Here is a 57,671-nt window from a genome sequence, read left to right as displayed (position 1 = left end):
GCGCCCGCAGGCAAGAGCCCCTTGTCACCAGCGCAGGAGCATCACTGCGGCGCTGGCTCCGCTGGCGAGGCCGAAGAGGGCGACCGTGTCGCCCGGTGTCAGACGGCGGTGGCGCACTGCCTGGGCGAGTTGGAGGGGCAGGGTCGCGGCGGCGGCGTTGCCGGTGTGGGGGAAGGTGGGGATGATCTGCGCGGGTTCGATGTCCATGCGGGTGCGGAAGGCGTCCACGAAGGGCACGGACGGCTGGTGGACGCAGACGAGGTCGAGCTCGCGGACGTCGACGCGCTGTTCCTTGAGCCACTGGGCCACCTGGGCGTCGAGGTCGATGAAGGAGCCCAGCAGGGCCTCGGAGTCGATGTGGAGGCCCTGGGGGTGGTCGGGGGCGTGGTGGGGGTCGTACAGGGTGGCGGCGGGCCATCCTGCGGAGTTGGCCAGGAACACCGATCCGGTGATGCCCGGGCCGGGCGAGGCCTCCACCAGCAGGGCCGCCCCCAGGTCGGCGCCGGTCAGCGAGGTGAGTCCGGTGCGCAGCTGGTCTCGGGTCAGCTCCCAGCGGGAGAGGCGGGTGAGGGTTTCCCCGCAGGTGATCAGGACGCGGCGGTGCTGACCGGTTCGGATGAGGGCGTCGGCGACCTGGAGGGCATTGATGACTCCGTTGCAGGCATTGCCGATGTCGAAAGCCGGGCAGGACAGGCCCGTCTTCGCCGCGACGATGTGGGCGTTGGCGGGTTCGCGGACGTCGGCGCTGACCGCGGCGAACAGCAGCAGGTCGATGTCGCCCGGTGAGAGGCGGGCGGTGTGTAAAAGGCGGGCGGCGGCGCGGGCGGCGAGGTCCGAAGGCAGATCGCCGGGATCGGCGACGGTGCGCTGGTGCAGGCCAAAGGTGCGCTGCAGGAGGCCGGCGGGGAGTTTGAGGGCGGGGCTGTGGCGGTGCAGGCGTTGTTCGATCTCGGTGACGTGCTGGCGTCGGGTGGGCAGATGGACTGCGGTGTGGGCGATGCGGCTGTGGGTGCTCACGCCGTCTCCTTCACGGGCCCGGACCTTTCGCCGGGTCGCCGGCCTGGTGGCCGGGCTGCCGCCGCGGGGGTGCGGGGCAGGCCGGTGACCGTGTGCTTGATGCGGTCGGTGAGGCTCAGCGGCAGCATCGTGTGGAGGGGGACGAGGAAACGGGCTTCCCGGCCGACGACGTAGCGGGGACGTGGCCGGCGGGCCGTCAGGCACGTCTCGACGGTGCGAGCCACCGGTTCGGGGCCGGGTACCCGGCGGTCCACGGCGGTGAACAGGCGTGTGGTGGTGGCGTAGCCGGGGTTCGCGGGGTCGCGGAGGGTGTCGAGGTCGCTCAGGGCGCGGCCGAGCATGGGGGTGGAGAAGGCGCCGGGTTCGATCAGGCTGACGCGGACGCCCAGGTGGGCGGCTTCTACGCGCAGGCAGTGGGTGAGGGCCGAGAGGGCGTGCTTGCCGGCGCTGTACCAGGCGCCCATCGGCCAGGGGACCCGGCCCAGGCCGGAGGAGATGTTGACGATCCGGCCGCCGCCGCGGCCGGCCATCGCCGGCAGGACGAGTCGGCACAGCCGTGCCGGACCCAGCAGATTCACCTCCAGCAGACGACGGGCCTGTTCGTCGTCGACGTCGGCGACCGCGCCCGCCTGCGGGATGCCGGCGTTGTTGACCAGGGCCCACGGGCCGCCGCCTCCGGCCATCTCGGCGCACTCCTGCAGCGCCTGGCGGCAGGATGCCTCGCACGCGACGTCCAACCGAACGGTGCGCAGCGCCAGGCCCCGCTCGGCGGCATCTGCCACGAGGTCCCGCGCCTTGTCCCGGTCGCGTGCTCCGGCGATCACGTCCCAGCCCGCGCCCGCGAGACGGAACACGATCACCCGGCCGAAGCCTCCCGTCGCCCCCGTCACCAGCACGCTCCGCCCGCCCGACGGCATCACCAAAGCCCCCACGCCCTTCCCAGCCCGACAGCAATGCCGCGGCCGGCCGGCCGCGCCCCTCACGGGGACAACGACAACGCCCCGGCAAGGTAGTGGCCCCCGCGGTCGGGCCTGTAGTGGCCCCTGCGGTCGGGCCTTTTGGCGGCGGCCGCCGACGGGCGCTTCCGGTCCGGCCGCCCGGCCGCCCCCAACGGCTACGATCCGCTCGAACTCCGACAGCTCCTCTGGCTGTCCTCCCCCGCCCCGACGCCGCGTCACCTCCCGCGTCCCGCCCCCTTGCCGGGCACAGGCTGCTGCCCATGGGCGGGCGAGGCTCCGGCCGGCGCCTCGCCCGCCCGGCCGGTCGACCGCCCGTTCCGCGACCCGGTGGGTGGACATCACCGTCCAGCGGGGTGTGAGGTGTTGCGGGCGGGTGGTGGTGCCCTCAGGTGCAACAGGGGCGCGGTCATGGTGACTCCGCTTTCTCCGAGGGAGGGGCGACGGGGATGGTGCGGCGGGCCGGGCCGATGGCGGCGGCCGGTTCGGGCAGGCCGCGGAAGGCGAGCCAGCTCAGGGCGGGCATCGCTATGAGGGGGATGAGGGCGGTACGCAGGCTGGTGGCGTCGGCGAGGAGTCCGATGGCCGGTGCGGCGATGCCGCCGACGCTGACGGTGAGGCCGAGGGTGATGCCGCCGGCCGTTCCGACGCGGTGGGGCAGGTAGTCCTGGGCGAGGGTGACCTGGAGCGAGAAGGGCACGTACAGGCCGGCGGAAGCGAGGGCGACGAAGAGGTAACCGAGCGGGCCGGGGACCAGGACGACGCCCGCGACGGCGAGGACGGTCAGGAGGTAGGAGCGGCGGACGACCGTGACCCGGTCCCATCGTTCGGCGAGCCGGCCGCCCAGGACGGTGCCGACGGCGCCGCCGAGGTAGAGGACCACGAGGGCCGCGGTGCCGGCGGTCGGCCCCCACCCGGTGCTCTGGGCCATGTGGAAGGAGATGAAGGTGCTCAGTCCTATGAAGACCACGGAGCGGCAGATCACGCCGAGGGTGAGGCGGAGGAAGGACCGGCGGTCGGCGGCGGGGGTGAGGGCCGCCTGGGTGCGGTGCGCGGCGCCGGCGCCGGAGGTGGCGTCCTGTCCGCGTTGGACGATCCGCAGGGCGGGCAGGCACAGCACGCTGCCGGCGAGCGCGGGCAGCAGGAGCAGCGGGGACATGGTCAGGCCGCCGAAGCCGACGACGAGGGCGACCAGCGCGGGTGAGAACGCGAAGCCGAGGTTGCCGCCGAGGGAGAACCAGCTCATGGCAGTGTGGCCGCCCCGGGAAGCCACGCGTGCGATGCGGGCGGATTCGGGGTGGTAGGCGGCGACGCCGATGCCCGAGACCGCCACGAAGAGCAGGGTCAGGGCGTAGGAGTCGCCGAGGCCGCTGAGCGCGATGCCGAGGCCGCCGACGAGCGTGCTGGCGGGCAGCAGCCAGGGCAGGGGCTTGCGGTCGGTGAGGGCGCCGAAGAGGGGTTGGGCGACGGAGGAGAGCAGGGAGGCGGCGAGCACGATGCCGGAGGCGGCGGCGTAGGTGTAGGCCCGTTCGGCGACGAAGAAGGGGACGAGGGCTGCGACGGCGCCCTGGTAGACGTCGACGCAGGCGTGTCCGACGGCGAGGAGGGTGATGGCGCGGTTGCGGGGCGGGCGGGTGGAGGTGCGGAGGTTCTGGGAGGTATTCGTGGGCACCGTGCCATCGTCACAACCCCACCTCGTGTCGCACTTCCGATAAACTGCCAATCAATGCGTGAAATCCGCCATGAGCCGATCGCCCCGACCCGGGTCCAGTGGATGGCCTCCGGAGCGGACATCGACCCGCACCGGCACGACGACCACCAGATCGTCTACGCGGCCCGGGGCGTCCTCACCGTGACCACCGGACTCGGCACGTGGGTGGCTCCTGCCAACCGGGCCATCTGGGTGCCGGCCGGCACGGTCCACGCGCACCGCGCGCACGGCGCGATCGACCTGCACCTGATCGGCCTCCCGGCCTCGCGCAGCGTACTGGCATCGGACCGGCCCGCGGTCCTCAACGTGGACGGGCTGCTACGGGAGTTGATCCTGGCCTACACGCGGGAACCGGAATCACGGGGACCCGAGCGCCGGCGCCTGCTCGACGTCCTCCTCGACCGGCTGGTCCTCTCACCGCAGCAACCCCTGCACCTGCCCTCGCCGACCGAGCCGCGGCTGCGCCGGCTCTGCGAGATCCTGACCGCCGACCCCGCCGATTCCCGCACCCTGGACGCGCTGGGGCGGGAGGTGGGGGCGAGCGCGCGTACGCTGACCCGCCTGTTCGCCTCCGACATGGGCATGCCCTTCTCGCAGTGGCGCACCCAACTGCGCCTGCACCAGGCCCTGATCCTGCTGGCGGAGGGGCAGACGGTGACGGCCGTGGCCCATAGGTGCGGCTGGTCCACGACCGGGGCGTTCATCGACGCGTTCCGCAACGTCTTCGGCCACACGCCGGGCAGGCACCGCTCCGCGGCCTGACCCCGGCCGGGGCGCGTGTGAGGGCGCGCACCCCGAGGTAGTCCGCCCGCAGCGAGCAGCACGGGCCCGTGCCCACCCCCTTGGGCTACGCCTCCTTACGGGTCTGGATCCGGGCGAGGGCCCGGTCGGGACGGTCAGACGCGACCGTGTCCACCCGCTCCTCGGCCTGCGGGTACCGGCTGCGGGCGGTGGCCGCGCCGGGCGGCAGCAAGAGGCCTCTACGTCCCCGCCGACCGGGACCGGAGCCACCACGAGCAGGGCGAGACGGCCGGGGTACAAGAGAAAGAGGTGGGAGAGATGGGTGGGGACCGCGGGTCGACGACCTCGGGGCGGCTGGTCGCACCCCGGGGCCGCGGCCGGCACCGTACGCGCCGGCACCGTCCGTGCCGGCACGCTGCCACCGACGCGGCACTGCCTGCCTGGCATCATCGCCGCCCCTGCCCCTTGCCGGGTGCGGCCTGCTGTCGCTGGGCGGGAGCTGGTGCGCATGCCAGGTTCGACGGCGCGGAGGCTGGGGGTCTGGTCGTCAGCGTTCCGACAGCAATCCACCGCCCTGACGGCCGACCGTCTGGAAGCCGTCGCCGGGCGGCCGGCCTGCATGTTCGGATCCTCGCCTTCGTCAGCGGCATGGCGAACGGTCCCCCGTACGGGCGGCTTGACGGGCGCCCGCCTCCGGACGGCCGGAGGATCAGTACGGGAACACGCGACGGGAGCCGATCAAGGATGCCGAACACAGCCGGTTGCCCGAAGCGGGCGCGCATCGTCCTGTCAGGCGTGCTGGTCCTCGCCGGGGTCGTCGTGACCGGGTGCAGCGGCGAGGCCCGCGACGCCGGGCAGGGGCCTGGAGCAGGGCCTCGCCCCCAGGCGGCGCGCTCCGGCAGGGTCACCGTCGTCTACGAGACCCAAACGGTCAAGCCGGAGGACCGGGAGGCCGTGGCACTGATCCGGAAGTCCCGTGTGCTGGAGCGGTCGGCCGACTGGGTGAACAGAGCACTGACCCTCCCGCACGACCTGGTCGTGAAGGTCACCGCCGACGTACCGCCCGGCGTCACCGACGCCGTCACCCAGCCCGACGGCAGGACGATCTTCATTCCGCCGTCGTTCCTGACGGAGGTGGAGAAGGCCCTCGCCGACGTCGTGAAGACCGTCGAACGGCCCGCTCCGTTCCCCGCGTCCGAGTACAACACCGACGACCTGACCGTGCTGTCGACCGAGTTCATCTTCGGCCACGAGATGGGCCACGCCCTGCAACGCCAGCTCCTCCTGGCCAACCTCGGCCTCGAAGAGGACGCGGCTGACGGCTTCGCGTCCTTCTACACCGTCAACGAGGTCGGGCCGGGCCCGTCGCTCGCCGCCGCGATCCTCTTCGACGAGATCGCCCGAAAGGAAGGCGTGCCAACCCTGGAGGGCATGTCGAGCGACCACCCCGTCACCCAGCAACGGGCCTTCAACTTCCTGTGCTACCTGGAGGGCAGCGACCCGAAGAAGTACCAGCAGTCCCTGGTCGACAGCGGCTATCTCCCGAAGACCCGCGCCCCGCTCTGCCCACAGGCGTGGGCCATGCTGGACTACGGCTGGTGGACCCAGCTCCAGCCCCACTTCAGCGCGGCGTTCAGGGCCCGGGGTGACCAGGAGCAGAAGAAGGCGCATGCCCGGCTGATCGCGGAGACGACGGCTCTGGCGAAGCGCATCGACGAGATCCGCAGCAGTCAATGAGGGTGATGACGCGTACCCCGTCGGCCATCCCGGCCAGGCGCGCGGCCAGGAGCGCGGCCAGCGGATCGGCCGTCGTAGGCCGGGACTTGTCCGCTGCGGCTCAGTTGACGGTGACGGTGTAGGTGATGCGCTCGGGCGACTGGGAGGGGGTGGTCGCCCCCGTGGTCGGGGTGGCGGAGGGCGCGGTCGTCTCGGGTGGCAGGGTGGAGGTGTTGCCCTGGCAGGTGGTGAAAGTGCAGTGCAGCAGCGTGAACCGAGTGGTCCCCTTGCCCTTGGCCTCGAAGGTGAAGGTGAGCCGACCGCCGGCACCGGCCACCGCTTCGTCGCCGGAGTCCGACGCGTAGACCTGGCCGCGGCTGACCAACACGGAGCCGTCGGGGGCGGGGTCGACCAGGTACCAGTACTCGCGGGTGGAGGCGTTCTGCGGGACGGTGAGCGTGAAGCGCTCGCCCGGCTCGGCAGTGATGCTGGTGTCGTTCACCGGGCGGCTCGTGGAGGCGCCGGCCGCTGCGTCGGTGCCGGATCCGGAGCCGCAGGCTGTGGCGAGAGCGAGGAGCGCGGCCGCCGCGATCGCCGCACCGCCCCTGCTACCGCGGAAGACAAACTCTGTACGCGTTGGGGATATCACTGTTGTAACCCTTGCCCGTGTAGCCGTTGTTGAAGTCGTCCTCGCTGCCCCGGGTGGTCGGGCCCCAGGGGTTGTGCACCTGAAGGATGTCACCCTCCTGGGCGATGCTGCTCATCGCGTGGGCGCCCTCCTCACCCGAGACGTCCACAGGCACTGGGTGCCCCTGTGCCATCAACTTCTCGATTCGGTACGGACCGCACTGTGTTCGGTATCGGCGGCGCTGATCAGGTCCTGGCGTCCGCTTCAGCGCCCGTACCGAGAGCCGGACATCCCTCCCGCCCGGACGGCCGAATACCTATGATCATCACCGCCGGGGAGACGCGCGACGCCCTATCTGCCAGCCGGCGGGCGTCGCACCAGGGGGTAGTGAACATGGCCACGCGTACGGACGACGACGTATCCGACCGCAGAGGACGGATCGGCCGCATGCTGATCGCGGGCGGCGTCGCCGTGGCCCTGATCGGCTCCGTCGCCGCTGGATGCCTGGCCGTCACGGGCCGCTTCCCGGGGGACTCCATGGACATCGCCTGGAAGACCCCGGCGGACGGCAATGCCTCCAAGCAGGGCAACGGGGCCTGGCTGGCCGGCGACACCCTGGTACGGAGCCGCTCCGACGCGGTGACCGGCTACGACGCCGGTAGCGGCAAGCGGGCCTGGGAGTACCGGCCGCCCGGCCGCTCCGAGATCTGTGGCGCCGAGGCCGACGTCGACAGCTCCGTCCTGCTCGTCACACGCGACGACGACACCCGCCCCGCCTCGTCCAAGCGGGAGCTCTGCACCACCGTCGCCGCCATCGACCTGAAGAACGGCCGCGAGATGTGGCACGCCCCGATCCCCGCCGACGACGACAAGGCGACCCGATTCGGGCCCAACCCGGTGGCCGCGGGCGGCGGTCTCGCCGTCCTCGCCGACCAGGGGCTACGCGCCGTCGACGTACGCACCGGCGAGGCCCGCTGGACGGCGGCCGTTCCCGAGAACTGCGTCCCGGGCAAAGCCGCGCCGGCCAAACGGCACGTCGCCGCCCTCCTCGCCTGCGGCGACCCCGACAAACCGTGGAGAGACAACACCCCCGTAGGCGCCGAACTGCACGCGGCCGCCTTCGACCCGGCGACCGGTGCGCTGCTGTGGTCCACCCCGTTCGGCGATCGTGAGCCGGTCAGCCACAGCGTGGGCACATCCATCCTGTCGGCCGACCCGCTGGTCGTGTCCGCCTCGACCTCTTCGGGTTCCGAGCACGGGGCCTTCCACTCCTTCGACAAGGACGGCCGCCCCCATCCGCCCATCGACTTCAACGGCGCGTACGGCACGCTCGACGCCAAAAGACCCCTCGGGTCGACGACGGACGGCACCCGGCTCTACGCCCTGGCCGGCTACTACAAGAAGGGCGGCACCCGCCACCGCGCGGTCGCCTTCGACCTGGCCACCGGCCAGCAGGTCTGGAAGACGGGCCTCGACGACTCCCCGGGTGTCGGCCTGAACCTCCAGGACGGCAAGGTCACGGTGATCGTCAGGACCAGCGCGACATCGGCGGTCGCCAACGAGGACCTGTACGTCCTCGACGCCGCCACCGGCAAGCAGCGCGACGTCCGCAGCTTCCACGACAGCGTCGCCCCGTACAAGATCTTCGAGTACAAGGGCCTGCTCATCGGCGCCAGCCTGAGCGACTACGTGCCACTGCCACCCCCCTTCACGGCGTACGAACGCTCGTGACCCCACTCGGACGCTGACGCTTCACAGGGGCGCCTCCAAGTCGCCCTCGCAGCGCTCGGCCGGAGCCACTGCTCGAGGTCAGCGAGGGGTCAGGAGGCAGAACTCATTGCCTTCCGGGTCGGCCAGAACCGTCCAGGAGATGGCGGACTGGTCGATACCGGGGTCGGTGGCGCCCAGGGCGCGCAGGCGGGCTTCCTCTGCTGCCAGGTCGTCACCGGGGTAGGGGCAGATGTCGAGGTGGACGCGGTTCCACACGGTCTTGATGTCGGGGGTGCGGACGAATTCCAAGTAGGGGCCGACGCCTTGGGCGGAACGCATGGACGCGTGGTCGTCGGCGACCTCGTGCAGCGTCCAGTCCATCGCCTCATCCCAGAACCGGGCCATCCCCCGCGGGTCGGCGCAGTCGACCACCACCGCGGCGATCGGCCCGGTGTCCCGGTAGATCGGGCGGGGCTCCAGGACGCAGAACTCGTTGCCCTCCGGATCGGCCATGACCGTCCAGGGGACGTCGCCCTGACCCACGTCGGCGAGCGTCGCACCCAGATCCTTCAGCCGTGCGACCAACTCCGCCTGATGGGCGGTCGAGGTGGTGGCCAGATCAAGGTGCACCCGGTTCTTCACCGTTTTGGGTTCCGGGCGGGCGATGATGTCGATACAGACGGCCACGGGGTCGGGGTAGGCGAAGCCCACGGGTTCGAGGTTGGTCACCCCGGGTCCCTCGCTGTCGACACCCCAACCGAGTGCCTCCGCCCAGAACCGGCCGAGCACGGAGTCGTCCTGGGCCTTCATGTTGATCTGTACAAGTCGCGTTGCCATGCCGCTGATCCTAGAAGCTGCCGTCGGCCGGGCCGCCGCCTGGTCACCTGGTGGGCTTGGTCGAGACGATGCAAGTCCTTGTGAACGAGGGCGAGACCCGACCACGCCGCGCACCCCTGACCAGCCGTCTTCCGAGATCCTCGTCATCGTTGACCTACGCGGTCCGCCCCAATGAGGCAGGGACTGCTGAAGTACGAAGACGCTGGCAGCCGCTCACGGCCGGGCCGTATCGAGGTCGCCGGTGAGGTCGTCCAGGCCCGTGGCGTGCTCTCGGTGTCGCTGAAGTCGTCCTCCGCGACCCGGCCGGCGTACTCGTAGGCGAGGGTGGCGCGTGGGTGTCCAGGTCTCGGCAGTGCAGGCGGCGGCCGCCGATAGTGACGCCGGCCTTCTCGTACGGGGCCACGTGCGGCGCGGCAGCGGAGTCCGCGTCCGGGGCCAGATCCGCTCCGTCTTCCACTCCGGGCACGGCGGGAGAGCGGCGATCTGATCCGCCGCTCCGGCGGGGACAGGCCCTCCTCGGCGAACTGGGCGTAGAAGGCCGCACCGACCCCGCCCGAGCCCCCGCCTCCTGCGCGCCCTGCTCGTTCTGACGCATCTCGAAGTCAACCGCCGGCAGGTGAGGACGGCTCATCGCTCCGGCAGTCGCGCGATATCGGACACCGGCCCGATGTGGCCGAGCTTGTCGGGGTTGGACACGGAGTGGATCGCCCGGACCACGCCGTCGACGAGGTCGAGCTCGACCACACTGGCCACGCGCCCTTCGGCGTCGACGACCAGGGCGCCCGGCCGGCCGTTGATCCAGACCGGCCGGAGTGCCGCGCCGAGCGAGCGGAGGCGGCGCAGCCCGCCGACAAGCAGTTGTGCGACGCGCAGCGGCTCGGTCACCGACTTCGCGATCGCCCGCGCCTTGCCGCCGCCGTCCCCGTGGAACACCACGTCGGGCGCGAGCATGGCGAGCAGCGCGTGGATCTCGCCACCCCCGGCGGCCTCGAAGAACGTACGGGCGAGCTCCTCGCCCTCCGCCCGCCGGGCCCGGGGCGGCGTGCTGTCGGCCGCCTGCCTTCCGGCGGCGATGCGCTTCCTGGCGCGGGCGAAGATCTGCCGGCAGTTCGCCTCGGACTTGCCGGTGCTCCGCGCGACCTCCGGGTAGTCGTACCCGAACACCTCGCGCAGCATGAACACCGCCCGCTCTACCGGGGACAGGGCCTCCAGGAGGACGAGGAACGCCATCGACAGGGAGTCGGCCAGCTCGGCGTGTTCGGCCGGTCCCGGCCGGTCGGTGGATACGACGACGGGCTCGGGCAGCCACTCCCCCACGTACGTCTCGCGTCGCACTCGCGCCGAATTCAGGTGGTTGATTCCCAGCCGCGTCACCGATGTGGTCAGATACGCCTTCGGGGCGGCGATCTCCGTCCCGGCCTGGTGGGCCCGGGTCAGGCCGAGGAACGCGTCCTGGACAATGTCCTCGGCATCGCTCACGGATCCGGTCATGCCATAGGCGATGGAGAACAGCAGCGGCCGGTAGCCCGCCGCGTCCGGCTCATCCGTTGATCCCGGCAAGGAACCTCTCCCCCGAACTCGCATACCGCGCAGGGTATCCGAGGCCCTCGGCCTGTGGATCAGCCAAGGAGAGGGAGACGCGGGTCACATTCGACTCCTGTCACAGCTCGCCGGGGTGCCCTGTCTTAGAGGGGCAACAGCGAACAACGACAAAGGAATCCACAATGAACGCTCGTTTGGACGTCTTCGCCAGCCCGGTCGCGGCCAAGGCGTGGAAGCACATCATCGCGGCGAGCAAGTCGCTCGGGGAATCGACACTGCCGGCCGCGACGCGCGAGCTGGTGATGCTCCGCGCCAGCCAGATCAACGGCTGCGCCGGATGCATCGACATGCACACCAAGGACGCCGCCGCTGCCGGTGAGAGCGCCGTGCGCCTCCACCTGGTCGTGGCGTGGCGTGAGGCCACGGTGTTCACCGATGCCGAACGCGCCGCCTTGGAGCTGGCCGAAGAGGCCACTCGCATCGCGGATGCGGCCGGTGGCGTCAGCGACGAGGTCTGGGCGAATGCCGCCAGGCACTACGACGAGGACCAGCTCGCCGCCTTGGTGACCCAGATCGCCCTCATCAACGCCTTCAACCGCGGAAACGTCATGGTCCAGCAGCCCGCCGGCGGCTACGAGCCCGGTCAGCACTGACAACCGCCCGAACGCCACCCGGCCGCATGACCGGAGCCCCCCAACCCCGCAAGGACAAGCCCAATGAACCTCGCCCTGTGGATCGTTACCGGACTGCTCGCCGCTGCCTACCTGCTCGGCGGCGCCTTCAAGGTGATCACACCGAAGGAAAAGATAGCGGCCAGTGGGTCCAGCGCCGGATGGGTCGAAGACTTCGGCAACGGCGGCGTAAAGGCCATCGGAGCCCTTGAGGTCCTGGCCGCGGCCGGCTTGGTCCTACCCGCCGTACTCGACATCGCGCCGGTTCTGGTGCCGCTGGCCGCCCTCGGTCTGGTACTGCTCATGACGGGTGCGGCGATCACCCGCTTCCGGCGTCACGAGACCGCACTCATGGTGGTGGACCTGGCCTATGTCGTCCTGGCCGGTTTCGTGGCATGGGGCCGCTTCGGCCCCGAGTCCTTCATCAGCTGACCGGGGGCGGCATGAGCGGCTGAGGCGAGCTCATCGGCAGGCCCCTCGCTGGCTCAGTGTGCGGCATGCCCTCCGGGCCACGCACCGACCGCTGATGCTCTGTCAGTGCTTCTCGGTAGCCTGGGGGTGTCCTGAGACACCGGGGGAAGGGGTGCCATGTCGGGTACGAGCCGTAGCAGGGTCTGGGCCGTGGTCGGGGCTTCGCTCGTCGCCGTCGGCCTGCTGATCAGGTTGGCGATAGCCTTCGAGGGCTCCCGCTCATCGACCATGCCGACCGCGAGCCCGTCGCCGGCCGGCGACGGTGCGATGGTGGTCAAGCCGGGTGACTACCACCCGCCCAGGTACATCTGCGAGCACCTCGACTTCAAGGAGTTCGCGGACGTGTTCCAGCTCCAAGGTGCACACGACGGATACAACACGGGCCTCGAACCGGAGGTGGTCTCCGGCTCCACGTGCAAGCAGTCGATGGCTCGCGGGGGCACGGATCCGGTGAAGGTCACCGTTAACTGCAGTGCCTGGAGGGACGTGGACAAGGCCATCGAGGGGTTCGGGGGCGTGGCGGCCCTCTACGGGCCCCCGGAGACGGTCACCGGGCTGGGGGACCAGGCTTTCCGGTACCGCGCCCCGAAGAGTCCGACCTTCGGGATGAAGGTGCGCGACCGCAATCTCGGGTGCGAGGTCGAGGTCGAGGCCGAGCCGGCCGCGCCGCTGACCGACACCGAGATCGACGGCTCCTTCGCCGCAATGACCCAGCTCCTCCGGACGCTGATACCCAAGCTGAGCCCGCTGAAGGCCCAACCTTGAGCTGTGCCGTCGACCGGCAACGTCACCACCACCTACCTGCTGACCGCCGCGACCGGTGGCCAGGCGAGCAGCTCGCTGAGTTCCTTTTCTCAGCTCAGCTGCTCGGCCAGCGCGAGGATGATTCCGCTCGGCCCGCGGAGATAGCAGAGCAGGTGGCTGTCCTCGTAGCGCGTCACTTCGCCGACGAGTTCGGCGCCGTGCGGCCGGAGGCGGGCGAGGGTGTCCTCGAGGTCGTCGACGGCGAACATGACGCGGTGCAGGCCCAGCGTGTTCGGCGGGGTGACCTCCGGCTTGGGGGTGATCGCCTTCGGGGTGTGGTATTTCGCCAGTTCGAGCCGGCCCGGGGCGTCCGGGATCCGCATAATCGCGATCTCGCTTCGCATGGAGTCGAGCCCGACGACTTTCCCCGCCCAGCTTCCTTCGATCGGCATCCTGCCTTCCAGCTCCATGCCGAGCTCGGTGAAGAAGGCGACGGCGGCATCGAGGTCGTCGACGACGATGCCGACGTTGTCCATGCGCTGAATCGTCATGACCCCGAGGGTAGGGGCCGCGTCCTATGTCGTCGGCTCGACCGGCCGTCTCGCCGGTCGCCACTGCTTCCAGCCAGCCGTACGTAGTGGGTGAGCCGGTCCGGGCAGGGCGCTCACGTCACCAGGTGCAGCGAGGTTCCCGCGATGCCCAGCCGTACGCTCTGGCCCCAGGTCAGCTCCAGGGCGTCGCTCTCCATTCCGTCGCCGAAGACCACGATCCGGTCCGACTCCACGGTCAGCTGCAGCTCCTGCCCCCGCCCGAGTTCACCGGCGACCTTCGTCGTTCCGGTCGTGGGTGAGGGCCAGGCCTCGCGCACGAACCACAGGAGCCGCCGGTCGCAGGGGGCGGGCAGCCCCACGGGGCTGCCGCGCTCCAGCCAGAGGGAACGCAGCCAGCCGGTGGCGCCCGTGCCGGTGCCCACCAGTACCCCGGAGGATGCCTGGGCCTCGCCCGGGCCCTTCTCGCCGTCGGAGCCCAGGCGGTAGCGGGCCGTCTGGTGGCCGGGCGAGCCCAGGTAGATCTCGTTCAGTGCGAGAAGGCGCTGGGTGTCGTCGGCGACGGCCTCGACCATGGTCAGCTCCTCTGCCCGGCTGCCGGTGGCGGTCGCCGCACGCAGCAGGGCGGCCGTGTCGGCGCAGCGGTGCCGGACCAGGACCCCGGGGTTGCGTCCCGGGTCGGTGTCGATGCCCACCACCGGCTGTCCGCGCAGGTACTTGGCGGTGTTGGCGACCAGACCGTCCTGGCCGACCACGACCACCACGTCCTCCGGGGCGAACAGGAAACGGTCCAGGTCCGCCCGCTCCACCCGGGAGCTGCGCCAGGTGAGCGGCACCGCCGCCGCCACCTCCCGCAGCGCCTGCCGGGTGCGCTCGTGGCGGCGGACCACCTCGTCGATCGACCGGCCCCGGCTGGAGAGGAAGAACGCGGCCTGCCCGTGCGTCCCGTGGCGGGCGAGCAGTTCCTCGTACTCGGTCCTGCGGTGCACGATCACCGCCCGCGGGGCCAGGCTCACGCGCCCGTGCCGCCTTCCGGGCGTCCGAGCCTGGTGAGGAGCCCGGTGAGGACGTCGGGAGAGAGCGTGATGCTCTCGATCCGCGGCAGGTTCTCCGCCAGCCGGGTCACCGCGAGGGCGTGCAGCGTCCCCGGGCCGGCTTCGTCGTGCACGCGCAGCCAGGCTGCCTGAACCTCGGCCTGCGCCGCGCCCGTTTCACGCGCGGCCTCGGCGTCCGCGTGGGCCAGGCGGACCTTGCGGGCCGCCTCCGTCTCGGTGCGGATGCCGTCCGCGGCCGCCTTCTCCTCGGCCTCGCGGCGGGCGTTCGTGCCGCGCTGGTCGATCAGTTGCTCCTCGCGCCTGGCCAGTTCGATCTGACTGGCCAGTTCGTTCTCGGCGATGGCACGCTCACGCTCGACGGCGACGGCCCGCCGCTCGTAGGTGGCCCGGTCCGCCTCCTGCTGGATCTGCTCGCGGGCCGGGGTGCGCAGGGCGCGCTCCACCTCGGCCTCGGGGCGGATCGCCACGACCCGCACGGCCACCACGTCGATGCCGGTGGCCGGGAGCCTGGGCTCGGCGGCCAGACCGGCGGCGACGCTCCCCCGCACGGAGGCGACGCCGTCGACCAGGGCGACGGCCAGCGGAGTCCGGGCCAGTACGTCCAGCGTGTGCTGCTGCGCGGTCTCGGTGAGGAGGGTGGCGATCTGCTCCAAGGGGGCGCCGCGCCAGCTCCCGGTGTCCGGGTCGACGGAGAAGTCGAGTCGGTCCGCGGCTTCGGCCGGGTCGCTGATCCGGTACGTGACGGTGGCCTGCACGGCGACGTCCTGGAAGTCGGACGTACGGGCGTGGAACGCCATGGCCAGCTCCCGGTCGTCGACCGGCACTTCCGAAAGCGCCGCCGACAGTGACCGGTACCAGAAGCTGAGCCCCCGCCCGTCGTGGACGAGCCGGCCGCGCTTGTGGTGGCGGATGTGGGCGGTGGGCGCGGAGCGCAGATGACGCCAGCCGAAGCGCCGGGTGATGTCGGCCATGGCGAACCTCCTTGATTTCGTCAGTACGACGATAACGAGGGGGATCCATATCGTCAAGGGGACGAAAAGGGGGCTTCCGTGGCGCCGCCTGCCCGTAACTCAAGCCGCTTGAACGGGTCCTCGGCACCAGCGGATCGCAGTCTGCGGGCGTACCGTGCGCCGCGGGTCGGCGCCGCTCCGCAGGGCGGCCCCTTCTCGCATGTACGTGTCCCCGGCAGGCCGTTCCATGCACGTGCAAAGCGGGGCGGACGGCCGAAAACCGCGCCCACCGGTCGATAGGGTGGCGATCATGCGCATGAAGATCATCACGGCATTCGGTGCGGTGTGCCTGTTGGCCACGGAGTGCGGAAGCGGCGCCGATACGAAGCCGGATCCGGTCGGTCCGCTGCTGCCGCAAAAGCTGACCAAGCCGATCATCGGCAGCCTGGAGCCGACGGCGTCGCCGGCGGCCGAGGCCACCTTCGCCGAGAACGTGGTCCATGAGTTGCAGCAGACCCTCACCATGGCCAACGCCCCTGGCACGGTGACCGGTGAGTGCCCGAAGGGCATGGACTCCAAGCCCGGCACGACGGTCACGTGCACGATCACCTACGAAGGTGCGGAAGTCGCCGGGCCGATGGTCTACTGATCACCCCCTTTCGTTCTGTCCGCCTGAACTGGCGCCGACTCCCCACCCCGCCCCAACCCACCGGCCCATCCGCGCCCGGCACCCCGTTGGCGTGCGTCCGGGCCATCCGGACCACCAGCCGGACCGGCTCCTGCGCTGGAGGGCCGGACCGGGCCATCGGGGCCGTACGCCGCCCAGGGTGCGGCGGCCGCCGGCCGGATTCAGATCCTCCCGGTCGCGCTCGCAACATAGAGGCCGATGACCGCGACCACAGCGGCGACAACCCCCCAGGACGCCAGGCTGGTGTGCCTGCCCCGCGTGGCAGCCCGCCCGCGCGGCTTCCGCTGTCCGCCCCTGCGCCCCCGCGGCACAGCCGTCGGGGTGACGGCGGTCTCGGACAGCAGGCGGCGGCAGACCGCGGCCAGCTCGCCGCTCCCGGCCGACAGGCGCGCCACCGCCTCCGAGCGTGCGGGGGCCGTCGTACCGCCGTCGAGGATCCGCCCGGCCCGCACGAGCACCTCGTCCCGCCCGCCGGCAGGGGACAGGCTGATCCAGCGCTGGACATGCTCCCCGCGTATCACGACACCACCCGCGCGCTCCCGGTAGACGGTGTGTTCCCGCCAGAGGAGGCCCGCCAACTCCGATGCGGTCTCTCTCAGTTGCGCACTCATCCCGATCCCCCACAGCTTGCCTTGATCGAACAAACAGCGAATCCTAACGGCCGCCACCGACACCGGTAGCCACGCCCGCCCCGAACTGGGCGTCGACCGGGGCCGCGTCGTGATGGCCCCCGCAATCACCCGCCGGGGCACGGACGCGGGTGGCTGTGGCCGGGCGGCAGGTACTCCCGGTCCGACATCCCCGTTCCCTTCGGCTTCGCCGAACCGGCGTGGGCCCACACGGCTGGTGGGGGTTCAAGGAGGGCATGCCTTCTATCGGAGTCGCGACTCACGAGGGGCGGGCTGATGACGGTCAACACCGGGCGCGGGAATGGACGTACGGGAAGGGCCGCCGGTGTCGTGCTGCGGCTGGCTTCGGTGGCTGCCGGCGTGGCGGTGGCCGCGCTCCTGGTCGTCGACTTCCGGCTGACCGGGCCGGCAGGGCGGCAGGTACTCGTGGTGGCGCTGCTGGCCGCCTTCGTGAGCGCAGGCGTATGGGCGGCGTCGAGCGTGACGGCTCTCCTGATGCGGCCGTCCCTGCGACGGGTCCGGGGGCTCCTCGCGGAGGAGCCCGACCTCTGGGGCTCGGACCGGGAGTTCTTCGCCCCGATGCGCCGTCTGATGCTCCTCGGGGTGGTGCAGACCCTGGTCAATCTGCTGGTCCTGCTCACCGTGTATCCGCTCGCCCTCTGGGCCGGCGTACGGATCTGCGGCGCCGCGGGTCTGTCGGCGCGCCTGGCCGGCCTGTGGCCGGTCTTCGTCTCGGGGCTGCTGGTGGCGGCCGTTGCCATGACGGTCGGGAGCTTCTTCGCCCTGTTCCGCCACCGCGCCAGCCGCGCGGCCGCGCGCTCGCTGGCCGCCGTACTGCTCAATGCCGCCGGACTCGCCCTCGCCTCGCTCGTGCTGGACGGGGTCCGGCTCGACTCTGCGCCGGGGTGGCGGCAGGCCCTCGCCCTGTGTGCCGTGGCGTCCCTCTTCATGCTGCCGCGCATCACGCTGTCGCTGCCCGTACCGGGAATCGCCTCGATCGTCCTCGTCGCCTACCACTGCCTGGTGTTGTGGCTGATCTGCGCGGCGTTCGCCTTCGTGGACCCCTCTCTTCACGCCGACGGCTTCTGGCCGCTGGCGGGGGCCGCCGCGATCATGTGGGCGGCGGAGTGGCCCGCGCGCCTGGCCGTCGCCCGCGCGCAGGGAGCCGCCGCTCAGCCGGATCCCGTCCTGCCCGATCCGTTCCCGCCGGATCACGGGTTCCCCTCCGGCCCGCTGTACTGAGGTCCCCGGCCCGCCGCGTCCGCTGCCCCATGCCTCCGACAGGCCGCATGGCGTGACACCACGTCATGCCGCTCGGAACAGAGGCTCAACCACCCCGCACGCCCCGTACGACCTTCTCGGGCCGAGTGCCTGGCCTGCGATGATGAGGGAATGCCAGAGCCAGGGACCACTGCTGTCGTCATTGTCTTGCCCGATGCTGCCCCGCTCCTCGATGCGGCGTGGCGTGTCGACCCGGCTCTGGTGCGTCTTGGGGTGCCGGCGCACGTCTCGCTCCTCTACCCGTTCGTGCCGGAATCGGCGCTGACAGGTCAGGACGAGAAGGGCGTGCGTTCCCTGGCCGCGAGTTTTCCGGCAGCTGATCTGGTCTTGGAGGAGCTCGTGACGGCGTCCGGCTTCGTCGGCGTCACCGTTGCGGAACTCCAACCGATGGTTGATGCGTTCCGCGGCCGGTGGCCCGGGTTGCGCCCGTACGGGGGCCGTTTCGGCGCGCGGCCCGCCGCCCATGTCACGGTCGCCATGGGTGCGGACGACCCGGCAACCGCCGCCCGGGTCCGCACTGCGGTCGGCAGCCTGCTGCCTCTGCGCACCCGTGCGGCTGCGGTCCAGCTGGTGGTGCTGACGGAGGAAGGCTGGCGGCCGCGGTTCACCGCGCCGCTCGGCGGCCCGGACGGACGGTGAACACCGCCCGCCGGTCCCCCTGGCCGTGACCACAGGGGCGTCTGGGGTGCTCCTTTCTGATCTTCGTCGCGCGTCCCGGGCAGGAGATACAGTGCGCGCCGTGGACATACCCGACTGGTACGTCTGGATCGCTCTCGGTCTGGCCGTCTTGCAAGCCCTTGGTCTCGTTCCCATCGTCCGCCGGTTGCGCGGTCCCGACCCCGTGGTGCGCTCCACGGCACGTCTCGAGCTGTTGGACACCGTCGCCGCCCTGCTGCTCATCGGCGGCCTGCTGCTGAGTCTGACGGTGGCGCAATCCTGGTTCTGGCTCGCTGCCACTGGCTTCGCGCTCATGACCGCCGTCTACGTCGTGAAGGGGCTCCGCTGGCTCCGCGTGCGCCGCCGGGCCGTCTCAGGCCAGGACGTTCACGGCCCTGGCGACGACGAGTCCCAGGATCATGAGGGAAAGGACGGACTGGACGGTCATGACGCTCTTGGCCCAGGGGGCGAGCGGCATGACGTCGGTGGGGCTCAGCGCGGTGGAGTTGGTGAACCCGAGGTAGAGGTAGTCGATGTAGTGGGGGCGCCAGTGCGGGGCGTTCAGTTCGGGGCTGAGCTGTTGGGGAAAGGCGAGCGCCGGAGTGGGGGGCATGTGGTGGGCGCGGGCGGCCGGCCCGCCGCTGTCGAGTTCGAAGTACAGGAGGGAGAAGGCGAGAACGGTGGAGGACCAGACGCTTCCGCCGGCCAGCAGGAGGGCATTGGCGGAGCTGGTCTCGTGTCCGCCGTGGATGAGGTCGTCGATCAGCTGGACGGTCGACCAGATGGCGCTGCCCGCGAGCACGACGACCAGGGCGATCGCCACTGAGCGCAGGACGGTGGAGCGGCGGCTGATCCGGCCGGGGTCTCCCGAGATCAGCGCCACCAGCAGGAGGGCTTCGGCGAGGGGAAGCGCCCATCGGGGTCCGAGGCGCAGGTCGTCGGGCAGAAGCAGGGTGAGGACCGCGGAAGCGATGACCGCTGCGGCCATCGGCCAGCGGCTCTCGGTGTGGACGGCGGATCTCGGCCCCGGCTCCTGCGCGCTCATTCGGTCCGTGTCGGACGGGTTCTGTGCGGTCACGACCGACTACTTCCCGGGCTCGGCGGCAGGTCGGATCGCATGTGCCGTCGAGGTCGTACGGCGTCGTCGGGCGTTGCGCACGTGCCGGTCGCCCTGGATGTCGGCTTCATGTCCGCTCCTCGCAGGTGAAGGCGTACGGGGCGGCTGCCCCGACGACCGCGCGTGGGGCCCTCGCTCTCCGGGGTGGTGCGGCTCTGGACCTCGGGTCCACGGTAGACCGGGGTGAAGAGGGCCTGCGGCCGACACGCTCCGCATTCACACGCGCGCCGAAGCGGCAGGCCGCCCGGGCGGCGACGAGCCGCACGGTCAGTTGGCCAGTCGGTGGAGGTAGCGCTCGCCCCATTTGGCAGGTGGCCGATCACGCCCGCGTGGGCGACCGTGGACCCAGCTCGGAACTCACGACCGGACACCCCAGGAGGCGCCCCCATGAACTGGACACTCGAAGTCGTCCCCGTCCCCGTCACCGACATGGACCGCTCGAAGGCCTTCTACGCCGAGAAGATCGGCTTCAAGATCGACCTGGACGACGAGGTCGCCCCGGGGGTGCGCATCATCCAGATGACTCCGCCCGGCTCGCGCTGCTCCATCGCCATGCTCCAGGGCATGCCGGCGGCTCCCGGCACCGAGGTCATGGCACCCGGCACGCTCCACGGCCTTCAACTGTGCGTCGTCGACATCGAAGCAGCCCACAAGGACCTGACGGACCGAGGAGTCGAGGTTTCCCCGGTCCGGCACGTCGGCGCGACCGGCTGGGAGAACGGCAAGGGCGGGACCTGGAACTCCTTCGTCACCTTCAACGACCCCGACGGGAACAGCTGGGTGATCCAGGAAGCCCCCTCGGAACTCGCCGAACGCTGACCGCCGGCTGCCCTCCTCGCCCGCTGCCCGTCGCACGTCACCCGCACCTGCAGGGCTCGGCCCCGCTGTGCTGCTACGGCTCCCGAGTCCGGCGACTGCTGGAGTCCGGACGCGTCGACCGTCGCAGCCCCATGGAGGCATGAGAGCGAGTGGCCGGTCGGCCTGCACGTTGAGCATGGTTCCCCCTTAGCAGCTCTCTGCGTGACGCAGATGATGCGTCACGCAGAGAACTATACGGGATCACTGCGTCGCGCAGCAATAGGGAACGCGCTCCGGCCGCGGGAGGCCATGTCGGCTCAGCGAACGGGGCCTGCCGGCAGTCCGGGGAGCGTCGCGGCGGACAAGGGCAGTGTGCGGAGGGCGGGAGCCGGGCCGTCGGCTGCCGGGATGCCCGTCGGCGGGACCTCGGCGGGACGGTTCTTCGCGGCCGGGTCCGATGCGCTCGGCGCGGTGGCACCGCAGAGGGACCGGTCCCGGTAATCCACCAGGGCGGCGTCGGCCGGGTGCGGGTCGAAGGCGGTGCCGTCCGCGTTGGGGCGCTGGTACTTCATCAGGTTGTAGCCGATGGCGAACTGCCGCGTGCCGTCCGGGCTGGAGAGTGCCCACGTACCGGCGCCCCAGACTCCCCCGTCGTGCCCCCAGGCCGGGCCGCAGGGCGTGTCCATGGTGTAGATGCCGAGGCCGTATCGCATGATCACGGCGCCCTGCTTGTCCTTGACGTCGACAGCGGTGCGCATCTCGTCCAGCTGGGTGCGCGGCAGCAGCTTGCCGGTCAGCAGGGTGCGGTAGAAGGTGTTGAGGTCCTGCGGGGTGGAGACGAGGGCGCCCGCCGTGCCGGCCCAGGTCATGTTGTAGACGCTGTAGTCGCGCGGCGGGTCGATGAGCCCGAAGAAGCTCTCGTACATGCGCGCATGGGCGCCGCGGATGTGCGGGTCGGTGCCGGGGAAGTAGGTGTCCCGCAAGCCGGCCCGCCGGATCACGTCCTGGGTGATCAGCCGCTCCGGGTCCTGGCCGGTCACCTTGCGGAGCACCTCGCCCAGCAGCAGGTAGTTGGTGTTGGAGTAGGCCCAGTCGGTGCCGGGTTCGAACAGCTGGGGCCGGGCCACCCCGTACCCGATCAGCTCGGCGGGTCGTACCGTGCGGAACCGGTGGTCGTCCAGGCTCTCCGTGGTGCCCTTCTTGAGGGAGGGGAAGGCGTCCACTATGTAGTCGTCGATACCGCTGGTGTGGTTGAGGAGCATGCGGACGGTCACCTTGCGGCCGCGCTCGCCGGGCAGGAGTTCGGGCACGTAGTCTGCGACCGGTCGGTCCAGGCCCACCCGGCCCTTCGCGGACTGCTGGAGCACGGCGACGGCGGTGAAGGTCTTGGTGACGCTGCCGACGCGGTGCCGGAGGTCGGGGCGGGTCGGTATGCCGGCGGAAACGTCGGCGAGGCCGGCGGCTCCGTCGAAGCGGGCGCGGCCGTCGCGTACGGCGGAGTAGACGCCGTACACGCCCGCCTCCTGGATGGCGTTCAGCCTCGCCTGCAGCTGAGCACGGTCGGGGTGCCGGCCCGCCGCCGCGGCACGTGCGGCCGGCGATTCCTCGCCGGCGGCGGTGGCCGCCGGAGCGAGGCCCGCGAGCAGAGCCACGGCGACGGCGGTGACGGAGGCAACGCGGCGCAGGCGCGGTAAGGGACGGTCGGCAGAAGCGGTGTGGGGCACGGCGGCTCCTCGTCGGTGGCCCGGTGGGGCCCGGCGATCTGGGACACCTCGATTCTTGGCCCCATACCCGCAGTACGGCCTCCTCCACCAGGACGAACAAGGCATCAACCTCCAGAAGGAGAGGCACCTTGACAACCCATTACATTTGTCACATCGACCGCCGACCGGGCCCCGCCCGACCCGACTCTCACCCTCACCCTCACCCTCATCGCCACCGTCAGCGGAGCGGCCGCTCTCCCGTCGAGCGCGCGTAGCGGTCCGCGAGGCCGCGGAGGTGGGTGACCAGTTCCGGGGGTTCGGTGACGTCGAAGTCGAAGTCGAGCATGCCCAGGTAGACGGCGAGCGTCTGTACCGTGTCGGCGCCGGTGACCAGTACGCAGGTATCGGCGTCCAGCGCCTCGACCGTGCCCACCGCGGGGTTGATCCGCTCGGCCACGGCTGCGGCCGGGGCGTGCACGGTCACGCGCGCGTGGTGGCGCCAGGCCGCGCCCGACACCCGTAGCGCGACGTACGCGGCCACGTCGCCGCCGGGCGGTTCGCGCGGGGGGAAGCGCGGTCCGGTCGGGGTGCGGGGCCGGATCCGGTCGATCCGAAAGGTCCGCCAGTCCTCGCGCTCGACGTCCCACGCCACCAGGTACCAGCGCCGCCCCCAGTTCACCGCCCGGTAGGGCTCCACGATGCGGCGGGTGGGCGAGCCCGCGTGGTCCAGGTAGTCGAAGCGGAGTCGTTCCCGGTCACGGCAGGCGGACACGAGGGTGGTCAGTACGTCCGCGGACACGGCCGGGACCGGACGGTCCGCCGGCACGGCCACGGTGTACGCCATGAGGGCCCGTACCCGGCGGCGCAGCCGGGAGGGCAGTACCTGCTCCAGCTTGGTCAGCGCCCGCAGCGAGGTCTCCTCCGTTCCGGGGACGGCTCCCTGCGTGGCGGTGCGCAGCGCGATCGTCACGGCGACGGCCTCCTCGTCGTCGAGGAGCAGCGGGGGCATGGCGGCGCCGGCACCGAGCCGGTATCCGCCGGTGGTTCCGCGCGTGGCGTCCACGGGGTAGCCGAGCTCGCGCAGCCGTTCGATGTCGTTGCGGACGGTACGGCCGCTCACCCCGAGGCGCTCGGCGAGTTCGGATCCCGGCCAGGCCCTCGGGGTCTGCAGCAGGGAGAGCAGACGCAGCAGACGTGCGGAGGTATCGAGCATGAGGACCAGCCTGTTGCGTCATTAGGAAGGTATCGTGCCTATATCGAGAATAGTGTCTTACCCATGGAGAACAGCAGCAACACCGACGCCCGGATCCACCCCTTCCGCATCGAGGTCCCGCAGGTCGAGCTCGACGACCTGCGCGACCGGCTGGCACGTACCCGCTGGGGCAGCGAGATCCCCGGCGCCGGCTGGAGCCGGGGCGTGCCCACCGACTACCTCAAGGCCCTGGCCGCGTACTGGGCCGACGGTTTCGACTGGCGCAAGGCGGAGGCGGAGCTCAACGAGTTCCCCCAGTTCACCACCGAGATCGACGGCCAGAACATCCACTTCCTGCACGTCCGTTCGCAGCGCCCGGACGCCGTTCCGCTGCTTCTGCTGCACGACTGGCCCTGTTCTTTCGTGCAGTTCGCCGATGTCATCCGGCCGCTGGCGGAGGACTTCCACGTCATCGTGACCTCGACCCCCGGCACCGGCTTCTCCGGTCCGCTCGGCGAGGCGGGCTGGAACACGGGCCGCATCGCGGGCGCGTTCGTCGAGCTGATGGGTCGGCTCGGGTACGACTCGTACGGAGTCCAGGGGACCGGCGGCGGCGCCTGGATCGCCGCCGAGATGGGCCGGCAGGCGCCCGACCGGGTCGTCGGCGTGCACGTCAACGGCTTGATCACCTTCCCCTCCGGCGATCCGGCCGAATTCGACGGGCTGACCGCCTCCGAGCAGGAGCGGCTGGCCCGGCTGGAGAACTTCCAGCAGGACAAGATGGGCTTCAACGCCATCCAGTCCACCCGCCCGCAGACCCTCGCCTACGGGCTGCACGACTCGCCGGTCGGTCAACTCGCCTGGATCGCCGAGAAGTTCAAGGAGTGGACCGACCCGGCCGCCGAGCTCCCCGAGGACGCCGTCGGGCGGGACCGCCTTCTGGCCAATGTCAGCGTCTACTGGTTCAGCGGCACGGCGGGCTCCTCGGCGAACCTGTACTACGAGTCGGGCCACGACCCGAGCGCCTGGGCCCCGAAGCCGCGCGGCACCGTCCCGACCGGTGTGGCCGTCGCCCTGCACACCGACATCGCCATCCGCCGCTTCGCCGAGCGCGATCACCACGTCACCCACTGGACCGAGTTGGAGCGGGGCGGCAACTTCCTCTCGCTGGAGCAGCCGGAGGCGTTCGTCCTCGACGTCCGCACCTTCTTCGGCTCGCTGGACGGCTGATACCCGACGCAGCGGCTCCGGGAAGTGCCCGGAGCCGCTGCGGTGAACGGCCGAACTCCACGACACCCCTGCGAAGTTAGGTAAGCCTTGCCTAAAATGCCTTAGGATGCGGGCATGAAAAAGATCATCCGTGTGCTGACGGCGGTGGCGGCCGGTCTGGCCCTCGCCGCACCCGGCACGCTCGCGACTCCCGCAGTCGCCTCGACCGTTCCGGCGAGTGCCTCCCGGCTCGAACTCCCGCGTCCCACCGGCTCCTTCGGCGTGGGGCGCGACACCCTCCACCTGGTGGACCGGGAGCGCAAGGACCCCTGGGTGCCCACGGCCGACCGGGAGTTACTGCTGTCGCTGTACTACCCGGCGCTCGCCCGCACCGGAACTCCCGCTCCCTACATGGCCGTTCCCGAGGCCAAGGCACTGCTGACGGACCGGGGGCGACTGGGCGAGTACGTCACGCCCGAGCAGGTCGCGGGAACCCGCACCCATGCGCGGTCGGACGCCCTGCCCCGCCCCTCGGTGCACCGCTACCCGCTGATCGTGCTCTCCCCCGGCTTCACCATGCCGCGCGCCTCACTGAGCACCCTGGCCGAGGAACTCGCCAGCCGGGGTTACGTCGTGGCCGCGGTGGACCACGCGTACGAGTCGGACGGCACCGTCTTCCCGGGCGGGCGGGTCCTCTCCTGCACGGCGTGCGAGCAGGTGTTCCCCGACGGGTCGCTGCACCGGGTCTCCGACGGCCGCGCCCGCGACGTCTCCTTCGTCCTGGACCGGCTCACGGGCCCGCGCTCCGCGTGGCGGTACTCCTGGCTGATCGACTCCCGGCACATCGGCATGGCCGGCCACTCCATCGGCGGAGCGGCGGCCTCGGCCACGATGGCCGCGGATCCCCGCGTGGACGCCGGGGTCAACATGGACGGCACCTTCTTCACCCCCCTGCCACAGGGCGGCCTCGGGGCACGCCCCTTCCTGATGCTCGCCGGCGATCCGGCCCTGCTGCCGCCGGACTTCCCCGACACCTCCTGGGCGGACAACTGGCCCCGACTGGACGGCTGGAAGCGCTGGCTGACGGTCACGGGAGCCGGACATCCGGCCTTCACCGACTGGCCGGTCCTCGGCGACGGGGCGGGGTACCCGCACCCGGAGACACCGCTCTCGGGCACCCGGTCCCAGCAGATCACACGGTCGTACGTCGGCGACTTCTTCGACCTGCACCTGCGCGGGAAGCCGGCGCCGCGCCTGGACGGTCCGACGGCGGCCGACCCGGAGGTCGTGTTCCACCGCAGCAGCTGAGGGCGTACGGGGGCGTCCGCCGGCCGGGCGTCCCCTGCGGGCGCCCGCCACTCCGGGCCCCTGCGCCACGCCCCGTTCTCCCGAAGGACGATCGAACCGAGGAGTCCGCGCACATGTCGACACCGACACCTTCCGGGGGCGACGGCAGCGCCCACGGCCTGAGCGGGGTGGCCATGACCCTGCTGACCCCCCTCTACGGCCGCGCCCACGCCGCCGAGCTCCTCCCGGGAACCGCGTTCCGCGATCCGGCGGCAGCCTCCGTGCTGGCCTCGACGGGATATCGCGCGCCCGAGGTGCTGACCGACCGGAGCAACGCGCTCGGTTCGGTCCACCGGGCCATCGTCTTCGACGAGTTGACCGCCGCCTTCTGCCGGACGCACCCCGACGCGGCGGTCGTCTCGGTGGGCATCGGCCTCGACACGCGGGCCGAGCGGCTCGCGGGGGCGCTGCCCCCTTCCGTCACCTGGCTCGGCGTCGACATGCCCGACGTCGTGGAACTGCGGGCCGCGCTGCTGCCGCGGGACCGCGCCCGGGTGTTCCCCGCCTCGATCACCGAGCCCGACTGGGCGGAGCGGCTGCTACCCCTGGCCGGGGAGCGCCGCACCGTACTCGTCCTGGCCGAGGGCGTGCTGATGTACCTGGATCCGGCCGGACTGCGGGCCTTCCTCACGTCCTGCCGCTCCGCCTTCCCGGCAGCCGAACTGGTGGCGGACTTCTTCCATCCGAAGGTCGCGCTCAGCGGTCGGCACCCCATCGTCAAGGCGACGGGGGCACAGTTCCGTTCCGGCGCCCGGGGCGGGCGGGGGCTCGCCGCCGTGGCGCCCGGCTGGGAGTGGGTCCGCGACCACCGGGTGATGGAGCGCATCAGCCTCGGCCACCGGGCGGCCGCGGGACTGTTCCGTCTGCTCGCCCTCGGTGCGCCGGCCCACTTCCGTGGCCCGGCTGCGGGCCGCGGGGTAGACGGGCCCGGAGCTCGCGGGGGGGCTGCAACTGCCCTCCTGCCGGGCCGGCTTGCGGTCGTTCCCCGGGGGCCGGGGAATGGCCCGATTGTCGTCACATGTCTCCCTCCTCACACATTCTTAGGTTAGGCTTACCTAAATTGGGGGTGTGGGGATGCAGGACAAGGCGCGAGACCAAGCGCAGCAGGACGAGTGGGCCGACGAGGTACTGGCCTGGATGAGTTCCCAGGAGGAGATGGACCGGGCGCTGCGCGACGCATTGCGTCGCACGCCCAGCCAGCGCGAGGAAACGATCGCCCGGATGGCCGACGCCCTCCGCGGGGCCGCCCAGGGACTGACCATCCCCGGCTGCGCCGCCGCTGCCGGCCTTCCCGAGCGCACCTTGCGCGAGTGGCTGGACATCGACGCCAGCTTCGCCGAGGCGCTCCGCGCCGCGCACGCGCTGGCCGAGGCGCACGGGCTGAGACCGGGGGCGGCGCCCACGCCCGCCGCGCTCCAGCTGATGTTGAACGCGATCCGCAAGGGTGCGGCCTGGCCGGCCGCGGCGACCCTCGTCGGGATCTCCGTCCGCGGGTTCAACCGCCTGCGCGCCGAGGCTCCGCCCGTGGGGGCCCTGATCGCGGCGGCCCAGCGGGCCCGGTCGGCGAAAGCGGGCGCGGGCCAGCGGCGCAGGCCCCCCAAGGGCGCTGGCCGCCGCACCGGGTACCGGATCGTCCAGCTCGACGACCCCCTCCTTTCTCCAGAAAGCCAACCGGGCGGCCTGACAGGCGGATTGAGCGGGCGCATCACGCGCCGGGACTGAGTGCGCGAGCGCGCGCCGACCGGACGGGCGGCGCTCCACGCCCCCCTCGAACGATCTAGTTAGGTTAGGCTAAGTTAAGTAATGGATGAGGGTCGGGGCATCCTCCGGCCCTCGCCGAGCTCCGCGCGCCGTTCACCACCGGCGCCCCGCGAAGCGTCGGTAACGAGGAGATCCAGCCGTGGGCCCTGCGACCATCGCCCCCTATCCCATGCCCACTCGGGACGTCGTGCCCCACTCCGCGGCACCGTGGTCCATCGACCCCGACCGGGCAGCCCTGCTCATCCACAACATGCAGAACCACCTGCTCCACCCGTTTCCCCGGAACCACTCGCCCCTCGTCGACCTGATCGGCAACATCGCCGCTCTGCGCCGGTCCGCACGCAAGCTCGGGCTGCCCGTCGTCTTCAGCGCGGAACCCCCGGCCCTACGCCCCGAACAGCGCGGCCTCGTGGCCGAGATGGAGACAGAACCGACCGCACCGGACCGCGACGTGTCGATCACCGAGGAACTGACCCCGCACCGGGGCGAGCACGTGATCACCAACGCCCGGCACAACGCCTTCCTGCGCAGTCACTTGGAGCGCCTCCTGCGCACCACGGGCCGCGACCAGCTGATCCTGTGCGGCGTGTTCGCCCACTCCGGCGTCCTGCTCACCGCGGCGGACGCCTTCATGAACGACATCCAGCCGTTCGTCGTCGCCGACGCGGTGGCGGACACCTCGGCGGAGGAGCACGCGCTCGCCCTTCGCTGGACGGCCGCCCGAGGCGCCGTCGTACGGACCACCGCGACCCTCATCGACGAACTGGAAGCCTGATGACGACACCACCCCCGGCCCGGTGAGCGGGCCCGCGGCGCCACAGGCGCCCACACCCACCGAGGCGATGCCCCGGCTGGAGCGATACCGAGGCCACACGGTCGTGGTGAAGTTCGGCGGCAACGCCATGGTGAGCGAAGAACTCAAGGCGTCCTTCGCCCAGGACGTGGTCGCCCTGCGCGACGCGGGGCTCCGGCCGGTCGTCGTGCACGGCGGCGGCCCCCAGATCAGCGCGATGCTCGAACGGCTCGCCCTGGAGGTCCGGTTCGCCGCCGGACTGCGGGTGACGACCCCCGAGGTGATGGACGTCGTCCGGATGGTGCTGGCCGGCCAGGTCCAACGGGACATCGTCGGCCTCATCAACCATCACGGAGCCCTCGCCGTCGGCATGACCGGCGAGGACGCGCGCACGCTGTCCGCCGTCCGGCGGCCGGCCCTGGTGGACGGCACGGAGGTGGACATCGGGCTGGTCGGCGACATCGTGCACGTCGACCCCGACACGGTACGGGGCCTGCTCGAGCGGGGGCGCATCCCGGTGCTCTCCCCCATCGCCCGGGGAGCTGACGACGGAAACGTCTACAACATCAACGCGGACCTCGCGGCCGCCGCCCTCGCCCAGGCACTGGACGCGGAGAAGCTGGTGATGCTCACCGACGTCGCGGGACTCTACGCGGACTGGCCGCACAGCACCCGGATCATCGACCGGCTCACCGCGGGCGAGTTGGAGAAACTGCTGCCCTCGATGGCCGGCGGCATGCTGCCGAAGATGGAGGGCTGCCTGCGGGCGGTACGCTCCGGGGTCCGGATGGCGCACGTACTGGACGGCCGGGTGCCGCACGTCCTGGTACGGGAGACCTTCGCGGACGAGCGCGCCGGCACCACGGTGGTGCCCGACGACCCGCCGCGGGAGGAACGCCTCCCCCGCTGAACAACGGGAGGGCCGACCCTGTACGGCCCTCCCCCACCCGCGCCCGGAGCGGATGCCGCTCCGGGCCTTCCGCATGCCCAACTCCCCTAGAGGCCCGATGAGTTGTCGGATCTGAAGGTCAATCAGGGCTCAACTTGACAGCCCCCGAGGCTTCGGCGATGTTAGGCCAGCCTTACCTAAGCAATTGAGGTAGGACCGAGGAAGGATGGGCATGTCCGTACCGCACGCGCGCTCCACACCCGGGGACGCTCTCCCGGACATCAGGGACCTGGTGGGCATCGGCTTCGGGCCGGCCAACCTGGCCCTGGCGATAGCGATCCGGGAGCACAACGGCCGGCGGGCCTCAGGCGAGGCGATCCGGGCCTCCTTCGTCGAGCGCCAGGACGACTTCGGCTGGCACCAGGGCATGCTCCTCGAAGGGGCCACCATGCAGGTGTCCTTCCTCAAGGACCTGGTGACGATGCGCAATCCCGGGAGCCCCTTCAGCTTCCTGCACTACCTCCAGGACCGGGACAGGCTGGCGGACTTCATCAACCAGAAGACGTTCTTCCCCACGCGCCTCGAATTCCACGACTACTTCCGCTGGTGCGCGGCCTCCTTCACCGGGGAGGTCGACTACGCCACCGAGGCCGTCGAGGTGCGCCCGGCAGGGCCCGCGGGCGCCGTGGACCACCTGGACGTCATCACCCGGCCCACGTCCGGGACCGGACCGCTGCATGCCACCCGTACCCGCAACCTCGTCCTCGGGACCGGACTGCGCCCCCACGTGCCGGACGGGATCGGCACCGGCCCGCACGTCTGGCACAACCGCGACCTGCTGCACCGCGCACCGGAACTGACGGTCCGTCCGCACGGGCGCTTCGTCGTCGTCGGCGCCGGACAGTCCGCCGCCGAGACCGCCGACCACCTGCACCGCACGTTCCCGGACGCCGAGGTCTGCGCCGTGTTCACCCGGTACGGGTACAGCCCCGCCGACGACAGCCCCTTCGCCAACCGGATCTTCGACCCGAGCGCCGTGGACGAGTTCTTCCAGGCCCCGGAGGAGGTCAAGCAGCGGCTGATCGACTACCACTCCAACACCAACTACGCGGTGGTGGACGGCGAGCTGATCGAGCACCTGTACCGGACCGTGTACCAGGAGAAGGTCGCGGGAACCGAACGGCTGCGCATCCTGAACACCACCGCCCTCACCGCCGTGGAGGAACTCCCGGACGGGGCCAGGGCCGTGGTCCGCTCCCTCACCACGGGAGAGACGTTCGCCCTCGACTGCGACGCGGTGGTGCTGGCCACCGGCTACCGGCCCACCGAGCCCGCGGAGCTGCTCGGCGACCTGGCCGGGGAGTGCCTCACCGACGGACAGGGGCGGCTGCGCGTCGGCCGCGACCACCGGGTGGAGACCACCGGCCGCGTCCGGGCCGGCATCTACGTCCAGGGCGCCGCCGCCGAGCACACCCACGGCATCACCGCCTCCCTGCTCTCCACGCTCGCCGTGCGTTCCGGCGAGATCCGCGACTCCCTGCTCCTGCGCGCGGCCGAGGCCGACGTGCAGGCCACCGCGGCGGCCCGGCCGGCGGCCGTCGCCGCACACCACTGATCCCCACCCCCGCACCGACCGGTCCGGTCATCACCCGAGGAGAGACGCCATGGCCACCACCAACCCCTTCGAGGACGACGACGCCCGCTACTTCGTCCTCGTGAACGCCGAGAACCAGCACTCGCTCTGGCCCGCCTTCGCGGCGGTTCCCGCGGGCTGGTCCGTCGTGCACGGCGAGGACAGCCGGCAGGGTTGCGCCGCCTACACGGACGCCCACTGGACCGACATGCGGCCCGCCGGCCTCGCCGCCAGGAGCTGATTCCCGGGCGGTCCGGCCCTCCGCGCGGGGCCGGGCCGGAGCACCCGCTCCGGCCCGGCCCTGTCGTGTGCGCAGCGTACGGTTCAGAGGCGCCGGGCGAGCACCTCGGACCCCCGCGCGGGGTCCAGCGCCCCCGCCCAGGCGGCGGGAGCGCGTCCCGGGCCGGCCGGCTCGAAGCCGTACCGCCGGAACAGGTCCGCGCCGCTGGTGGTCGCCGTGAAGACCTCCCGCATCGAGCGGCCCCTCGCCTCGGCGAAGGCGGCCCGCAGCAGCGCGGCGCCCAGTCCGCGCCCCTGGCTTCCCCGGGCGACACAGAAGTTGTAGAGCACGGCGGCCCCGTCCCCCTCGTCGCTCAGGGCGACGCAGCCCCGGACGGGGGTGCGGCCGCGGCCGGTCACGAGGATGAACTCCCCGGCGTGCGCCAGGTAGTGGTCGATGCTGCGGGCCCGTAGGGCTCCGGAGCGAATGAAGGCCAGTGAGAGCGAGTGGAGGGCGCGGGCGTCCTGCAGGCGAGCCCTGCGGACCAGCAGCGGGAGATCGTCCGCACCGTGTACCGGCGGACGGGGGATGGCGGCAGTAATCACAAAATTAGGTTAGCCTTCCCTAAGTTGACCCGCAATCAGACCCGCCGCCCAACAGGGCGCACGGCGAAGCCGGTTGACCGACACCCCACCCGAATGTTCACCACACCCCGCTTGACGTGCACGCTCATGCCTAGTTAGGTAAGCCTTGCCTTACTTTTCATAGAGGTGTCGAGCCCCAGGAGAGAGCCGTTCCATGCCCGCATCCCCGTCGTTCACGCTCGACCGCCTGGTCCGCGACGTCGCCGACGTGCTCTACACCGAGCCCGCCGACGTCTCCCTGGAGGAGAGCCTCCTGGACCAGGGCCTCGACTCGATCCGGCTGATGTCGCTCGTCGAGAAATGGCGGGCCGACGGCGCCCGGATCACCTTCGTGGACCTCGCCGAGCGGCCGACCCTCCGCCAGTGGGCCGACCTGCTCGCCACCGCGCCCTGACCCCCTCCTCCCCCGCACCTGCCCGCCCCGGAGCCTGCCGTGCCACTGCGTGACTTCGTCATAGACATCGAACCCCTGCGCTCCAGCCGCGACTTCCGCGCGATCTTCATCGCCCGCGTGGTGTCCCTGTTCGGCCTCGGCATGGCGACGGTGGCCCTCTCCGCCCAGGTGTACGGACTGACCCGCTCGACCTTCGACGTCGCCGTCGCCAGCATGATCATGAGCATCACCGTGCTGCTCGGCTCCCTCTGGGGCGGGGTGATGGCCGACCGGACCGACCGCAAGCGCCTGATCGTGTGGGCCCGCGGCGCCGCCGCGCTCGCCTTCGCCGGCCTCGCCGTGAACGCGATGCTGCCGGAACCCACCCTGTGGGGCATCTACCTCTGCGTCGCCTGGGACGGCCTGGCCACCGGCGTCAGCGTGACGGCCCTGATGGCCGTCGCCCCGACCCTCGTACGTCCCGACCAGCTCCCCGCCGCGGGCGCCCTCATCTCGCTGACCGGTGAAATCGGCTCCATCAGCGCGCCGTTCCTCGGCGGCGTCCTCCTCGCCTTGTGGGGGCCCGGCCCGGTCTTCGCCTTCACCGCCGTGACCACGGCCGTCACCACCCTCCTGATCTCCCGGATCCGGCCGCTGCCCCCGGTCAGGGACGACGAGGACGAGGAGGCGTACGGCGCCGACAGCGGTTCGCTGCTCGTCGCCTTCCGGTACGCCCTGCGCAACCGCGTCGTGGGCGGCCTGGTCCTGCTCGGCGGAGTCATGGCCCTGTTCAACGTCCCCGTCGTGCTGTTCCCCGAGATGGTCGACAAGCAGTTCCACGGCAGCGAGGTCATGCTCGGCCTCCTCTACACCGCCCCCGCGGTCGGCGCGGTCGCCATGTCGGCCACCAGCGGCTGGCTGACCCGGGCCGCCCGGCCCGGGCTGCTGCTGCTCGGCGCGGGCTTCACCGGCGGTCTGGCCACCGTGGGCTTCGGGCTCAGCGGCCACGTCTGGGTCGCCTTCGCCCTGCTCGCCGTGTGCGGAGCCGCCGGAACGGTGTACGAGATCCTCGAGTACGCCCTCGTCCAGCACAGCACCCCGGACCGGTTGCGCGGGCGGATCGTCAGCGTCATCACCACGCAGGGCACCACCGGAGGAGTCGTCGGAGACGTCGAAGTCGCCGCTTTCGCCCGCTGGTTCAGTCCCGGTGGCGCGGCCGTGGTGAACGGCGCGATCTGCGCCCTGGCCGCCGTCACCGTCGCGGTCGCCGTACCGGGCCTGCGCAAGGCCACCCTCCCCCGCTGGGACGGGGAAGAAGAGGACGGGCCCGGCCCGGACAGCGCCGGCCCGGATTCCGCCGGCCTGGCGCCCTCGGCCCCCGCCGCCTGATCGACGTACCGCCGCCCGACGCGAAGCGCGGCGCCCGAGTCCCGTCCGCCCCGGCGCACCCGTACCCCGGCCTGCCCGCAGGCCCTTCACCCTGTCGCCCTCTGGCCGGTCCCCCGCCACCCGCCGGGGCCCGCAGCGAACCTGGAGCACGATGTCCATGACCGAGCGTCCCTCCCAGCGCCTTCCCCTCACCGGGGCCCAGACCGGTGTCTGGTACGGCCAGCGCCTCGACCCCGACTCCCCGGTCTACAACGTCGGCCAGTACGTCGAGATCGACGGGCCCCTGGACGCCGGCCTGTTCGTGGCCGCGCTGCGGCGGACGGTCGCCGAGAGCGAGGCGCTCACGGCGCGCTTCGCGGAGGACCCGGACGGCGATCCGTACCAGCTCACCTGGAGCGGCCCCGCCGCCGGACCGCTGGTCGCAGTGCTCGACCACACCGAGCAGGACGACCCGTACGGCACCGCGCTCTCCCTCATGCGCGCCGACATGGCGCGCCCCGTGGACCCGGTCCGCGACTCCCTCTACGTGTTCACGCTGCACAAGGTCGGCCCGCACCGCACCCTCTGGTACCAGCGGGCCCATCACATCGTCCTGGACGCCTTCGGGTTCTCCCTGGTCTCCCGGCGTACGGCGGAGGTCTACACCGCCCTCGCCCGGGGCGAGGAGCCGGCGCCGGGCCCGTTCGGGGGCCTGGAGGTCGTACTCGCCGAGGAGGCGGCCTACCGCGCCTCGCCCGCGTTCGCCGAGGACCGCGCCTACTGGCTGGAGCGGCTCGCGGACCACCCGGAGCCGGAGCCGCTGAGCGGTGCCCGCCTCCCCGCGGCCCACGCGTTCCTGCGCGACGGCGCCACCCTGACCGCCGAAGAGACGGCCGGCCTGCTCGCCATCGCCCGTGCGGCCCGGGCCAGTTGGGCCGACGTGGTGACCGCCGCGTTTGCCGCCTTCCTGCACCGGGCCACCGGGAGCCGGGACGTGCTGCTGTCCCTGCCCGCCATGGCTCGGCTCGGCTCGGCGGCGCTCAAGGTGCCCGCCATGGTCGTCAACGTGCTCCCGCTGCGCGTCACCGTGCGCCCGCAGACCCCGCTGGCCGAGCTGGTCGCCACCGTCGCGTCCGACATCCGCGACCTGCGCCGCCACCAGCGCTACCGCGCCGAGGACATCCGCCGCGACCTCGGACTGTCCGGCCGCGAGCAGGGGCTGCTCGGGCCCATGGTCAACATCAAGGCCTTCGACAACTCCCTCGACTTCGCCGGAGCGGCCGGCTCCGTGCACAACGTCGCCGCCGGCCCCGTGGACGACCTCACCCTCGGCGTCTACCACGACGCCGCCGAGGGCCGCATCCGCTTCGAGCTCGACGCCAACCCGCAGGCGTACGACGCCTGTTCGCTGGCCGCACGGCGCGCCGAGTTCGCGCACTTCCTGCGCGAGGCCGCCGCGGCCGGCCCCCAGGCGCCCGTCGGGCGCCCGGACCTGCTGTCGCCGACGGCCCGTGACTCCGTGCTCCTCGACTGGAACGGCACCGCGCACCCGGTACCCGCCGGCACCGTCGTCGACGCCTTCGAGCACGCCGCCGCACTGCACCCCGGACTGCCGGCGGTGATCGCGGGCGCCGAAACCCTGGACTACGCCGGGCTGGAGGAGCGCGCCAACCGGCTCGCCCGCCTGCTCATCGGGCGCGGCGCCGGTCCCGAGACCGTCGTCGGCCTCGCGCTGCCCCGCACCGCCGACCTCGTGGTGGCCCTGCTCGCCGTCCTGAAGGCGGGGGCCGCCTACCTCCCACTCGACCTCGACTACCCCGCCGACCGGCTGGAGTACATGGTCGAGGACGCCCGCCCGCTGTGCGTGCTCACCACCCTGGACTGCGCGGCGGCCGCCCCCGTCGTCGCCGGGGTGGAGACCGTCGTCCTCGACGCCCCCGACACCCTCGCCGAGCTCGCCGACACCGCCGCCGACGCCCCCACGGACGCCGACCGCGCCGCGCCGCTGACCGGCGCCCACCCCGCGTACGTGATCTACACCTCCGGCTCGACGGGCCGGCCCAAGGGAGTCGTCGTCCCGCACGCGGCCCTGGCCAATTTCCTGCGCATGCAGGCCGACGAGCTCGAACTGGCCCCCGCCGAGCGGCTCGTCGCCGTCACCACCATCTCCTTCGACATCGCCGCCCTGGAGATCCACACCCCGCTGCTCTGCGGCGCGACGGTGGTGCTCGCCGACCGCGACACCGTACGGGACCCGGCCTCGCTCGCCACCCTCGTCGACGCCCACCGCCCCTCCGTCATGCAGGCCACCCCCTCGCTGTGGCACGCCCTGCTGGAGGACGGCCGCCCGGCCTCGCTCGGCGGCACCCGCGTGCTCGTCGGCGGGGAGGCCCTGCCCGCGGCGCTCGCCGAACGCCTCGCGCGCACGGCGCGGTCGGTCACCAACGTGTACGGCCCGACCGAGGTCACCGTCTGGGCGACCTCCAGCCGCCTCGACCCCGGCCACACCGGCGTCCCCGACATCGGCACGCCGTTCTGGAACACCCGCGCCTACGTACTGGACGGCGCCCTGCGCCCGGTCGGGGCGGACCGCCCCGGCGAGCTGTACCTCGCCGGGGACCAGCTCGCCCGCGGCTACCTCGGCCGGCCGGCCCTGACCTCGGAGCGTTTCACCGCCGATCCGTACGGTCCCGCCGGCAGCCGCATGTACCGCACCGGCGACCTCGTACGCCGTCGGGCGGACGGCCGGATCGTCTTCCTCGGGCGCGCCGACGACCAGGTCAAGCTGCGCGGCTTCCGCATCGAACTCGGCGAGATCGAGAGCGCGCTGACCGCCGGTGAGGGCGTGGACCGCGCCGTGGTCCTGGTCCGTGAGGACCTCCCCGGTTTCCCGCACCTCGTCGGCTACGTCACGCCCGCGGCCGGCGGGCCCGCCCCCGACGCGGCGGCGCTGCGCCGGGCCCTCGCCGGCCGGCTGCCCGAGTACATGGTGCCGTCCGCCGTGGTCGTCCTCGACGCCTTCCCGCTGACCGCCAACGGGAAGATCGACCGCCGTTCCCTGCCCGCCCCCGACCTGGCCGCGCTGGCGACCACCGGGGCCCGCGCCCCGCGCGGCGCCCGCGAGGAGATCCTCTGCGGGGTCTTCGCCGACGTGCTCGGCCTCGCGTGCGTGGGCCCGGATGACGACTTCTTCACTCTGGGCGGCCATTCGCTGCTGGCCGCGCGGGTGATCGCCCGGGTGCGTACGGCCTTGGGCACCGAGTGCGGGATCCGGGACGTGTTCGAGGCGCGCACCGTCGCCGCCCTCGCCGGGCGCCTCGCCGGGCGCACGGCCGCCGCCCGCCCGGCGCCGGTCGCCGGTCCGCGTCCCGATCCGCTGCCGCTCTCGTACGCGCAGCAGCGGCTGTGGTTCGTGCACCAGATGGAGGGCGCGAGCGCCACCTACAACATCCCGTTCGTGGTGCGGTTCGACACGGCCCTCGACGCGGACGCCCTGGACGCGGCGCTGCGGGACGTGGCGGGCCGGCACGAGACCCTGCGCACCGTCTTCGGCGAGCGGGGCGGGGAGCCGTACCAGCGGGTGCTGGACGTGGACGGGGCCGGGGTCCGGCTGGACGTGCGCGACGTGGTGGAGGCCGGGTTCGAGACCGCGGTCCGCGAGGCCCTGGGGCACCTCTTCGACCTGTCGGCGCAGGCTCCGCTGCGGGTGACACTGGTGCGCGACGCGGCCCGCGGGCAGCACGCCCTGGTGGTCCTGCTGCACCACATCGCGAGCGACGAGTGGTCGATGGGGCCGTTCCTGCGCGACCTGGAGCGGGCGTACGCGGCCCGGTGCGCGGGCGGGGACCCGGAACTCGGCGTCCCGGCCGTGCAGTACGCCGACTTCGCGCTGTGGCAGCGGGAGCTGCTGGGCGAAGCGCGCACGCCCGGATCACTCGCCGCCCGCCAGGCGTCGTACTGGCGCGAGGTGCTGGCGGAGCTGCCGCCGGAGGCCGGGCTGCCGGCCGACCGCCCGCGCCCGGCGGTGGCCGACCCGGCCGGTGCCATGGTCTTCAAGGCGGTGCCGAGCGAACTGGCGGCGGGGATACGGTCGCTGGCCCGGGAGAGCGGCACCAGTGTCTTCATGGTGGTGCACGCGGCGGTGGCGGCGGTGCTGCACCGGCTCGGCGCGGGCGAGGACATCGTGCTGGGCAGCCCCGTGGCCGGCCGCGGCGACAGCGCGCTCGACGACCTCGTCGGCTTCTTCGTCAACACGGTGGTGCTGCGCACCGATCTGTCCGGCGACCCGTCCTTCCGCGAGCTGCTGGAGCGGGTCCGCACGGCCGACCTGGCCGCGCTGGACCACGCGGACCTGCCCTTCGACCGTGTCGTCGAGGAGGTCAACCCGCAGCGCTCGCTCGCCCGGCATCCGCTGTTCCAGACGATGGTCTCGCACAGCACGGTGACCCAGGACGTGGCGAACCTGTTCGGGCATCCGGCCCGGGTGGACCGGGTGGATCCCGGTGTCACCAAGTTCGACCTCGACATCACCTTCTCGGACACGGCGCACGGCGACGACCTGGACCTGGAGGTCTTCTACGCGACCGGCCTCTTCGACCGGGCGACGGTGGAGACGTTCACGGAGCGGCTGTTGCGCGCGCTCGCGGCGGCGGTCGCGGCTCCGGCGGACCCGGTGTCCTGGTGGGAGCTGCGGGACGCGCCCGAGCGGGCCCGGCAGGCCCGCTGGAACGACACGGACCGGCCGGTGGAGCCGGGCACGGTGATCGAGGTGTTCGAGGCCCGGGCGGCCTGCGACCCCGAAGCGGTGGCCGTGGTCGCCGGACCCGAGCGGCTGGCCTTCGCCGAACTCGACGACCGCGCGGGCCGGCTGGCCGCCCTGCTGGCCGGGCGCGGCGTCGGCCCGGAAGCGGTGGTCGCGCTGGCCGTCCCGCGCTCGGCCGACACCGTGGTCGCCACGCTCGCCGTCCTGAAGGCCGGCGGCGCCTACCTGCCGCTGGACCTGGACCACCCCGCCGAGCGGATCGCCTTCATGCTGGAGGACGCCGCACCCGTGTGCGTGGTGGCCACCCGGGCGGTCGCGGACCGGCTGCCCGGCGTGGACCTGCTGCCCGGCGCGGACCTGCTGGTGCTGGACGATCCCGCGACGGAGGAGCGGCTCGCGGCCGCCGCGCCGATGGCCGCCGTGCCCGTGGACCCCGAGCACGCCGCGTACGTCATCTACACCTCCGGTTCCACCGGCCGGCCCAAGGGGGTCGTGCTCCGGCACGCCGGTCTGACCCGGCTGTTCCGCGACCACGAGCGCGAGCTGTACCTGCCCGTCGCCGCGCGCCTCGGGCGGCGGGTGAAGGCCCTGCACACCGCCTCGTTCTCCTTCGACTCGTCCTGGGAGCAGCTGCTGTGGCTGGTGGCCGGGCACGAGCTGCACGTCCTGGACGAGTACGGCCGCCGGGACGCCGAAGCGGTCGTGGCGTACGTGCGGGCGGAGCGGATCGACACGCTCGACGTCACCCCCTCGTACGGCCGGCAGCTGGTCGACGCCGGCCTGCTGACCGGTGACCGGCGGCCGCCGCTGTTCCTGCTCGGCGGGGAGGCGGTGCCGCCCGCGCTGTGGGCGGAGCTGCGCGCCGTGCCGGGGGTGGAGGTCGTCAACTACTACGGCCCCACGGAGTTCACGGTGGACGCCCTGGTGGCGCGCGTGGCCGACTGCGCCTCGCCGGTGGTGGGCCGCCCGCTGGACAACAGCCGGGCGCACGTCCTCGACGGGCGGCTGCGGCCGGTGCCGGTGGGTGTGCCGGGTGAGCTGTACCTGGCGGGAGAGCAGAACGCCCGTGGCTACCTCGGCCGGCCCGCGCTGACGGCGGAACGTTTCGTCGCAGATCCGTTCGGAGCCCCGGGCACCCGGATGTACCGTACGGGCGACCTCGTACGGTGGCGCGCCGACGGGCTGCTGGAGTTCCTGGGCCGGGCCGACGACCAGGTCAAGATCCGCGGCTTCCGGGTGGAGCCCGCCGAGGTGGAGGCCGAACTCGCCGCCCTCGACGGGGTGACCTCGGCCGCCGTGGTGGTCCGCGAGGACGAGCCGGGCCTGCCGCGGCTCGTCGGCTACGTCACGGGCACCGTCGATGCGGCCCGGCTGCGGGCCGAGCTGGCCGGCCGGCTGCCCGAACACCTGGTACCGGCCGCCGTGATGGTGCTGCCGGTGCTGCCGACGAACGTGAACGGCAAGCTGGACAGGGCGGCGCTGCCGGTTCCGGTCGCGGCGGCCGGGGACGGCGGGCGGGCCCCGCGCGGGGCGGCCGAGGAGCGGATCGCCGAGGCCTTCACCCAGGTCCTGGGCATCGCCTCGATCGGGGCCGACGAGGACTTCTTCCGGCTGGGCGGGCACTCCCTGCTGGCCACCCGCGTGGTGGCCCGGATCCGTGCCGCGCTCGGCACCGAGTGCTCGGTACGGGACGTGTTCGAGCTGCGCACGGTCGCGGCGCTCGCGGGCCGGCTGGCCGGCCGTCGGACGGCGGTCCGGCCGGCGCTGGTGGCGGGTCCACGTCCGGAGCGGCTGCCGCTGTCGTACGCCCAGGCGCGGCTGTGGTTCCTGCACCGGATGGAGGGCGCGAACTCCACCTACAACATCCCCGTCGCGCTGCGGCTGCGCGGGCAGCTGGACACGGCCGCGCTGGAGGCGGCCGTTCACGAGGTGACCGCCCGCCACGAGGCACTGCGTACGGTGTTCTCCGAGGATGCGCAGGGGCCCTGCCAGCGGGTGCTGGAGCCGTCGGACGCGGCCGTGAGCCTCGCGGTGACCGACATCGAGCCGGCCGAGCTGGGGCGGAGCATCGACGCGGCGGCCGGCCACGCCTTCGACCTGGAGACGGAGACGCCGCTGCGGGTGACCGTGCTGCGCACCGCCGCCGACGACCAGGTGCTGCTCCTGCTGCTGCACCACATCGCCGGTGACGAGTGGTCGGTCGGTCCGCTGCTCGCCGATCTGGCCGCCGCCTATGAGGCCCGGTCCGCGGGCGGGGTCCTGGAGACCGCGCCGCTGCCGGTCCAGTACGCCGACTACGCGCTGTGGCAGCGGGAGTTGCTGGGCGACCGCGCCGTCCCCGGGTCCGTGGCGCACGCGCAGGCGCAGTTCTGGCGGGAGGCCCTCGCGGGGCTGCCGCAGGAGCTCGCCCTGCCGGTGGACCGGCCCCGTCCGGCGCTGCCGTCGCACGAGGGCCGCACCGTGACCGCGGCGCTGCCGGACGCGCTGGCCGGCGCTCTGGAGCGGCTGGCCACGGACCGCGGCACCACGGTGTACACGGTGGTCACGGCGGCCGTGGCGGCGCTGCTGCACCGGCTCGGCGCGGGCGAGGACATCCCGCTCGGGAGCCCGGTGGCCGGGCGCGGCGAGGAGGCCCTCGACGACCTGGTCGGCTTCTTCGTGAACACGCTGGTCATCCGGGCCGACCTGGCGGGCGGCCCGTCGTTCGGCGAACTGCTGCGCCGTACGGCCGCCTTCGGGGCGGAGGCCCTGGCCCACGCGGACCTGCCGTTCGACGCGGTCGTCGAGGCCGTCAACCCGGAGCGCTCGCTGTCGCGGCACCCCCTGTTCCAGACGATGGTGGCCTACGAGGACGGCGGCGCCGAGCCGGTCCACGCCCTGGGCGGCCTGAGCGCCGAGGAGTTCCCGGTCGCGGCGGGAGCCGCCAAGTTCGACCTGGAGATCCTCTTCCGCCGCGTCCCGGGCAGCAGCGGCGCGCCCGCCACGATGACGTGCGGAGTGCGGTACGCGACCGACCTGTTCGACGGGGAGACCGTACGGTCCCTGCAGGCCCGGCTGCTGCGCCTGCTGGCCGCGGCCGTGGCGGCCCCCGACGTCGCGCTGGCCGAACTGGACCTGCTGGACCCGGCCGAACGGGCGCAGGTCCTGGAGGGGTGGAACGAGACGGCCCGGCCGGTGGCGCCGCAGACCCTGGACTCCCTGGTGGCGGCCGGGTCCCGGCGCGATCCGCTGGCGCCGGCCCTGGTCTTCGAGGGGCGCGAGCTGTCGCGTTCCGCGTTCGATGAGCGGGTGAACCGGCTGGCACGCCTGCTGATCGGCCGCGGCGTCGGACCGGAGTCGGTGGTGGCCGTGGCCCTGCCCCGCTCCTTCGACCTCGTGATCGCCCTGCACGCGGTGGTCCGCGCGGGCGGCGCCTACCTCCCGCTGGACCTCGGCCTGCCGGCCGAACGGCTGGCGTACATGGCGGGGACGGCGGCGCCGGTCTGCCTGGTGACGGACCTGCCCTCGCTGGGGGAGCTGCCGGACCCGGCCGACACCGAGATCCCGGACCCGGCCGACACCGAGATCATCGTCCTGGACGCCCCGGAGTGCGCCGCCGAGCTCGCCGCGCTGCCGGGCGGTCCGGTCGCGGACGCGGAGCGAAGGGCGCCGCTGCTGCCCCGCCACCCCGCCTACGTGATCTTCACCTCCGGCTCCACCGGTACCCCCAAGGGCGTGCTCGTCGAGCACGGGGCGATCGTCAACCGGCTGCGCTGGATGCAGGACGCGTACGGGCTCGACACCGCCGACCGGGTGCTCCAGAAGACCCCGGCGAGCTTCGACGTCTCCGTCTGGGAGTTCTTCTGGCCGCTCGCCGAAGGCGTCCCCCTGGTCATCGCCCGCCCCGACGGCCACAAGGACCCCCTCTACCTCGCCGAACTGATCCGCGAACAGCGGCTCTCCGTCCTCCACTTCGTCCCCTCCATGCTCGCCGCCTTCCTGAGCGAGACCGAGATCACCGACTGCCCCACCCTCCGCCTGGTCGTCTGCAGCGGCGAAGCCCTGCCCACCGAACTCGTCGCCCGCTTCCACTCCTCCGCTTCCGGCCGTGCGACCCGCCTCGTCAACCTGTACGGCCCCACCGAGGCGGCCGTCGACGTCACCGCGGCGAACTGTCCTCCGGCTGCGGCGGCCGGCACCGCCTCCGCCTCCATCGGCGGACCGGTGTGGAACACCCGGGTGTACGTCCTCGACGCGCGACTGCGGCCAGTGCCCGTCGGAGTGCCGGGCGAGCTGTACCTGGCCGGCGTCCAGCTGGCCCGCGGCTACCTCGGCCGCCCGGGCCTGACCGGCGAGCGGTTCGTGGCCGACCCCCACGGGGCCCCCGGTGCCCGGATGTACCGGACCGGTGACCTGGTGCGGTGGACCCGGGACGGCTGCCTGGACTATTTGGGCCGCACCGACGACCAGGTCAAGCTGCGCGGCTTCCGCATCGAACCCGGCGAGATCCAGGCCGTCCTGGCCGGCGCGCCGGAGGTGGCCCAGGCCGCCGTGGTCGTCCGCGAGGACCAGCCCGGCGTGCAGCTCCTCGTCGCCTACGCCGTCCCCGCGCCCGGCGCGGTCCTCGACCCGGCGGCCCTGCGCACCCTGGCCGCCGCCCGCCTGCCCGAGTACATGGTCCCGGCCGTGGTGGTGCCGCTGGCCTCGCTGCCGACCACGGCCAACGGCAAGCTCGACCGGCGGGCCCTGCCGGCGCCCGCCGCTCCCGCCTCCGGCTCCTCGCGGGCCCCGCGCGACGCCCGCGAGGAGATCCTCGCGGGGATCCTGGCCGACGTACTGGGCCTGGACTCGGTCGGCGTGGAGGACGACTTCTTCGCTCTCGGCGGCCACTCGCTGCTCGCCGCACGCGCGGTGGGCCGCTTCCGGGCGGCCCTGGACGTGGACTGCGCGATCCGCGACCTCTTCGAGACGCGGACGGTGGCGGCGCTCGCCGCACGCCTCGCGGAGCGCACCCGCGCCGGCCGTCCGCGCCTCACGAAGGCCGGTCCGCGGCCGGACCGGCTGCCGCTGTCCTTCGCACAGCGCCGGCTGTGGCTGCTGCACAGCGTCCGCGCTCCCGCCACCACGTACAACGTGCCGACGGCGGTGCGGCTGGACGGCCCGGTGGACGCCGTGGCGCTGGAGGCCGCGGTCCAGGACCTGGTCCGCCGGCACGAGAGCCTGCGCACCGTCTTCCGCGAGCACGACGGCGAGCCCTACCAGGTGGTCCTCCCGCCCGAGCGGGCCTTCGTCCCCCTGGCCGTGCGCGAGGTGGCCGCGGACCGGCTGGAGGCCGAGGCGGTCCGCGCCGGCGGGCACGTCTTCGACCTGGCGGCCGAACCGCAGGTGCGGGTCACGCTGTTGCGGGCCGCACCGGACGACCACGTCCTGGTGGTGCTGGTGCACCACATCGCCACGGACGAGGGTTCGGCCGGCCCCCTGCTGGCGGACCTGGACCGGGCGTACGCCGCCCGGTCGGCGGGCGCGGAACCAGAATTCGCCCCGCTGCCGGTGCAGTACGCCGACTTCGCGCTGTGGCAGCGGGAGTTGCTCGGTGACGCGGGCGACCCGGAGTCGGTGGCGGGCCGCCAGGCGGAGTACTGGCGGCAGGCCCTGTCGGGCGCCCCGGCGGAGGTGGCGCTGCCCGTGGACCGGCCGCGTCCGGCGGTCCCCTCGTACGAGGGGGACGTGGTGACCTTCGACGTCCCGGCGCGGACGGGGGCGGGGCTGGCGCGGATCGCCCGGGAGGGCGGTGCGACGCCGTTCATGGTGGTGCACGCCGCCGTCGCGGCACTGCTGCACCGGCTGGGCGCGGGCGAGGACATCCCGCTGGGCAGTCCGGTCTCGGCCCGGGAGGGCGAGGAACTCGACGGACTCGTCGGCTTCTTCCTGAACACGCTGGTGCTGCGCGCCGACCTGTCCGGGGACCCGACCTTCACCGAGCTGGTGTCACGGGTGCGGGACACCGGTCTGGCCGCCTTCGGCCACGCCGACCTCCCGCTGGAGGCGGTGGTCGAGGCGGTGGATCCCGAGCGGTCGCGCTCGCGCAACCCGCTGTTCCAGACGATGGTGACCTACCACTCCGCGGACCGCGCGGCCGCCGAGCTGTTCGGGCTGCCCGCCCGGGAGTTCACCGTCGAGACCGGCGGCGCCAAGTTCGACCTGGAGTTCGCCTTCGGGGCTTCCCCGGAGCCCGGCGCCCTCGCGGGCGGCATCCGCTTCGCGACCGACCTCTTCGACCGTGGGAGCGTCGAACTGATCGCCCGGCGGCTGCTGTTGCTGCTGGACGCGGTCGTGGCCGAGCCGGACCGGCCGGTCTCCGCGATCGAGGTGCTGGACCCCTCGGAGCGGGAGCTCGCGCTGGACGGCTGGAACGACACCGCCCGGGCGCTCGGCGGTCCGCGCACCCTGGCCGCGCTGGTCTCCGACGGGGCGAAGGACCCGGCCGGTCCCGCGCTGGTCTTCGAGGGGCGCGAGCTGTCGCGTTCCGAGTTCGATGAGCGGGTGAACCGGCTGGCACGCCTGCTGATCGACCGGGGCGTCGGACCGGAGTCGGTGGTGGCCGTGGCCCTGCCCCGCTCCTTCGACCTCGTGATCGCCCTGCACGCGGTGGTCCGCGCGGGCGGCGCCTACCTCCCGCTGGACCTCGGCCTGCCGGCCGAACGGCTGGCGGCCATGACCCGGGCCGCCGAACCCCTGCTGATAGTTACCGACACCCTGTCGGGAACCTCCCTGTCCCCCGAAGTCGGCCGGGAGCGGGTCCTGTTGGACGCCTTCACCATCCGCTCTGCGCTGGCGGAGCTGGACGGATCCGACCTGGCCGACGCGGAGCGGCGCGAGCCCCTGCTGCCCCGCCACCCCGCCTACGTGATCTTCACCTCCGGCTCCACCGGTACCCCCAAGGGCGTGCTGGTCGAGCACGAGGCGATCGTCAACCGGCTGGAGTGGATGCAAGGCGCGTACGCCCTCGCGCCCGGGGACCGGGTGCTCCAGAAGACCCCGGCGAGCTTCGACGTCTCCGTCTGGGAGTTCTTCTGGCCGCTCACCACGGGCGTTCCGCTGGTCATCGCCCGCCCCGACGGCCACAAGGACCCCCTCTACCTCGCCGAACTGATCCGCGAACAGCGGGTCTCCGTCCTCCACTTCGTCCCCTCCATGCTCGCCGCCTTCCTGAGCGAGACCGAGATCGCTCACTGCCCCGCCCTTCGCCTGGTCGTCTGCAGCGGCGAAGCCCTGCCCACCGAACTCGTCGCCCGCTTCCACGCCTCCACCGGCGCGGTCCAGGTGGCACTGGAGAACCTCTACGGCCCCACCGAGGCAGCCGTCGACGTGACCTCCGGCTCCTGCACCGCGGTCACCGCAGCCGAGCCCCGGGCTTCGGCCTCGATCGGCCTGCCGGTGTGGAACACCCGGGTGTACGTCCTCGACGCGCGACTGCGGCCCGTACCCGTGGGCGTCCCCGGCGAGCTGTACCTGGCCGGCGTCCAGCTGGCCCGCGGCTACGTCGGGCGGCCCGGCCTGAGCGCCGAGCGTTTCGTGGCCGATCCGTACGGCCACCCCGGCGCCCGGATGTACCGTACGGGCGACCTCGTACGGCGTCTCGCGGACGGCCGGCTCGACTACCTCGGCCGCACCGACGACCAGGTCAAGCTGCGCGGGTTCCGCATCGAACTCGGCGAGATCGAGGCCGTCCTGGCCGGCGCGCCGGAGGTGGCCCGGGCCGCCGTGGTCGTCCGCGAGGACCAGCCGGGAGTGCGCCGCCTGGTGGCGTACGCCGTCCCCGCGCCCGGCGCGGTCCTCGACCCGACGGCCCTGCGGGCCCTGGCGGCCGGCCGCCTGCCGGAGTACATGGTCCCGGCCGTGTTCACGGCCCTGGAGCGGCTGCCGCTGTCCGCCAACGGGAAGCTGGACCGGCGGGCGCTGCCCGCACCGGTGACGGCCGCCCCGGCCGGCCCGGGCACGGCCCCCGGGGTGCCCTCCGGCACCCCCGAGCAGATCCTGTGCGCCCTGATGGGCGAGGTGCTGGGCCTGGCCGGGGTCGCCCCCGAGGCGAACTTCTTCGAACTCGGCGGCGACAGCATCGTCTCCATCCGCCTGGTGGGACTGGCCCGCAAGGCCGGACTGACCGTCTCCGCCCGGCAGGTCTTCCAGCACCCGACGCCGGCCGCGCTCGCGGCCGTCGCCACCGTGCCCGGGGGCTCCCCCGCCCCCGCCGCCCGTGCGGCGGACGCCGGTCCCGGCCCGCTGCCGCTGCCCCCGGTCGCCTCCTGGCTGGCCGAACGGGGCGGCCCCTTCGCCTCGTTCGCGCAGGCCCGGCTGGTCCGGCTGCCCGCCGGGGCCGGGCGCACCCACCTGACCACCGCACTGCAGGCCGTACTGGACCACCACGACGGGCTGCGCCAGCGGCTGACCGTGCCCCGCCCCGGAGTGTGGAGTGCGGAGATCCGCCCGGCCGGCGCGGTGGCGGCCGCCGCCGTCCTGGAGAGCGTCGACGCGGCGGGGCTGTCCGACACCGCGCTGCGGGAGCTGGTCACCGCCGAGTCGGAGCGGGTGTGGCGGCTGCTGGATCCCGAGTCGGGAGCGCTCGTACGCGCCGTGCACCTCGACCGGGGCCCGGCCGAGCCGGGCCGGCTGCTGCTCGTCGTCCACCACCTCGCGGTGGACGAGGTGTCCTGGCAGATCCTGCTTCCCGACCTGCGGGCGGCCCATGAGGCCGCCGCCGCGGGCCGCACACCGGACCTGGAGCCGGCCGGGACCTCGTTGCGGGCCTGGACCACGCACCTGCTGGCCGAGGCGCAGAGCCCGCGCCGCACCGCCGAGCTCGACCGCTGGCTTGCGGCGTCCCCCACCGGATCCCTGCTCGCCGGGCGTCCGCTGGATCCGGCTGCCGACACGGCGGCGACCGCGCGCCGGCTGTCCGTACGGCTCTCCGCCGCGCGCACGGCTCCGCTGCTCCAGGCCGTCCCGGCCGCCTTCCACGGCACGGTCGGGGACACCCTGCTGAGCGCGCTGGTGCTGGCGGTCGGCGACTGGGCGGCCCGCTCGGGGCGGCCCCGGCCGGACGGGTTCACCGTGGACCTGGAGGGTCACGGCCGGGAGCAGGAGCTGCTGCCGGGCGCCGACCTGACCCGCACGGTGGGCTGGCTGACCAGCATCCACCCGCTGCGGCTGCCCGCGGGAGCGTACGACCCGGCGGCGGTGCTCGCCGGGCGCGAAGACGCCGGGGCCCTGCTGAAGGAGGTCAAGGAGCTGCTGCGGGCGGTGCCCGACGGCGGGCTCGGCGCGGGCCTGCTGCGGTACAACAACGCGGCCACGGCACGGCTGTTCGACCCGGTAGCGCGCCCCGAGATCCTGTGGAACTACCTCGGCCGGCAGACCGGCCGGGCCGACTCCGACTGGGGCCCGGCCCCGGAGGCCGGGGCGGTGTCCGCCCGGCCCGACCCGGCGATGCCGCTCTCCCACGCCCTGGAGATCACCGCGGAAATCACCGACGGGGACGAGGGGCCCGAACTCACCGCCCACTTCCTCTGGGCGGGCGAGGCGCTCTCCCAGGACACCGTCGGGCAGCTCGCGGACGGCTTCACGGCCGCCGTGGACGCCCTCGCCGCCTGGGCCGACGGCGGCGCGTCCGGGGGGCACACCCCCTCGGACCTCGACCTGGTCGACCTCGACCAGGACCAGATCACCATGCTCGAAGAAATGTGGAGGGCCCAGCAGTGACGCAGGCTCGAATCGAGGACATGCTTCCGCTGTCCCCCCTGCAGCAGGGCATGCTGTTCCACTCGGTCTACGACGCGAGCGCGCCGGACGTGTACACGGTGCAGGTCTCCGTGTCGCTGTCCGGGCCCGTCGACGCGGACCGGCTGGAGCGGGCGGGCGCGGCCCTGCTGCGCCGCCACCCCAACCTGCGGGCCGGTTTCTGGCACGAGGGGGTGCCGCAGCCGGTGCAGTTCGTACCGGCCGAGGTGACCTTCGCGCTCGGCCGGGCGGACGTGTCCGCCGACCCGTCCGAGGCCGCGGTGCGGCGCGTGGAACGGGCCGAGCTGGACCGCCGGTTCGAGCTGCACCGGCCGCCGCTGCTGCGGCTGCTGCTGGTGCGCCGCAGTCCCGGCGACCACCTGCTGGTGGTCACCGTGCACCACATCCTGGTCGACGGCTGGTCGATGCCGCTGCTCGTCGGGGACCTCCTCGCGCTCTACGAGAGCGACGGCGACGCCTCGGCGCAGGCTCCCGTACGCCCCTACCGCGACTACCTCAAGTGGCTGAAGGCGCAGGACGTGCCGGCCGCCGAGGGCGCCTGGCGCACCGCGCTCGCCGGGCTGGACGAGGCCGTGCTGGTGGCCCCGGCCGACCCGTCCCGCACGGCCGTGCGGCCGGGCGTGCACCGGGTGGAGCTGTCGCGGGAGGCCACCGCCCGCCTGACGGCCTCCGCGCGGGCGCTGGCCACCACGCCCAGCACCGTGGTCCAGGCGGCCTGGGGGCTGCTGCTCGGCGCTCTGACGGGCCGCCGGGACGTGGTCTTCGGGCTGACGGTGGCCGGCCGGCCCGAGGAGATACCCGGTGTCGAGTCGATGGTCGGGCTGTTCATCACCACCGTCCCGGTCCGCCTCGACGCGCGGCCATGGGAGAGCGTCGCCGAGCTGCTGGGACGGTTCCGGGACGAGCAGAACGCCCTGCTGGCCCACCACCACCTGGGCCTGCGCCTGATCCAGAAGCAGGCGGGCGGCGGCGAGCTGTTCGACACCCTCGTCGTCATCGAGAACTACCCGGTGGACCCGTCCGCCCGCCCGGCCCTGTCCGACGGGGTCCGGGTGACGGGCGTCGAGGCCCGGGACGGCACCCACTATCCGCTCACCCTGTCCGTGTCCCTGGACGAGCGGGCCGAACTGGCCCTGGAGTACCGGCCGGACCTCTTCGACGCGCGGACCGTCGCCCGGATCGCGGAGCGGCTCGTCGCCCTGCTGGACCAGGTCGCGGGCGACCCGGGCACCGCGGTGGGGACGCTGGAGCTGCTGACCTCCGCCGAGCGCGCGGAGCTGCGTACCGCGGGGCGGGGCGCTGTGCGCGACGTGGCCGGTGCCACGGTCGCCGAGCGGTTCGCCGCGCAGGCCGCGGCGACCCCGGACGCCTGCGCCGTGGTCTGCGGCGCCGACCGGCTGACCTTCGCGGAGCTCGACGAGCGGGCGGACCGGCTGGCCGGGCTCCTGGCCGCCCGCGGCGCCGGTCCCGAGTCGGTCGTGGCGCTGGCCGTACCGCGCTCGGCCGAGTCGGTCGTGGCCATCCTGGCAGCCCTGCGGACGGGGGCCGCGTACCTGCCCCTGGACCTGGACTACCCGGCCGACCGGATCGCCCTGATGCTCGACGACGCGAGACCGGTGTGCGTGCTGACCACGGAGGCGGCGCTCGCGCTGCTGCCCGCGGAGGCGGCCGGCGGACCCGCGCGAATCGTCCTGGACGCACCGGCGACGACCTGCGAACCCGCCGGGCACGGGGGCGGTTTCCGGGCCCCGGCCACGGAGCCCGGCCACCCGGCCTACGTGATCTACACCTCCGGCTCCACGGGCCGCCCCAAGGGCGTCGTACTGACCCACGGCGGCCTGTCGAACCTGTACGCCAACCACATCGCGGACGTGTTCGCCCCGGCCGTCGCGGCCGCCGGCGGGCGGCGGCTGCGCGCCCTGCACACCGCCTCCTTCAGCTTCGACACCTCCTGGGAGCAGCTGTTCTGGCTGGTCTCGGGGCACGAGCTGCACGTCCTGGACGAAATCGGCCGCCGCGACGCCGAGTTCACCACTCGGTACGTCCGCGAGCACCGGATCGACGCCATGGACGTGACGCCCACCTACGCGGGCGCGCTGCTGGAGCAGGGGCTGCTGAGCCGCTCGCACCACCGGCCCGGCCTGCTGCTGCTCGGCGGCGAGGCCGTTCCCGAGGCGCTGTGGACCGAGGTCCGGGAGGCGCCCGGGGTGATGTCGGTGAACCTGTACGGGCCCACCGAGTACACGGTGGACGCCCTCGGCGCCGATCTCGCCGACTCGGCCACCCCGATCGTGGGCCGGCCCATCGGCAACACCTGCGCCCGGGTGCTGGACTCCGCGCTGCGGCCGGCGCCGGCCGGCACCACCGGTGAGCTGTACCTGGCCGGCCACGGCCTGGCCCGCGGGTACCTGGGCCGGTTCTCGCTTACGGCCGAGCGGTTCGTCGCCGACCCGTACGGTCCGCCGGGCTCGCGGATGTACCGTACGGGCGACCTCGTACGGCTGCGGGCCGACGGGCAGCTGGAGTTCCTCGGCCGCGCCGACGACCAGGTCAAGATCCGCGGCTTCCGGATCGAGCTCGGCGAGGTGGAGTCGGCGCTCGCGGCCCTGCCCGGGGTCGGTTCCGCCGCCGTGGTGGTCCGCGAGGACACCCCCGGGGTCAAGCGGCTGATCGCCTACGTCACCGGCTCCGCCGACGGGGCGCGGGTCCGGGAGCGGTTGGCCTCGTCCCTGCCCGACCACATGGTCCCGGCGGCGGTGGTGGTCCTGGAGTCGCTGCCGACGAACGTGAGCGGCAAGCTGGACCGGGCCGCGCTGCCGGCGCCCGAGTTCGGCGCGGCAGCGTCCTCACGGCCGCCGCGCGACGCCCGCGAGGAGGCGCTGTGCGCCGTCTTCGCCGAGGTGCTGGGGCTCGCCACGGCCGGGATCGACGACGACTTCTTCGCGCTGGGCGGTGACAGCATCGTCTCCATCCAGCTGGTGACCCGGGCGCGCAAGGCGGGCCTCGTCCTCACCCCGCGCGACGTCTTCGAGCAGCGGACGGTGGAGCGGATGGCCGCCGCGGCCGGCAACGCCGTGGACCAGGACGGCGGGTACCTGGCCTCGGCCGGACCGCTCCTCACCCTCGACGCCGGCCAGGAGTCCGCGCTGGCCGCGGTCTTCCCGGACCGGGAGGAGGTGCTGCCGCTCGCACCGCTGCAGGAGGGCCTGTACTTCCACGCCGTCTACGACGACCGGGCCCTCGACGTCTACCTGATGCAGAACTTCGTCGAGCTGCTGCACGCGGTCGACGGGCCCGCCCTGCGCTCGGCCTTCGACACCCTGCTGCGCCGCCACCCGAACCTGCGGTCCGGTTTCTGGCACGAGGGCCTGGCGGGCCCGGTGCAGGTGGTGCCGGGCGCGTGGGAGCTGCCCTGGCGGGAGATCGACCTCAGCCACCTCGACCGGGCGGCGCAGGACGAGGCGCTGCGGGAGTTCTCGCTCGCCGACGCGGCGACCCGCTTCGACCTCGCGGCCCCGCCGCTGCTGCGCGTCGCCCTGATCCGCTTCTCGGCGGAGCGCTGGATGCTGTGCGTGACGCAGCACCACATCCTCACCGACGGCTGGTCGGAGTCGCTGTTCTTCGAGGAGCTGTTCGCCCTGTACGGGCGCGGCGGCGCCGCCGACGACACCCTGCCGCCCGTCACCCCCTACCGGGACTACCTGCGCTGGCTGTCCGCCGTGGACCGGGAGGCGGCCGAGCGGGCGTGGCGGTCCCACCTCTCGGGGCTGGACCAGGCCACCCTCGTGGCCCGGGCCGACCCGGCCTGCCGGCCGGTGACCGCGGAGGTCGTGGACCTGTCCCTGGGCGAGGAGACCAGCGACCGGCTGCGGGCCTTCGCGCGCGGCTGCGGGATCACCCTCAACACCGTGCTCAGCACGGCGTGGGCGATGACGCTGGCCGGGATGACCGGCCGTGACGACGTGGTGTTCGGCGCCACGGTCTCCGGCCGTCCCGCGGACCTCGCCGGGGTCGACCAGATGATCGGCATGTTCATGAACACGCTGCCGTTCCGGGTCACCCTGCGCCCCGACGAGCCGTTGCGCGACCTGATGGTGCGGGTCCAGGGCGAGCACGCGGCGCTGCTCCCGCACCACTACGTGGGGCTCGGCCCGATCCAGCGGCTGACCGGCCTCGGGCAGCTCTTCGACACGCTGTACGTGTTCCGCAACACGCCCCTGAACGACGCCGCCCGCGAGGAGGCGGTGGCGGCCCACGCCATCGGCTGGACGCACAGCGTCGACGGCACCCACTACCCGCTGACCCTCGCCGTCACCCCCGGCCCGGCCCTGGAGCTGAGCCTGGGCTACCGGCCCGACCTCTACGACGAGGCGACCGCCCGGAACCTGGCGGGCCGGCTCGCGCTGCTGGTGGAGCAGCTCGCCGACGGCGGGGCGGTCCCGGTGGGCCGGCTGGCCACCCTGGCCGCCGGGGAGCGGGCGCACCTGCTCGCCACGGGCGACGACATGGGCCACCCGGTCCCGGACACCACGGTGATCGACCTGTTCGCCGAGCAGGCCGCCCGGACGCCCGGGAAGACCGCGCTGGTCTTCGAGGACCAGCGGCTCAGCTACGCCGAGCTCGACGCCCGCGCCAACCGGCTGGCCCGTGCCCTGGTGGCGCGGGGCGCGGGGCCGGAGGCCGTGGTGGCCCTGGGGCTGCCCCGGTCGGCGGACTTCGTGGTCGCGCTGTTCGCCGTACTGAAGACGGGCGCGGCCTATCTGCCGCTGGACCTGGACCACCCGGTGGACCGGCTCGGCGCGATGGTGGCGGACGCCGGTCCGCTGTGCCTGGTCACGACGGCTCCGGTGACGGACCGGGTACCGGTGGTGGAGGGGGTGCCGGCGCTGCTGCTGGACGATCCGGCGGTCCGGGCCGAACTGGCCGCGCGGGCCGACGGTCCGCTGGCGGAGTCGGAGCTGACGGGTGCACGGGACGGCCGGCACCCGGCGTACATCATCTACACGTCCGGATCCACGGGCCGGCCCAAGGGCGTGGTGGTCCCCTACTCGGGCCTGACGAACATGCTCCTCAACCACCGGGAGCGGATCTTCGCGCCGGCGGTGGCCCTGGCGGGCGGGCGCCGAATGAGGGTGGCACACACCGTGTCCTTCGCCTTCGACATGTCGTGGGAGGAGTTCTTCTGGCTGGTGGACGGGCACGAGGTGCACGTCATCGGCGAGCGGCTGCGCCTGGATCCGGCGGCCCTGACCGCGCACTACGACCGCGTGGGCATCGACGTCGTGAACGTGACGCCCTCCTACGGGCTCCAGTTGGTCGAGGCGGGCCTGCTCGACGCGGACCGGCACCGGCCCGCGCTGTTCCTGCTGGGCGGCGAGGCGGTGCCGGACGGCCTCTGGGAGCTGCTGAAGCGGACCGAGGGCACGATGGGCTACAACCTGTACGGCCCGACCGAGTACACGATCAACGCGCTGGGCGCCGACGTGGACGACAGCATCAGCTCCTGCGTCGGCCGGCCGATCTTCAACACCCGGGCCTACGTGCTCGACAGCGCGCTGCGGCCGGTCCCGGCGGGTGTGGCCGGCGAGCTGTACCTCGCGGGGGCGGGCCTGGCCCGCGGCTACTTCGGGCGGCCGGCGCTGACCGCGGAGCGTTTCGTCGCGGACCCGTTCGGCGCGCCGGGCACGCTGATGTACCGGACGGGCGACCTGGTGCGCTGGCGCGGGGACGCGCAGATCGACTACCTCGGGCGTGCGGACGACCAGGTCAAGATCCGCGGGTTCCGCATCGAGCTGGGCGAGATCGAGTCGGTCGTCGCGGCCGAACCCGGGATCGCGGCGGCGGCCGTGGTCGTCCACACCGGGCCGACCGGTGTGAAGCGGCTGGTGGCCTACACGGTGGCATCGGCCTCGGACGTGCCCGAACCGGCCGCCCTGCGGGCCCGGTTGTCCGCCGCGCTGCCGGAGTACATGGTCCCGTCGGCGTTCGTGGAGCTGTCGGCGCTGCCGCTGACGGTGAACGGCAAGGTGGACCGTGCCGCGCTGCCCCGGCCCGACTTCGGGGACGCGGGCGGCGGCCGGGCCCCGAAGGACGCCCGCGAGGAGCTGCTGTGCGGCATCTTCGCGGACGTGCTGGGGCTGGAGCGGGTCGGGGCCGAGGACAACTTCTTCGAGCTCGGCGGCCATTCGCTGCTGGCGATGCGGCTGGTCGGCCGGATCCGCGAGGAGCTCGGCACGCCGCTCCAGGTCGCGACGGTGATGACGGCGCCGACGGTGGCCGACCTCGCCGCCCGGATCGGGTCGGACGCCCGCCGGGACGCGCTGCGGGTGCTGATGCCGCTGCGCGAACGGGGCACGGCGGCGCCGCTGTTCTGCTTCCACCCGGCGTCGGGCTTCGCCTGGCAGTACACGGGTCTGCTGAGCCACCTGGGCCCCGACCGGCCGGTGTACGGGCTCCAGTCGCCCGGACTGGCGGGCGCGCAGCCCGAGGTGGACGACGTCGCCGCCCTGGCGGAGCTCTACCTCGCGGAGATCCGTACGGTGCAGCCGCAGGGCCCGTACCACTTCGTCGGCTACTCCTTCGGCGGGACCGTGGCCCAGACGCTGGCGGCGCTGCTGCAGGAGCGCGGCGAGGAGGTCGCCTTCCTGGGCCTGCTGGACGCGTATCCGCCGGAGATCGAGGACTGGTCGTACATCGACGCCCCGGACTGGCGCGAGCGGCTGGAGCGCGAGGAGAGCGGCTTCCTCCTGTCGGTGGCCGGGCTGAACGGGCCGGCGGACGGTGCTCCGGTGGACCGGGCGGAGGCGGTCGGCGCCATCCGCGACAGCCAGGGCCTGCTGGCCGGCTTCGACGAGGCGCTGCTGGGGGCGATCGTCGACACGAACGTGCACTGCGTCCGGCTGCTGTCGCGGAGCCGCACCCGCCGCTACCGCGGTGACGTGCTGTTCTTCACCGCGTCCCGGTCCACGCCGGCGGACGAGGCACCGGGGCTGGTCTGGCCCGCGTACCTGGACGGCCGGATCGAGGAGCACGTCCTGGACTGCTCGCACGACGAGCTGATGTCCCCCGGCGTCATGGCGGAGATCGGCCCGCTGCTGGCCCGTGCCCTGCAGTCCGCCACGCCGGCCGCCCGGGCCTGACCGACCCCTCCCCGGGGGTGGGTGGGGGCGCTCCGGCGCCCCCACCCACACACCCCGCCCCTTCACGGAAGAGAGACCGCCATCATGACCACCGCCCCCGGGCCCCGCATCGACGTCGTCTACCACGACATCACCGTCCGCATCCTGGAGGTGCTGCGCGTGCGCCGGGTGACGCCGCGGATGGTCCGCGTCACCCTCGGCGGGCCGGAGCTCGAAGGCTTCGTCGACCGCTCCCCCGCCGATCACGTCAAGGTGTTCTTCCCCGAGCCGGGCGCCGAACTGCCCGTACTGCCGCGGGTGGCGGACGACGGCGACGGACTGGATTTCCCGACCCGGGCGCCGTTCCCGGTCTCCCGCGACTACACCACCCGCCGCTTCGACCCCGTGGCCGGCGAGCTGGACCTGGACTTCGTGCTGCACGGCCGCGGCGTGGCCGCGCGCTGGGCGGAGCGTGCGGAGCCGGGGATGCGGCTGGGGGTGGCCGGTCCGCGCGGTTCGATCGTGGTGCCGTGGGAGTTCGACTGGTACCTGTTCGCGGGTGACGAGACGGCCCTGCCGGCCATCGCGCGGATGCTGGAGGACCTGCCGGAGGGAGTCCCGGTGAAGGTCTTCCTCCTCGTCGACGACGCGGGCGAGGAGGAGGAGATCCCGACCCGGGCGGACGCCGAGATCGTCTGGCTGCACCGCGGCGGGCTGGCGCACGGCGAGGGCGACTTCCTGGAGAAGGCGGTCCGGGGCGTGGAGTTCCTGCCGGGCCTGCCCTTCGTGTGGGTCGCGGGCGAGGCCGGGGAGCTCAAGCCGGTCCGCCGTTACCTGCACCGGGAACTGCGCCTGAACCGGGACTACACGGACGTGGACGGCTTCTGGAAGCGCGGCGTCGTCAACCTCGACCACCACGAACCGCAGGACGAGGACGACGAGGACAACGTGCCTGCCGGGTAACCCCGTTCAGGATTTAATTAGGTTAGGCTTACCTAAGGGAAAGGGGGAAGCGTGTCCGACCACCATGCGTCCGGCTTCGCCGGCAGAGTCGCGCTGGTCACCGGCGCGGGCCAGGGCATCGGAGAGGCCGTGGTCCGTGCGCTGTACCGCCTCGGCGCCACCGTCGCCGCCACCGACGTGTCGGTGCCGGCCGTCACCGCACTGGCCGCGGAGCTTGACCCGGCCGGATCCGGACAGCGGCCGGCCGCCGAACACCTCGCGGGCTCGGGCGCCGTCCGCGCCTACGGGCTCGACGTCACCGACCCCGCGGCCGTCGACCGGACCGTCGCACGGATCGGCCGGGAGCTCGGGCCGGTCGACATCCTGGTGAACGTGGCCGGGATCCTGCGGTCGGGCCCGGTCGCCGAGCTCACCGACGAGGACTGGGCGGCCACCTTCGCCGTCAACGTCCAGGGCGTCTTCTTCACCTCCCGCGCCGTGGTCCCCGGCATGGCGGCCCGCGGCTCCGGCAGCGTGGTCACCGTCGCCTCGAACGCCGCCGGCATCCCGCGCACCGGCATGTCCGCGTACGCCGCCTCGAAGGCCGCGGCCGTCATGTTCACCAAGTGCCTGGGCCTGGAGTACGCCCGCAGCGGCGTGCGCTGCAACATCGTGGCACCGGGCTCCACGGACACCCCCATGCAATGGGGGCTCTGGAACGGCCCCGAGGCGCCCGGCCGGGTGCTGGACGGGGACCTCGAAAGCTACCGGACCGGGATTCCCCTGGGCAGGATCGCCGACCCGCGGGACATCGCGGACGCCGTCGTCTTCCTGGCCTCGGACCAGGCCCGCCACATCACCATGCAGGACCTCTACGTGGACGGCGGGGCCACGCTGCGCTGACCTGCGCCGGCCCCCGCCCTCCCCTCACTCCGTACGCGCGCCACGCGCCACCCGCAGCCGGGCACCGTCCGGCCGCCCCCGCCTGCCCGCCCCTGCCCCCACCCCTGAAGAGGAGTCACCGTGCCGACGGTCCACCAAGTCGCCACGCCCCCCGCACCGGCCGATCCGGTGCACCCCTCCGTAGGCGCCGCCACCGTCCTGCTCGACGCCTACCAGACGGGCTCGCACTTCCTCGCGACCCCCACCCGGACGCTGCTGGCCCAGGGCATCCGCCAGGAGGTCGCGCACTCCGCCGAACCCCTCCCGGAGCGCGTCGCCAAGGCCCTGGCCGAGGCCCGGCGGGCCGGGCACCCCTGGCCGATGGTGATCGGCGCGATCCCCTTCGCCCCGGACGCCCCCGCCGCCCTGGTCGTCCCCGAATCGCTGCGCAGCGGTCCGCCGCTCGCCTCGGACCCGCTGATCGCCCTGCCCTCGGCCGGGCTCGCGCCTACCGACTGGGCCATCGCCTCCGTCCCCGAACCCGACGTCTACGCCAAGGGCGTGGCCTCGGCCGTGGACCGGATGTGGAAG

General features: G+C 73.1%; 41 protein-coding genes (1 of these 41 only partly in view). 25 read left to right on the top strand and 16 right to left on the bottom strand.

The features are described from left to right. Positions 1-24: 24 nt before the first annotated feature. From ACIPYQ_RS15030 to ACIPYQ_RS15020, 3 genes are all read right to left on the bottom strand, one after another. Positions 25-1,017 (bottom strand): 3-oxoacyl-ACP synthase III family protein, encoded by a 993-nt coding sequence (locus ACIPYQ_RS15030; protein WP_401250663.1) that lies wholly within the window; start codon positions 1,015-1,017, stop codon positions 25-27. After that, a complete protein-coding gene (locus ACIPYQ_RS15025) occupies positions 1,014-1,907 on the bottom strand; it encodes an SDR family NAD(P)-dependent oxidoreductase (protein WP_401250661.1) in 894 nt (297 codons plus the stop codon). The genes ACIPYQ_RS15030 and ACIPYQ_RS15025 overlap by 4 nt, the downstream gene beginning before the upstream one ends. A 475-nt stretch (positions 1,908-2,382) precedes the next feature. Beyond that, positions 2,383-3,645 (bottom strand): MFS transporter, encoded by a 1,263-nt coding sequence (locus ACIPYQ_RS15020; RefSeq protein WP_401250658.1) that lies wholly within the window; start codon positions 3,643-3,645, stop codon positions 2,383-2,385. 54 nt (positions 3,646-3,699) lie between these two features. On the opposite strand from ACIPYQ_RS15020, the gene ACIPYQ_RS15015 reads away from it, so the two are divergent. Next, positions 3,700-4,446: an AraC family transcriptional regulator gene (locus ACIPYQ_RS15015; protein WP_401250655.1), complete on the top strand. Its 747-nt coding sequence runs from the start codon at positions 3,700-3,702 to the stop codon at positions 4,444-4,446. A gap of 85 nt (positions 4,447-4,531) precedes the next feature. On the opposite strand, the gene ACIPYQ_RS15010 is transcribed toward ACIPYQ_RS15015, so the two are convergent. Then, entirely contained in the window at positions 4,532-4,657 is a 126-nt protein-coding gene (locus ACIPYQ_RS15010; RefSeq protein WP_361762815.1) for a hypothetical protein, read from the bottom strand. 512 nt (positions 4,658-5,169) lie between these two features. Here ACIPYQ_RS15010 and ACIPYQ_RS15005 point away from each other — a divergent pair. Beyond that, complete coding sequence (locus ACIPYQ_RS15005) at positions 5,170-6,162, top strand: DUF4344 domain-containing metallopeptidase (protein WP_401250653.1); 993 nt, start codon at positions 5,170-5,172, stop codon at positions 6,160-6,162. Positions 6,163-6,262: 100 nt separating this feature from the next. On the opposite strand, the gene ACIPYQ_RS15000 is transcribed toward ACIPYQ_RS15005, so the two are convergent. After that, positions 6,263-6,643, bottom strand: a complete 381-nt coding sequence (locus ACIPYQ_RS15000; protein ID WP_401250651.1) for a protease inhibitor I42 family protein — start codon at positions 6,641-6,643, stop codon at positions 6,263-6,265. 106 nt (positions 6,644-6,749) lie between these two features. Beyond that, the gene (locus ACIPYQ_RS14995; protein WP_401250648.1) at positions 6,750-6,905 is read right to left on the bottom strand and encodes a hypothetical protein; all 156 of its coding nucleotides are present in this window, start codon (positions 6,903-6,905) and stop codon (positions 6,750-6,752) included. A 257-nt stretch (positions 6,906-7,162) separates the two neighbouring features. On the opposite strand from ACIPYQ_RS14995, the gene ACIPYQ_RS14990 reads away from it, so the two are divergent. After that, on the top strand, positions 7,163-8,500 hold the full coding sequence (locus ACIPYQ_RS14990) for a PQQ-binding-like beta-propeller repeat protein (protein WP_401250645.1): 1,338 nt from the start codon (positions 7,163-7,165) through the stop codon (positions 8,498-8,500). A gap of 78 nt (positions 8,501-8,578) precedes the next feature. Here ACIPYQ_RS14990 and ACIPYQ_RS14985 read toward each other — a convergent pair whose 3' ends face one another. Next, positions 8,579-9,316 (bottom strand): VOC family protein, encoded by a 738-nt coding sequence (locus ACIPYQ_RS14985; RefSeq protein WP_401250642.1) that lies wholly within the window; start codon positions 9,314-9,316, stop codon positions 8,579-8,581. Between the two features lie 627 nt (positions 9,317-9,943). Then, positions 9,944-10,876: an RNA polymerase sigma factor SigJ gene (gene sigJ, locus ACIPYQ_RS14980; RefSeq protein ID WP_401250639.1), complete on the bottom strand. Its 933-nt coding sequence runs from the start codon at positions 10,874-10,876 to the stop codon at positions 9,944-9,946. Positions 10,877-11,040: 164 nt separating this feature from the next. Here sigJ and ACIPYQ_RS14975 point away from each other — a divergent pair, with 164 nt between their 5' ends. From ACIPYQ_RS14975 to ACIPYQ_RS14965, 3 genes are all read left to right on the top strand, one after another. After that, complete coding sequence (locus ACIPYQ_RS14975) at positions 11,041-11,511, top strand: carboxymuconolactone decarboxylase family protein (protein WP_401250637.1); 471 nt, start codon at positions 11,041-11,043, stop codon at positions 11,509-11,511. 63 nt (positions 11,512-11,574) lie between these two features. After that, the gene (locus ACIPYQ_RS14970) at positions 11,575-11,961 is read left to right on the top strand and encodes a DoxX family protein (RefSeq protein WP_361762791.1); all 387 of its coding nucleotides are present in this window, start codon (positions 11,575-11,577) and stop codon (positions 11,959-11,961) included. Positions 11,962-12,150: 189 nt separating this feature from the next. Continuing rightward, a complete protein-coding gene (locus ACIPYQ_RS14965) occupies positions 12,151-12,765 on the top strand; it encodes a hypothetical protein (protein WP_401250634.1) in 615 nt (204 codons plus the stop codon). Between the two features lie 89 nt (positions 12,766-12,854). On the opposite strand, the gene ACIPYQ_RS14960 is transcribed toward ACIPYQ_RS14965, so the two are convergent. The 3 genes from ACIPYQ_RS14960 to ACIPYQ_RS14950 form a co-directional block, all read right to left on the bottom strand. Continuing rightward, positions 12,855-13,295, bottom strand: a complete 441-nt coding sequence (locus ACIPYQ_RS14960) for a VOC family protein (protein WP_401250631.1) — start codon at positions 13,293-13,295, stop codon at positions 12,855-12,857. 113 nt (positions 13,296-13,408) lie between these two features. Then, positions 13,409-14,308 carry a hypothetical protein gene (locus ACIPYQ_RS14955; RefSeq protein WP_401250628.1) on the bottom strand — a complete coding sequence of 300 codons (900 nt, stop codon included), beginning with the start codon at positions 14,306-14,308 and terminating at the stop codon, positions 13,409-13,411. Next, the gene (locus ACIPYQ_RS14950) at positions 14,305-15,318 is read right to left on the bottom strand and encodes an SPFH domain-containing protein (protein ID WP_361762780.1); all 1,014 of its coding nucleotides are present in this window, start codon (positions 15,316-15,318) and stop codon (positions 14,305-14,307) included. Before ACIPYQ_RS14950 ends, ACIPYQ_RS14955 begins: the two co-directional genes overlap by 4 nt. Before the next feature lie 289 nt (positions 15,319-15,607). Here ACIPYQ_RS14950 and ACIPYQ_RS14945 point away from each other — a divergent pair, with 289 nt between their 5' ends. Continuing rightward, positions 15,608-15,946 carry a hypothetical protein gene (locus tag ACIPYQ_RS14945; RefSeq protein WP_401250625.1) on the top strand — a complete coding sequence of 113 codons (339 nt, stop codon included), beginning with the start codon at positions 15,608-15,610 and terminating at the stop codon, positions 15,944-15,946. A 200-nt stretch (positions 15,947-16,146) separates the two neighbouring features. On the opposite strand, the gene ACIPYQ_RS14940 is transcribed toward ACIPYQ_RS14945, so the two are convergent. Beyond that, positions 16,147-16,596, bottom strand: coding sequence for a hypothetical protein (locus ACIPYQ_RS14940; RefSeq protein WP_401250622.1), 450 nt, complete (start codon positions 16,594-16,596; stop codon positions 16,147-16,149). Positions 16,597-16,890: 294 nt separating this feature from the next. Here ACIPYQ_RS14940 and ACIPYQ_RS14935 point away from each other — a divergent pair, with 294 nt between their 5' ends. Further along, positions 16,891-17,856 carry a hypothetical protein gene (locus tag ACIPYQ_RS14935; RefSeq protein WP_401250619.1) on the top strand — a complete coding sequence of 322 codons (966 nt, stop codon included), beginning with the start codon at positions 16,891-16,893 and terminating at the stop codon, positions 17,854-17,856. Positions 17,857-18,042: 186 nt separating this feature from the next. Further along, on the top strand, positions 18,043-18,534 hold the full coding sequence (locus ACIPYQ_RS14930) for a 2'-5' RNA ligase family protein (RefSeq protein ID WP_401250616.1): 492 nt from the start codon (positions 18,043-18,045) through the stop codon (positions 18,532-18,534). A gap of 391 nt (positions 18,535-18,925) precedes the next feature. Here ACIPYQ_RS14930 and ACIPYQ_RS14925 read toward each other — a convergent pair whose 3' ends face one another. Then, a complete protein-coding gene (locus ACIPYQ_RS14925; RefSeq protein WP_401250613.1) occupies positions 18,926-19,630 on the bottom strand; it encodes a hypothetical protein in 705 nt (234 codons plus the stop codon). Between the two features lie 426 nt (positions 19,631-20,056). Here ACIPYQ_RS14925 and ACIPYQ_RS14920 point away from each other — a divergent pair, with 426 nt between their 5' ends. Further along, entirely contained in the window at positions 20,057-20,488 is a 432-nt protein-coding gene (locus tag ACIPYQ_RS14920; protein ID WP_401250610.1) for a VOC family protein, read from the top strand. 296 nt (positions 20,489-20,784) lie between these two features. Here the strand turns inward: ACIPYQ_RS14920 and ACIPYQ_RS14915 are convergent, their stop codons facing one another. Together ACIPYQ_RS14915 and ACIPYQ_RS14910 are read right to left on the bottom strand one after the other, a co-directional pair. After that, on the bottom strand, positions 20,785-22,191 hold the full coding sequence (locus tag ACIPYQ_RS14915; RefSeq protein WP_401250607.1) for a serine hydrolase domain-containing protein: 1,407 nt from the start codon (positions 22,189-22,191) through the stop codon (positions 20,785-20,787). 217 nt (positions 22,192-22,408) lie between these two features. Further along, entirely contained in the window at positions 22,409-23,383 is a 975-nt protein-coding gene (locus ACIPYQ_RS14910) for a helix-turn-helix transcriptional regulator (RefSeq protein WP_401250604.1), read from the bottom strand. A 63-nt stretch (positions 23,384-23,446) separates the two neighbouring features. On the opposite strand from ACIPYQ_RS14910, the gene ACIPYQ_RS14905 reads away from it, so the two are divergent. The 8 genes from ACIPYQ_RS14905 to ACIPYQ_RS14870 all read left to right on the top strand — a co-directional run bounded on the left by ACIPYQ_RS14905 (position 23,447) and on the right by ACIPYQ_RS14870 (position 31,235). After that, positions 23,447-24,592, top strand: a complete 1,146-nt coding sequence (locus ACIPYQ_RS14905; protein ID WP_401250601.1) for an epoxide hydrolase family protein — start codon at positions 23,447-23,449, stop codon at positions 24,590-24,592. A gap of 114 nt (positions 24,593-24,706) precedes the next feature. After that, positions 24,707-25,879: an alpha/beta hydrolase family protein gene (locus ACIPYQ_RS14900; protein ID WP_401250599.1), complete on the top strand. Its 1,173-nt coding sequence runs from the start codon at positions 24,707-24,709 to the stop codon at positions 25,877-25,879. A gap of 113 nt (positions 25,880-25,992) precedes the next feature. Continuing rightward, positions 25,993-26,967: a class I SAM-dependent methyltransferase gene (locus tag ACIPYQ_RS14895; protein ID WP_401250596.1), complete on the top strand. Its 975-nt coding sequence runs from the start codon at positions 25,993-25,995 to the stop codon at positions 26,965-26,967. 19 nt (positions 26,968-26,986) lie between these two features. Next, positions 26,987-27,640, top strand: coding sequence for a hypothetical protein (locus ACIPYQ_RS14890; protein ID WP_401250594.1), 654 nt, complete (start codon positions 26,987-26,989; stop codon positions 27,638-27,640). A 208-nt stretch (positions 27,641-27,848) separates the two neighbouring features. Then, entirely contained in the window at positions 27,849-28,454 is a 606-nt protein-coding gene (locus tag ACIPYQ_RS14885) for an isochorismatase family protein (RefSeq protein WP_401250591.1), read from the top strand. A 67-nt stretch (positions 28,455-28,521) separates the two neighbouring features. Beyond that, positions 28,522-29,382, top strand: a complete 861-nt coding sequence (argB, locus tag ACIPYQ_RS14880) for an acetylglutamate kinase (protein ID WP_401250889.1) — start codon at positions 28,522-28,524, stop codon at positions 29,380-29,382. Positions 29,383-29,593: 211 nt separating this feature from the next. Continuing rightward, positions 29,594-30,976, top strand: coding sequence for a lysine N(6)-hydroxylase/L-ornithine N(5)-oxygenase family protein (locus tag ACIPYQ_RS14875; RefSeq protein ID WP_401250588.1), 1,383 nt, complete (start codon positions 29,594-29,596; stop codon positions 30,974-30,976). 49 nt (positions 30,977-31,025) lie between these two features. After that, positions 31,026-31,235 (top strand): MbtH family protein, encoded by a 210-nt coding sequence (locus ACIPYQ_RS14870; protein ID WP_401250585.1) that lies wholly within the window; start codon positions 31,026-31,028, stop codon positions 31,233-31,235. A gap of 83 nt (positions 31,236-31,318) precedes the next feature. On the opposite strand, the gene ACIPYQ_RS14865 is transcribed toward ACIPYQ_RS14870, so the two are convergent. Beyond that, positions 31,319-31,819: a GNAT family N-acetyltransferase gene (locus tag ACIPYQ_RS14865; protein WP_401250582.1), complete on the bottom strand. Its 501-nt coding sequence runs from the start codon at positions 31,817-31,819 to the stop codon at positions 31,319-31,321. A 193-nt stretch (positions 31,820-32,012) separates the two neighbouring features. Between ACIPYQ_RS14865 and ACIPYQ_RS14860 the strand changes: the two genes are divergently transcribed. From ACIPYQ_RS14860 to dhbC, 7 genes are all read left to right on the top strand, one after another. Continuing rightward, entirely contained in the window at positions 32,013-32,252 is a 240-nt protein-coding gene (locus tag ACIPYQ_RS14860) for a phosphopantetheine-binding protein (protein WP_401250579.1), read from the top strand. Between the two features lie 39 nt (positions 32,253-32,291). Next, the gene (gene entS, locus ACIPYQ_RS14855) at positions 32,292-33,620 is read left to right on the top strand and encodes an enterobactin transporter EntS (RefSeq protein WP_401250576.1); all 1,329 of its coding nucleotides are present in this window, start codon (positions 32,292-32,294) and stop codon (positions 33,618-33,620) included. 157 nt (positions 33,621-33,777) lie between these two features. Beyond that, on the top strand, positions 33,778-48,099 hold the full coding sequence (locus ACIPYQ_RS14850; RefSeq protein ID WP_401250573.1) for an amino acid adenylation domain-containing protein: 14,322 nt from the start codon (positions 33,778-33,780) through the stop codon (positions 48,097-48,099). Between the two features lie 20 nt (positions 48,100-48,119). Next, the gene (locus ACIPYQ_RS14845) at positions 48,120-55,277 is read left to right on the top strand and encodes an amino acid adenylation domain-containing protein (RefSeq protein ID WP_401250887.1); all 7,158 of its coding nucleotides are present in this window, start codon (positions 48,120-48,122) and stop codon (positions 55,275-55,277) included. A gap of 84 nt (positions 55,278-55,361) precedes the next feature. Next, positions 55,362-56,219, top strand: a complete 858-nt coding sequence (locus ACIPYQ_RS14840; protein WP_401250570.1) for a siderophore-interacting protein — start codon at positions 55,362-55,364, stop codon at positions 56,217-56,219. Between the two features lie 51 nt (positions 56,220-56,270). Next, on the top strand, positions 56,271-57,101 hold the full coding sequence (locus ACIPYQ_RS14835; RefSeq protein WP_401250568.1) for a 2,3-dihydro-2,3-dihydroxybenzoate dehydrogenase: 831 nt from the start codon (positions 56,271-56,273) through the stop codon (positions 57,099-57,101). Positions 57,102-57,221: 120 nt separating this feature from the next. Next, positions 57,222-57,671: the 5' portion of an isochorismate synthase DhbC gene (gene dhbC, locus ACIPYQ_RS14830; protein WP_401250565.1), read on the top strand. It continues 756 nt past the right edge of the window; only the first 450 of its 1,206 coding nucleotides appear in the window; the start codon lies at positions 57,222-57,224; the stop codon falls past the right edge of the window.

This window comes from Streptomyces sp. NPDC090045 (genome assembly GCF_044747975.1).
Classification (GTDB): Bacteria; Actinomycetota; Actinomycetes; order Streptomycetales; family Streptomycetaceae; genus Streptomyces.
Note: the sequence above shows the minus strand (reverse complement) of the source record. Positions and strands in the feature narration are given on the sequence as shown.

What these genes read in the sequence shown, in the direction of transcription:
- ACIPYQ_RS15015 (WP_401250655.1), top strand. Translation starts at nt 3,700, where the DNA reads ATGCGTGAAATCCGCCATGAGCCGATCGCCCCGACCCGGGTCCAGTGG.
- ACIPYQ_RS15005 (WP_401250653.1), top strand. Translation starts at nt 5,170, where the DNA reads ATGCCGAACACAGCCGGTTGCCCGAAGCGGGCGCGCATCGTCCTGTCA.
- ACIPYQ_RS14995 (WP_401250648.1), bottom strand. Translation starts at nt 6,905, where the DNA reads ATGAGCAGCATCGCCCAGGAGGGTGACATCCTTCAGGTGCACAACCCC.
- ACIPYQ_RS14990 (WP_401250645.1), top strand. Translation starts at nt 7,163, where the DNA reads ATGGCCACGCGTACGGACGACGACGTATCCGACCGCAGAGGACGGATC.
- ACIPYQ_RS14985 (WP_401250642.1), bottom strand. Translation starts at nt 9,316, where the DNA reads ATGGCAACGCGACTTGTACAGATCAACATGAAGGCCCAGGACGACTCC.
- ACIPYQ_RS14975 (WP_401250637.1), top strand. Translation starts at nt 11,041, where the DNA reads ATGAACGCTCGTTTGGACGTCTTCGCCAGCCCGGTCGCGGCCAAGGCG.
- ACIPYQ_RS14970 (WP_361762791.1), top strand. Translation starts at nt 11,575, where the DNA reads ATGAACCTCGCCCTGTGGATCGTTACCGGACTGCTCGCCGCTGCCTAC.
- ACIPYQ_RS14960 (WP_401250631.1), bottom strand. Translation starts at nt 13,295, where the DNA reads ATGACGATTCAGCGCATGGACAACGTCGGCATCGTCGTCGACGACCTC.
- ACIPYQ_RS14950 (WP_361762780.1), bottom strand. Translation starts at nt 15,318, where the DNA reads ATGGCCGACATCACCCGGCGCTTCGGCTGGCGTCATCTGCGCTCCGCG.
- ACIPYQ_RS14945 (WP_401250625.1), top strand. Translation starts at nt 15,608, where the DNA reads ATGCGCATGAAGATCATCACGGCATTCGGTGCGGTGTGCCTGTTGGCC.
- ACIPYQ_RS14940 (WP_401250622.1), bottom strand. Translation starts at nt 16,596, where the DNA reads ATGAGTGCGCAACTGAGAGAGACCGCATCGGAGTTGGCGGGCCTCCTC.
- ACIPYQ_RS14935 (WP_401250619.1), top strand. Translation starts at nt 16,891, where the DNA reads ATGACGGTCAACACCGGGCGCGGGAATGGACGTACGGGAAGGGCCGCC.
- ACIPYQ_RS14920 (WP_401250610.1), top strand. Translation starts at nt 20,057, where the DNA reads ATGAACTGGACACTCGAAGTCGTCCCCGTCCCCGTCACCGACATGGAC.
- ACIPYQ_RS14910 (WP_401250604.1), bottom strand. Translation starts at nt 23,383, where the DNA reads ATGCTCGATACCTCCGCACGTCTGCTGCGTCTGCTCTCCCTGCTGCAG.
- ACIPYQ_RS14905 (WP_401250601.1), top strand. Translation starts at nt 23,447, where the DNA reads ATGGAGAACAGCAGCAACACCGACGCCCGGATCCACCCCTTCCGCATC.
- ACIPYQ_RS14900 (WP_401250599.1), top strand. Translation starts at nt 24,707, where the DNA reads ATGAAAAAGATCATCCGTGTGCTGACGGCGGTGGCGGCCGGTCTGGCC.
- ACIPYQ_RS14895 (WP_401250596.1), top strand. Translation starts at nt 25,993, where the DNA reads ATGTCGACACCGACACCTTCCGGGGGCGACGGCAGCGCCCACGGCCTG.
- ACIPYQ_RS14885 (WP_401250591.1), top strand. Translation starts at nt 27,849, where the DNA reads ATGCCCACTCGGGACGTCGTGCCCCACTCCGCGGCACCGTGGTCCATC.
- argB (WP_401250889.1), top strand. Translation starts at nt 28,522, where the DNA reads ATGCCCCGGCTGGAGCGATACCGAGGCCACACGGTCGTGGTGAAGTTC.
- ACIPYQ_RS14875 (WP_401250588.1), top strand. Translation starts at nt 29,594, where the DNA reads ATGTCCGTACCGCACGCGCGCTCCACACCCGGGGACGCTCTCCCGGAC.
- ACIPYQ_RS14870 (WP_401250585.1), top strand. Translation starts at nt 31,026, where the DNA reads ATGGCCACCACCAACCCCTTCGAGGACGACGACGCCCGCTACTTCGTC.
- ACIPYQ_RS14860 (WP_401250579.1), top strand. Translation starts at nt 32,013, where the DNA reads ATGCCCGCATCCCCGTCGTTCACGCTCGACCGCCTGGTCCGCGACGTC.
- ACIPYQ_RS14850 (WP_401250573.1), top strand. Translation starts at nt 33,778, where the DNA reads ATGACCGAGCGTCCCTCCCAGCGCCTTCCCCTCACCGGGGCCCAGACC.
- ACIPYQ_RS14845 (WP_401250887.1), top strand. Translation starts at nt 48,120, where the DNA reads ATGCTTCCGCTGTCCCCCCTGCAGCAGGGCATGCTGTTCCACTCGGTC.
- ACIPYQ_RS14840 (WP_401250570.1), top strand. Translation starts at nt 55,362, where the DNA reads ATGACCACCGCCCCCGGGCCCCGCATCGACGTCGTCTACCACGACATC.